This is a genomic window from Massilia mucilaginosa, assembly GCF_011682145.1.
Lineage (GTDB): Bacteria > Pseudomonadota > Gammaproteobacteria > Burkholderiales > Burkholderiaceae_D > Telluria_A > Telluria_A mucilaginosa.
The window spans coordinates 1-52,794 of the sequence record NZ_WHJH01000048.1; the positions used below are offsets into that span (position 1 = coordinate 1).

General features: G+C 60.9%; 47 protein-coding genes. 32 read left to right on the forward strand and 15 right to left on the reverse strand.

Going from position 1 to position 52,794, the window contains the following annotated elements; translation table 11 throughout:
• Positions 1 to 505 precede the first annotated feature (505 nt).
• Positions 506 to 3,145: an SIR2 family NAD-dependent protein deacylase gene (locus tag F2P45_RS26590; protein ID WP_166881232.1), complete on the forward strand. Its 2,640-nt coding sequence runs from the start codon at positions 506 to 508 to the stop codon at positions 3,143 to 3,145.
• A 172-nt stretch (positions 3,146 to 3,317) separates the two neighbouring features.
• Here F2P45_RS26590 and glmS read toward each other — a convergent pair whose 3' ends face one another.
• Positions 3,318 to 5,147 (reverse strand): glutamine--fructose-6-phosphate transaminase (isomerizing), encoded by a 1,830-nt coding sequence (gene glmS / locus F2P45_RS26595; RefSeq protein WP_166881233.1) that lies wholly within the window; start codon positions 5,145 to 5,147, stop codon positions 3,318 to 3,320.
• A 162-nt stretch (positions 5,148 to 5,309) separates the two neighbouring features.
• Between glmS and F2P45_RS26600 the strand changes: the two genes are divergently transcribed.
• The 3 genes from F2P45_RS26600 to F2P45_RS26610 all read left to right on the forward strand — a co-directional run bounded on the left by F2P45_RS26600 (position 5,310) and on the right by F2P45_RS26610 (position 7,868).
• Positions 5,310 to 5,777: an Lrp/AsnC family transcriptional regulator gene (locus F2P45_RS26600; RefSeq protein WP_166881234.1), complete on the forward strand. Its 468-nt coding sequence runs from the start codon at positions 5,310 to 5,312 to the stop codon at positions 5,775 to 5,777.
• A 109-nt stretch (positions 5,778 to 5,886) separates the two neighbouring features.
• Complete coding sequence (locus F2P45_RS26605; RefSeq protein ID WP_166881235.1) at positions 5,887 to 6,666, forward strand: ABC transporter ATP-binding protein; 780 nt, start codon at positions 5,887 to 5,889, stop codon at positions 6,664 to 6,666.
• Entirely contained in the window at positions 6,663 to 7,868 is a 1,206-nt protein-coding gene (locus F2P45_RS26610; protein ID WP_166881236.1) for an ABC transporter permease, read from the forward strand. Before F2P45_RS26605 ends, F2P45_RS26610 begins: the two co-directional genes overlap by 4 nt.
• Before the next feature lie 97 nt (positions 7,869 to 7,965).
• Here the strand turns inward: F2P45_RS26610 and glmU are convergent, their stop codons facing one another.
• A complete protein-coding gene (gene glmU / locus F2P45_RS26615) occupies positions 7,966 to 9,342 on the reverse strand; it encodes a bifunctional UDP-N-acetylglucosamine diphosphorylase/glucosamine-1-phosphate N-acetyltransferase GlmU (protein ID WP_166881237.1) in 1,377 nt (458 codons plus the stop codon).
• A 27-nt stretch (positions 9,343 to 9,369) separates the two neighbouring features.
• Here glmU and F2P45_RS26620 point away from each other — a divergent pair, with 27 nt between their 5' ends.
• The 5 genes from F2P45_RS26620 (at position 9,370) to F2P45_RS26640 (ending at position 12,948) form a co-directional block, all read left to right on the forward strand.
• Positions 9,370 to 10,266, forward strand: a complete 897-nt coding sequence (locus F2P45_RS26620) for a DUF6279 family lipoprotein (RefSeq protein WP_166881238.1) — start codon at positions 9,370 to 9,372, stop codon at positions 10,264 to 10,266.
• Between the two features lie 118 nt (positions 10,267 to 10,384).
• Positions 10,385 to 11,029 (forward strand): 16S rRNA (guanine(966)-N(2))-methyltransferase RsmD, encoded by a 645-nt coding sequence (gene rsmD / locus F2P45_RS26625; protein ID WP_166881239.1) that lies wholly within the window; start codon positions 10,385 to 10,387, stop codon positions 11,027 to 11,029.
• Positions 11,030 to 11,149: 120 nt separating this feature from the next.
• Positions 11,150 to 11,647 carry a pantetheine-phosphate adenylyltransferase gene (gene coaD / locus F2P45_RS26630; RefSeq protein WP_054265447.1) on the forward strand — a complete coding sequence of 166 codons (498 nt, stop codon included), beginning with the start codon at positions 11,150 to 11,152 and terminating at the stop codon, positions 11,645 to 11,647.
• 14 nt (positions 11,648 to 11,661) lie between these two features.
• Positions 11,662 to 11,928, forward strand: a complete 267-nt coding sequence (locus F2P45_RS26635; RefSeq protein ID WP_166881240.1) for a YfhL family 4Fe-4S dicluster ferredoxin — start codon at positions 11,662 to 11,664, stop codon at positions 11,926 to 11,928.
• A 423-nt stretch (positions 11,929 to 12,351) separates the two neighbouring features.
• Positions 12,352 to 12,948, forward strand: coding sequence for a chalcone isomerase family protein (locus F2P45_RS26640; RefSeq protein WP_229505319.1), 597 nt, complete (start codon positions 12,352 to 12,354; stop codon positions 12,946 to 12,948).
• A gap of 80 nt (positions 12,949 to 13,028) precedes the next feature.
• Here F2P45_RS26640 and F2P45_RS26645 read toward each other — a convergent pair whose 3' ends face one another.
• Complete coding sequence (locus tag F2P45_RS26645) at positions 13,029 to 13,316, reverse strand: hypothetical protein (RefSeq protein WP_166881241.1); 288 nt, start codon at positions 13,314 to 13,316, stop codon at positions 13,029 to 13,031.
• A 144-nt stretch (positions 13,317 to 13,460) separates the two neighbouring features.
• On the opposite strand from F2P45_RS26645, the gene F2P45_RS26650 reads away from it, so the two are divergent.
• Positions 13,461 to 14,411: a LysR family transcriptional regulator gene (locus tag F2P45_RS26650; RefSeq protein ID WP_166881242.1), complete on the forward strand. Its 951-nt coding sequence runs from the start codon at positions 13,461 to 13,463 to the stop codon at positions 14,409 to 14,411.
• Positions 14,412 to 14,442: 31 nt separating this feature from the next.
• Here F2P45_RS26650 and F2P45_RS26655 read toward each other — a convergent pair whose 3' ends face one another.
• The gene (locus tag F2P45_RS26655) at positions 14,443 to 15,060 is read right to left on the reverse strand and encodes an FMN-dependent NADH-azoreductase (protein ID WP_166881243.1); all 618 of its coding nucleotides are present in this window, start codon (positions 15,058 to 15,060) and stop codon (positions 14,443 to 14,445) included.
• Between the two features lie 129 nt (positions 15,061 to 15,189).
• Here F2P45_RS26655 and F2P45_RS26660 point away from each other — a divergent pair, with 129 nt between their 5' ends.
• Positions 15,190 to 16,086, forward strand: a complete 897-nt coding sequence (locus F2P45_RS26660; protein ID WP_223164836.1) for a LysR family transcriptional regulator — start codon at positions 15,190 to 15,192, stop codon at positions 16,084 to 16,086.
• Between the two features lie 25 nt (positions 16,087 to 16,111).
• Here F2P45_RS26660 and F2P45_RS26665 read toward each other — a convergent pair whose 3' ends face one another.
• Complete coding sequence (locus tag F2P45_RS26665; RefSeq protein ID WP_166881245.1) at positions 16,112 to 17,674, reverse strand: methyl-accepting chemotaxis protein; 1,563 nt, start codon at positions 17,672 to 17,674, stop codon at positions 16,112 to 16,114.
• Between the two features lie 148 nt (positions 17,675 to 17,822).
• Entirely contained in the window at positions 17,823 to 18,278 is a 456-nt protein-coding gene (locus F2P45_RS26670; RefSeq protein WP_126073517.1) for an Lrp/AsnC ligand binding domain-containing protein, read from the reverse strand.
• Positions 18,279 to 18,493: 215 nt separating this feature from the next.
• Here F2P45_RS26670 and putA point away from each other — a divergent pair, with 215 nt between their 5' ends.
• Together putA and ald are read left to right on the forward strand one after the other, a co-directional pair.
• Entirely contained in the window at positions 18,494 to 22,141 is a 3,648-nt protein-coding gene (putA, locus tag F2P45_RS26675; RefSeq protein ID WP_166881246.1) for a trifunctional transcriptional regulator/proline dehydrogenase/L-glutamate gamma-semialdehyde dehydrogenase, read from the forward strand.
• A 35-nt stretch (positions 22,142 to 22,176) separates the two neighbouring features.
• Positions 22,177 to 23,292, forward strand: a complete 1,116-nt coding sequence (ald, locus tag F2P45_RS26680; protein ID WP_166881247.1) for an alanine dehydrogenase — start codon at positions 22,177 to 22,179, stop codon at positions 23,290 to 23,292.
• On the opposite strand, the gene F2P45_RS26685 is transcribed toward ald, so the two are convergent.
• Entirely contained in the window at positions 23,262 to 24,107 is an 846-nt protein-coding gene (locus F2P45_RS26685) for a 5'-methylthioadenosine/adenosylhomocysteine nucleosidase (RefSeq protein WP_229505320.1), read from the reverse strand. The two genes, ald and F2P45_RS26685, sit on opposite strands and share 31 nt — an antisense overlap.
• A gap of 942 nt (positions 24,108 to 25,049) precedes the next feature.
• Here F2P45_RS26685 and F2P45_RS26695 point away from each other — a divergent pair.
• From F2P45_RS26695 to F2P45_RS26740, 10 genes are all read left to right on the forward strand, one after another.
• On the forward strand, positions 25,050 to 26,087 hold the full coding sequence (locus tag F2P45_RS26695; RefSeq protein ID WP_166881249.1) for an NAD(P)H-dependent flavin oxidoreductase: 1,038 nt from the start codon (positions 25,050 to 25,052) through the stop codon (positions 26,085 to 26,087).
• Positions 26,088 to 26,121: 34 nt separating this feature from the next.
• Entirely contained in the window at positions 26,122 to 27,756 is a 1,635-nt protein-coding gene (locus F2P45_RS26700; RefSeq protein ID WP_166881250.1) for a GMC family oxidoreductase, read from the forward strand.
• Positions 27,757 to 27,918: 162 nt separating this feature from the next.
• Positions 27,919 to 28,689 carry an ABC transporter ATP-binding protein gene (locus F2P45_RS26705; protein WP_166881251.1) on the forward strand — a complete coding sequence of 257 codons (771 nt, stop codon included), beginning with the start codon at positions 27,919 to 27,921 and terminating at the stop codon, positions 28,687 to 28,689.
• A complete protein-coding gene (locus F2P45_RS26710; protein WP_166881252.1) occupies positions 28,689 to 29,396 on the forward strand; it encodes an ABC transporter ATP-binding protein in 708 nt (235 codons plus the stop codon). Before F2P45_RS26705 ends, F2P45_RS26710 begins: the two co-directional genes overlap by 1 nt.
• A gap of 54 nt (positions 29,397 to 29,450) precedes the next feature.
• On the forward strand, positions 29,451 to 30,656 hold the full coding sequence (locus F2P45_RS26715) for an ABC transporter substrate-binding protein (protein ID WP_166881253.1): 1,206 nt from the start codon (positions 29,451 to 29,453) through the stop codon (positions 30,654 to 30,656).
• A gap of 120 nt (positions 30,657 to 30,776) precedes the next feature.
• Positions 30,777 to 31,661, forward strand: a complete 885-nt coding sequence (locus tag F2P45_RS26720; RefSeq protein WP_166881254.1) for a branched-chain amino acid ABC transporter permease — start codon at positions 30,777 to 30,779, stop codon at positions 31,659 to 31,661.
• Positions 31,662 to 31,691: 30 nt separating this feature from the next.
• Complete coding sequence (locus tag F2P45_RS26725) at positions 31,692 to 32,675, forward strand: branched-chain amino acid ABC transporter permease (RefSeq protein ID WP_166881255.1); 984 nt, start codon at positions 31,692 to 31,694, stop codon at positions 32,673 to 32,675.
• A gap of 78 nt (positions 32,676 to 32,753) precedes the next feature.
• On the forward strand, positions 32,754 to 33,596 hold the full coding sequence (locus F2P45_RS26730; RefSeq protein ID WP_166881256.1) for an alpha/beta fold hydrolase: 843 nt from the start codon (positions 32,754 to 32,756) through the stop codon (positions 33,594 to 33,596).
• 40 nt (positions 33,597 to 33,636) lie between these two features.
• On the forward strand, positions 33,637 to 34,053 hold the full coding sequence (locus F2P45_RS26735; RefSeq protein WP_166881257.1) for a MarR family winged helix-turn-helix transcriptional regulator: 417 nt from the start codon (positions 33,637 to 33,639) through the stop codon (positions 34,051 to 34,053).
• Positions 34,054 to 34,098: 45 nt separating this feature from the next.
• The gene (locus F2P45_RS26740; protein WP_166881258.1) at positions 34,099 to 34,497 is read left to right on the forward strand and encodes a tautomerase family protein; all 399 of its coding nucleotides are present in this window, start codon (positions 34,099 to 34,101) and stop codon (positions 34,495 to 34,497) included.
• On the opposite strand, the gene F2P45_RS26745 is transcribed toward F2P45_RS26740, so the two are convergent.
• From F2P45_RS26745 to F2P45_RS26770, 6 genes are all read right to left on the reverse strand, one after another.
• Positions 34,494 to 35,429 (reverse strand): helix-turn-helix domain-containing protein, encoded by a 936-nt coding sequence (locus F2P45_RS26745; RefSeq protein ID WP_166881259.1) that lies wholly within the window; start codon positions 35,427 to 35,429, stop codon positions 34,494 to 34,496. The genes F2P45_RS26740 and F2P45_RS26745 overlap by 4 nt on opposite strands.
• Before the next feature lie 48 nt (positions 35,430 to 35,477).
• Entirely contained in the window at positions 35,478 to 36,953 is a 1,476-nt protein-coding gene (locus tag F2P45_RS26750; protein WP_229505321.1) for a mannitol dehydrogenase family protein, read from the reverse strand.
• Between the two features lie 5 nt (positions 36,954 to 36,958).
• The gene (locus F2P45_RS26755) at positions 36,959 to 38,014 is read right to left on the reverse strand and encodes an ABC transporter ATP-binding protein (RefSeq protein WP_166881261.1); all 1,056 of its coding nucleotides are present in this window, start codon (positions 38,012 to 38,014) and stop codon (positions 36,959 to 36,961) included.
• A 30-nt stretch (positions 38,015 to 38,044) separates the two neighbouring features.
• On the reverse strand, positions 38,045 to 38,863 hold the full coding sequence (locus F2P45_RS26760) for a carbohydrate ABC transporter permease (RefSeq protein ID WP_166881262.1): 819 nt from the start codon (positions 38,861 to 38,863) through the stop codon (positions 38,045 to 38,047).
• Positions 38,864 to 38,872: 9 nt separating this feature from the next.
• Entirely contained in the window at positions 38,873 to 39,733 is an 861-nt protein-coding gene (locus tag F2P45_RS26765) for a carbohydrate ABC transporter permease (RefSeq protein WP_166881263.1), read from the reverse strand.
• Positions 39,734 to 39,832: 99 nt separating this feature from the next.
• Positions 39,833 to 41,143, reverse strand: coding sequence for an ABC transporter substrate-binding protein (locus F2P45_RS26770; RefSeq protein WP_166881264.1), 1,311 nt, complete (start codon positions 41,141 to 41,143; stop codon positions 39,833 to 39,835).
• Between the two features lie 267 nt (positions 41,144 to 41,410).
• Between F2P45_RS26770 and F2P45_RS26775 the strand changes: the two genes are divergently transcribed.
• Entirely contained in the window at positions 41,411 to 42,214 is an 804-nt protein-coding gene (locus F2P45_RS26775; protein ID WP_308613792.1) for an L-iditol 2-dehydrogenase, read from the forward strand.
• 138 nt (positions 42,215 to 42,352) lie between these two features.
• On the opposite strand, the gene F2P45_RS37305 is transcribed toward F2P45_RS26775, so the two are convergent.
• The gene (locus F2P45_RS37305) at positions 42,353 to 42,526 is read right to left on the reverse strand and encodes a transposase (RefSeq protein ID WP_370663317.1); all 174 of its coding nucleotides are present in this window, start codon (positions 42,524 to 42,526) and stop codon (positions 42,353 to 42,355) included.
• A 670-nt stretch (positions 42,527 to 43,196) separates the two neighbouring features.
• Between F2P45_RS37305 and F2P45_RS26780 the strand changes: the two genes are divergently transcribed.
• The 3 genes from F2P45_RS26780 to F2P45_RS26790 all read left to right on the forward strand — a co-directional run bounded on the left by F2P45_RS26780 (position 43,197) and on the right by F2P45_RS26790 (position 45,968).
• Positions 43,197 to 43,784, forward strand: a complete 588-nt coding sequence (locus F2P45_RS26780; protein ID WP_166881265.1) for a hypothetical protein — start codon at positions 43,197 to 43,199, stop codon at positions 43,782 to 43,784.
• A 131-nt stretch (positions 43,785 to 43,915) separates the two neighbouring features.
• On the forward strand, positions 43,916 to 44,422 hold the full coding sequence (locus F2P45_RS26785) for a hypothetical protein (RefSeq protein ID WP_223164837.1): 507 nt from the start codon (positions 43,916 to 43,918) through the stop codon (positions 44,420 to 44,422).
• Between the two features lie 4 nt (positions 44,423 to 44,426).
• Complete coding sequence (locus tag F2P45_RS26790) at positions 44,427 to 45,968, forward strand: FAD-binding oxidoreductase (protein ID WP_166881267.1); 1,542 nt, start codon at positions 44,427 to 44,429, stop codon at positions 45,966 to 45,968.
• 65 nt (positions 45,969 to 46,033) lie between these two features.
• Here the strand turns inward: F2P45_RS26790 and F2P45_RS26795 are convergent, their stop codons facing one another.
• Positions 46,034 to 47,200, reverse strand: a complete 1,167-nt coding sequence (locus F2P45_RS26795) for an iron-containing alcohol dehydrogenase (RefSeq protein ID WP_166881268.1) — start codon at positions 47,198 to 47,200, stop codon at positions 46,034 to 46,036.
• A gap of 143 nt (positions 47,201 to 47,343) precedes the next feature.
• On the opposite strand from F2P45_RS26795, the gene F2P45_RS26800 reads away from it, so the two are divergent.
• From F2P45_RS26800 to F2P45_RS26820, 5 genes are all read left to right on the forward strand, one after another.
• Complete coding sequence (locus F2P45_RS26800; protein WP_166881269.1) at positions 47,344 to 48,108, forward strand: sulfite exporter TauE/SafE family protein; 765 nt, start codon at positions 47,344 to 47,346, stop codon at positions 48,106 to 48,108.
• A gap of 188 nt (positions 48,109 to 48,296) precedes the next feature.
• Positions 48,297 to 50,228, forward strand: coding sequence for a tRNA uridine-5-carboxymethylaminomethyl(34) synthesis enzyme MnmG (mnmG, locus tag F2P45_RS26805; protein ID WP_166881270.1), 1,932 nt, complete (start codon positions 48,297 to 48,299; stop codon positions 50,226 to 50,228).
• Positions 50,225 to 50,872: a 16S rRNA (guanine(527)-N(7))-methyltransferase RsmG gene (gene rsmG / locus F2P45_RS26810; protein ID WP_166881271.1), complete on the forward strand. Its 648-nt coding sequence runs from the start codon at positions 50,225 to 50,227 to the stop codon at positions 50,870 to 50,872. The genes mnmG and rsmG overlap by 4 nt, the downstream gene beginning before the upstream one ends.
• A gap of 114 nt (positions 50,873 to 50,986) precedes the next feature.
• Complete coding sequence (locus tag F2P45_RS26815) at positions 50,987 to 51,757, forward strand: ParA family protein (RefSeq protein ID WP_166881272.1); 771 nt, start codon at positions 50,987 to 50,989, stop codon at positions 51,755 to 51,757.
• Positions 51,758 to 51,790: 33 nt separating this feature from the next.
• Positions 51,791 to 52,669: a ParB/RepB/Spo0J family partition protein gene (locus tag F2P45_RS26820; protein ID WP_166881273.1), complete on the forward strand. Its 879-nt coding sequence runs from the start codon at positions 51,791 to 51,793 to the stop codon at positions 52,667 to 52,669.
• Positions 52,670 to 52,794: the final 125 nt, after the last annotated feature.

Below are 52,794 nucleotides of genomic sequence, written 5' to 3' on the forward strand. Positions count from 1 at the left end.
ACATTTCTGCGTCATCCGTTCTTGCCTCGATACCCTGCGAAAACAGGGCCACAACATGCTCGCAGTGCTACAGCGCGCATTTGTCGGCGCGCCTATCCCATCAGTTGCATAGCGGCTGAATAGTTACCCGAAAATTAGCAATGGAAGGTGGGGTAAATAGACCGCTTACTGAATAGAGCGTTACTTGTTCAGGCTGCGTGGCTCGCGCAGCACGGCCTGCTTCGGCCATTGGTGGAGTATGTCGATTCCAACTTCTTCACCAAGATAGGTCCGCCGTTCGATGGGATTACGTCAGGCAGCAGCTACTTCTCAATGTTGGCGCGTCTGGTCGAGGTGCTTTCGGAGAGATTGGATCCAGCAATCGAAAGACCAATCGTTGTTCAATGGAGTTCGAGCGTCGAAGAAATCCTCGCCCCCTGGTGATTTCCACCTCTTCGTTCCAGGACGAATTTGCTCATTGTGCAACAACAATGTATATTTGCAGAACAAAATAGACTTGTAATCGATGTTCCATTACTTCCCCCCTGTACTGCAACCGAAAAAGCAAAATATGACGCTACCTGTTGAACGCATCGTAAAATTTTTCGACGACGCCAAACGACCTATTCTTTTTTCTGGAGCGGGAGTATCCGCGAAAGCCGGAATTCCCGTTTGGGGGAAATTGTTAACAAACCTCGCCGAGTGGTTGCGTTCAAAAGACCCATTAATTGCGAATAAGATAGTAGAGTTAATTGCAAAATACGATTTTTTGCGTGCCGCAGAGTTCTTTTTCCTCAGCGACGCTGTAACCGATAAAGAGAGATTCGGGCAATTACTACAAGAACTCCTGCCGACGCACCCTGAAAAAATAGACATATTATGTTCTCTACCTTTTGTTGCGGCTGTTACAACAAATTTCGACCGCACACTTCTAGATAGTTTCGCCGCTGTCCGCGGAAAAGCTCCCATCGACTTTAAACGAGGAGACAGTTCGTTTCGACAGGCCCTGCATTCAGACGAATTATATGTATGTAGGGTTCACGGATTCGTGGAAGACCCTGAGTCAATTGTCTTGACTAGCCGTCATTTTGACGAAATTGATAAAGATCCTTACTACCGTGATTACGTCGCAAGTATATTTACCCGAGCCAACTTATTACTTGTCGGTCTATCATTTTCGGACCCTGCGATCCTTGCGGTGCTACAAGCAGTAAATAACGCGTATGGCCCCCTTGCTGTAGGTGAGCATTTAGCCGTCGTACCGACAGATGTATCAAGTGATGTACTGAGTCGGTTGAATCGATTAAACATCGAAGTCGTATACTATGATCATCCGCCGGGTGATTTTTCCCATTCAGAATTGTGGAATGTGATCGGTGCCGTCGAAAAAGAATTGAAGGACCGTGCTAAGACAACTGTCAAAATTTCAGAAATTCCCACGGAAATTCGCCCTTTTGATACGGCAAAGAAGTATTTAGCGTCTTGCTACGCTAGATCTACCTTGGGATCACAGATCGGTCCGTTACGGGAAGCGATAGTCGAGGGTATGGTAAGTGCCATCGTCCAAAGTGCTTCACCGAACTCCGTTTCCACGGCGGATTTGGTGAAACGAATCCATCTAGACACAAGTCTTAGCATGGAGAATTCGGAAGAATTGGTTAAAACTAGCCTAACCACACTCAGCGACGAAAAACTTTGCATCTGGCATAAGAGGTCGGCCGAGAAAAAGGTCAATTGGATAGGTGCAACGGACGACAAAAATCAATTAGAGGCAGCAATCAGCAAATTGGTTAGTAATACAGTGGACCGCGCGTTCGTCGAAGAGGGATATCGTTCGACTACTGATAGCAAGAAGTCTTTAAGTGCATTTTTCACCCAGTTGGTTTTGCAGCGGGGATGGGATCTTGGTGCGGCCTTCGCAAGTGGAAAGATACCTAAAGGCGCGGACTTCAAAGTACTAATGTTTCAGGTCGCGCGTACTTTGCACACAAGCGACGTAGAGCTTTTATCGCGAGTCTGCGAACGGATGATTCACAATCCCACCGGCGAAGAGGCAGCTATCTTGGCTGCGCTTGGACGTGCCAGCTTTGGTCTCGAACTAGCTTTGCAGGCCCCAAGGTCGCAAATGCTGCACTCCTCCACATTACCGTCGAGAATTTATTTAGATGCCAATGTCGTGATGCCGGCGTTTATTGTTGGCCACACATACCACTCTATTTACGCTCATACAATCGACTCCTTGAAGACAGCTTCTACGGGAAACGGTCCTCTTCAAATTTGTACTACGTACGGTTATCTGAACGAAATTGTAAGTCATCGTAAACTTGCGGTCGCTCAGTTTGAGGATAATCCAGAACATTTTCAAAGTGACGTAATCAAAGAGGCGATCTTTTCAGGCTCGACCAACATGAACGTTTTTGTCGGTGCTTACGCAAATATGGCAAGCTCGAATTCTTCTCTTAGCTTTCCTACATTCATGGCGGAATTTGCGCCGTTTGTGACTGAGATGGAATTGGCTAGATGGCTGTCGGATCGAGGTGTCCATTTAATCAAGAAAGAGCAAGTTGCAGGTACTCTAAGTATGTCCGATATTTCTCTCGAACTACAAAAAGGATATGCGTCTTCCCTAAAATCGAATAAGGACGTGCGGCTCCTCGAACACGATTCCGTGCAGTTGGCCTCCCTATTCCGCGATGTCGAGAATGGCGTTAGAGCTGTTCTAGTAACTGCAGATCGGCGACTCCGCGAAGTTGTCGGTGCCTCAAAACTAAAGAACCTGGCTAGCCACATGGTTAGTCATGTTGGCCTAACGCAGCTCGTAGATCTCCTAATTGGTGCAAATTCAGACAATCGATCTCTCGCGCATCTTCTTTGGGATTCTACAATTTCCGAACGATCAAATGAGCTAAGACGCTATTTCATCGGACTTGCGCTTCGCCATTATGATGAGGCAATGGCTATGGAGTTGCCAGGCTTAGTTGAAAAGTTTACGGATCAAGTTATGACTGAAGCTAGACGTAAAGGCATTCATGTCGATAACAGAGTTAATAGCGAACAACGCGATTGGTTTAACATTGCAGGTTCGTTTGAGGACCGATTTTTCGCGGCGATTAGTGAGAAGATCCAACTTCGGCAGAAGCAGGCTGAGGCCGATAATGCGGGGTGACAAAACTGAGTTACGAAGCCACGCGTGGGTCACGTATTTGGCACTTCGTGCAAGCTTGGTTCGTTCGATTGTGGTTTGACCAGAAAGTGGTCGGGAGTGGCGTACCTCCCCGACCAACTTTATTGTTTACCGACCGACTTTATTGTTTCCAATCAAAAGCCAGCAAGCAGTCTTACTCCACCGTCACCGATTTCGCCAGATTCCGCGGCTTGTCCACATCCGTGCCCTTGGCCAGCGCGGTGTGATACGCCAGCAATTGCAGCGCCACCACGTGCAGGATCGGCGACAGCAGGCCATAGTGTTCCGGCAAGCGGATCACATGCAAGCCATCGCCCGAGGTAATGCGCGAATCCACATCGGCAAACACATACAGCTGACCGCCACGCGCGCGCACTTCCTGCATGTTCGATTTCAGCTTTTCCAGCAGCGCATCATTCGGCGCAATCGTCACCACCGGCATTTCATCGGTCACCAGCGCCAGCGGGCCGTGTTTCAGTTCGCCCGCCGGATACGCTTCGGCGTGGATGTACGAAATTTCCTTGAGCTTCAACGCGCCTTCCAGGGCGATCGGATAGTGCATGCCGCGGCCCAGGAACAGCGCGTTGTCCTTGCGCGCAAAGTCGTCGGCCCAGGCGATGATCTGCGGTTCCAGCGCCAGCACGGCGGAAATGGCCACCGGCAGGTGACGCATTTCTTTCAGGTAGGTCGCTTCTTCTTCATCGGAGAGGCGGCCATTGACCTGCGCCAGCGTCAAGGTCAGCAGGAACAGCGCGGCCAGCTGGGTGGTGAAGGCCTTGGTCGAGGCCACGCCCACTTCCACGCCGGCGCGGGTGATGTACGCCAGGGCGCATTCACGCACCATGGCGCTGGTCGCCACGTTGCAGATGGTCAGGGTGTGCACCATGCCCAGGCTGCGCGCATGCTTGAGCGCGGCCAGGGTGTCGGCCGTTTCGCCACTCTGCGAAATCGTCACCACCAGGGTGTTCGGATGCGGCACGCTGTCGCGGTAGCGGTATTCGCTGGCGATCTCGACCTGGACCGGGACCTTGGCCACCGATTCCATCCAGTACTTGGCGGTCAGGCCGGAGTAGTAGCTGGTGCCGCAGGCCAGGATCAGCACGCGGTCGATCTGCTTGAAGACCTTGAACGCGTCGTCGCCGAACAGTTCCGGCATGATGCCGGTGACGCCTTCGAGCGTGTCGCCGATGACGCGCGGTTGCTCGAAGATTTCTTTCTGCATGTAGTGGCGATACGGACCGAGCTCGGCGGCGCCGGTGTGGGCGTGCACGGTTTTCATGTCGCGCTCGACCGGCTTGCCGTCGACGTCGACGATCCAGACCTTGGCCAGTTGCAGGTCGACCACGTCGCCTTCTTCCAGATAGATGATCTGGTCGGTGGTGCCGGCCAGCGCCATGGCGTCGGAGGCGACGAAGTTCTCGCCCTGGCCGATGCCGACGATCAGCGGCGAACCCTGGCGCGCGGCAACCACGCGGTGCGGCTCTTCGCGGCTGAACACGGCAATCGCGTAGGCGCCGTGCAGGCGCTTGACGGCCAGCTGGACCGTCTCGAACAGGTCGCCGCTATACATGTGGTCAACCAGGTGGGCGATGACTTCGGTATCGGTCTGGCTCTGGAACACGTAGCCGAGCGCAGTCAGTTCGGCGCGCAGTTCGTCGTGGTTTTCGATGATGCCGTTGTGGACCAGCGCGATGCGGGCGTTCTCTTCGGTTGGCGAAAAGTGCGGGTGCGCATTGTGCGATGCCGGCGCGCCGTGCGTGGCCCAGCGCGTGTGGGCGATGCCGGTGAAGCCTTGCAGGCCCACGCTCTCGATCTGGGTTTCGAGGTCGGCCACGCGCGAGGTGCTGCGCGAACGCAACAGCTTGCCGTCGACGTGCAGCGCGACGCCGCACGAGTCGTAACCGCGGTACTCAAGGCGCTTGAGACCTTCGACCAGGATGGGGGTAATGTTACGTTGTGCTACTGCTCCGACGATACCGCACATGATGACCTCGATGTAGAAATGAATGAATGCGCAGATCGTAGTTGAGCCAGCATGAAATATGCTTTCTAATTTGATGTATTATTGATACATAATTTCATCAACCAGTTTGCATGAATTATTCTTTCATTTATCAGTAAAAATCTTTGCGGATCATCAAACGCCATGCTTAGCAACGAACTCGACGACGTCGACCGTCGCATCCTCAATATCCTCCAGCTTGATGCATCGCACACCAATGCGGAGCTGGCCGAGCTGGTCCACGTGTCGCCGCCGACCTGTCTGCGCCGGGTCAAGTACATGAACGAAGGCGGCATCATCGAGCGCCAGGTGGTGATCGTCTCGCCCGAAAAAGTCGGCGCGCGCCTGACCGCCATCGTCGAGATCACGCTCGATGTGCAGGCCGCAGAGCGCATGGCCGAGTTCGAGCAGCACGTCGCCGCCGAAGCAGCCGTGCTGCAATGCTACCGGGTCGCGCCCGGCCCCGATTTCGTGCTCATCGTGCAGGTGGCCGACATGCCGGCCTACCACGCGCTGGCGCACCGCCTGTTTGCCACGCGCACCAATGTACGTAACGTCAAAGCCTATTTCTCCACCTTCCGCAGCAAGTTCGAAACCCGCATCGCCGTCTGACTATTGCCATTGAGTAATCGCAACGGCACCCCGCCCGAAACGGGTTCTACTCGAACGTGGCGCGCGTCCTCCTGGTGATGCGCGCACTGACGAGGCGGGAGGTGGACCGATGGATGTCATTCTGGAACACGACGGGCCGATGCCCCCGGCGCCCAAGCCCCCGGGCGACCTGGTGCGGCTGGCGCGGGTGCACAAGTATTACGGTGGAGGACTGTCCGGCGTGCACGCGCTCGATGGCGTCGAGCTGCAAGTGGGCGAAGCCGAGATGGTGGCCATTTGCGGCCCCTCGGGCAGCGGCAAGACCACCTTGCTCAACCTCATCGGCATGCTCGATCACGCCACCGAAGGCAGTATCGTGATCGCCAAGCTGCTCATTGCGCGCCTGCCGGAACAGGCGCGCGCCGACCTGCGCAATGAAATGATGGGCTTCGTGTTCCAGGCGTTTACCCTGATTCCGGTGCTGACCGCGCGCGAAAACGTGCTGCTGCCGCTGATGCTGCGCGAATCGCTCACGCCCAAGGCCTTGCGCGCCGCCAACGCGCGCGCCGGCGACCTGCTCAACCAGCTTGGCCTGGCCAGCCATGCCGATACCTATCCGCCGCGCCTCGACCCCAGCCAGAGCCAGCGCGTGGCCATTGCCCGGGCGTTGATGACGCGGCCGCGCCTGGTGCTGGCCGACGAGCCCACCTCGCGCCTGGACAGCGCCAGCATCCGCCTGGTGATGGATCTGTTCGTCCAGCAGCAAAACGAGCACGGCACCACCTTCATCATCGCCACGCGCGACCAGCGCCAGCTGGGCCGCAGCACGCGCACCTTGCAGCTGCAGGAAGGGCGCCTGCACGTCGCGCTGGGCGACCCGGAACGCCAGCCCTTCCGGGTCCGTTTATGAGCCCGTACCGGCTGGCCTTGCGCACCCTGCTGCTTAACCGTCCACGCAACGTGCTGGCGACCTTGCTGATCGCGGCCAGCCTGTGCGTGCTCGACCTGTTTGCGGGCAGCATCGCCAGCACCCGCGCCGGGATCGAATACCAGGCCGTCATCGTGGAACGCATGGGCCACCTGACCGTGTTGCCGGGCCCGGTGGCGGGCGCGCCGCGCCAACTGCGGCGCTTCAGTCCGGACGAAGCAGGGCGCGTGCGCGCCTTGCTGGCCGGCGTGAAAGGGATCGCGCTGGTGGTGCCGGAAATGAGCGTGTCCGGGATCGCCGCCGCCGGCAAACGCTCGGCCACGTTTGCGGGGCTGGGACTGCGCATGCCGGATGCGCCGGGCGGGGCGCTGTTGCAGGCGGCGCCGGGCAAGCTGCAGGCGGGCGTGGGCAATGGCGTTGCCATCAGCCAGGCCAAGGCCGCAGCGCTAACGCTGCGCGTGGGCAGCGCGGTCACGCTCACGGCCGCTGTGCCCGATGCGGCGCCACGGCAAGTGGTGGCGCAGGTGGTCGATGTGTATGCGGCGGGCGCCGGCGACGAGCAGGCCCGTTCGATGCTGATGCCTCTGGCGCTGGCGCAGGACTTGCTCAACACCGGCGGCAGCGAGCATTTTGTTGTTTTTTTGTCAGACACGGCATTGATGGAACAGCAGCGCGGCGCACTGGCGGCGGCGCTGCGCAAGGCGGGAATCCAGGCCGAGGTGCGCACCTGGCAGGAGTTGTCGCACACCTACATGCGCGCGCGCAGTGCGTCCGACCTGGCGTTCGACAGCATTGCGGGGATGGTGTTTGCCGTGATTGCGGCAAGCATTGCCGCCACCATGTCGATCACTGTGCTGGAACGGCGGCGCGAAGTGGCGACCCTGCGCGCGCTGGGCATGCGTAGTCATTCGGTGTTTTTGATGCTGGTGGCGGAAGCGCTGGGCATGGCGGTGATGGGGGTGGTGGCGAGCCTGGTCGGCAGCGCCGTGATCGCGTGGGTGATCAACCGGGTGAGCCTGGCGGACGGCGCGCCGCAGGCGTTGGCGGGGGCGATGCCGGTCGAGCTCGATGTGAACCGGATGATGATGGCCGTGGCGGCGGTGCTGGCGGTGGCCTTGATGGCGGCGCTGGTGCCGGCGTTCAAGGCGGCAAGGGCGCATGTGGCGGCCGGGCTGGCGGGGTGAGGATGCAGCGCTTGCGTCCGCACCGTCGCTAACGTCGAAACTTTCGCTAACATTAAGACCGTCTCTCCCGCGCCTTGGCGCGGGAGAGACGGCGAACTTACTTCTTCACCTTCACCGGCCGCGACCAGTTTTCAATCGTCGTCTGCCTGGCACGCGAAATGGTCAGCTTGCCGGCCGGCGCATCTTTCGACAAGGTGGTCCCGGCCCCCAGGGTCGCGCCCTTGCCAACCGTAACCGGCGCGATCAGCTGGCTGTCGCTGCCGATAAACGCATCATCTTCAATCACGGTGCGGAACTTGTTGGCACCGTCGTAATTGCACGTGATCGTGCCAGCGCCAATGTTCACGCGCGAACCCACCGTGGCGTCGCCCACATACGCCAGGTGATTGGCCTTGCTGTGCGCGGCGATCTGGCTGTTCTTGATCTCGACGAAGTTACCGATATGAACGTCTTCGGCCAGCTCGGTCCCCGGACGCAAGCGCGCATACGGCCCGATCACCGACTTGGCGCCGACCACCGCATCTTCAATATGACAGAACGGTTTGATATTGGTTCCCGCCGCGATGCGCGCGTTGACCAGCACATTGTGCGCGCCCACGCAGACGCCGTCGCCCAGTTCCACGCGGCCTTCGAACACGCAGCCGACATCGATGGTCACATCGCGTCCGCAGATCAGTTCGCCACGCACGTCGATGCGCGCCGGATCCAGCAGGGTCACGCCTTTTTCCAGCAGCGCATGGGCAATGTTGAGCTGGTGACGACGCTCCAGCTCGGCCAGTTGCACCTTGCTGTTCACGCCGGCCACTTCCCACTCGGCCGAGGGATTGGCCGAGACCACCGGCACGCCGTCCAGCACGGCCTGGGCCACGATGTCGGTCAGGTAATACTCGCCCTGCGCGTTGTTGTTCGACAGCGAACCGAGCCATTTTTTCAGGTGGCGCGTCGGGGCGACCATGATGCCGCTGTTGATTTCGCAGATGGCGCGTTCGGCTTCGTTGGCATCCTTTTCCTCGACGATGCGGGTAATCGTGCCGCCTTCGCGCACGATGCGGCCCAGGCCGAACGGATTAGCCTGTACCACGGTCAGGATGCCGAGCTTGTCCGTGCCGGCGGCCTCGACCAAACGCTTGAGCGAGGCCACGGCGGTCAGCGGCACGTCGCCGTACAGGATCAGGGTCGGCGCATTGTCATCGAGCTGCGGCACGGCCTGGCTGACCGCGTGGCCGGTGCCGAGTTGCGGCTCTTGCAGCGCGGTATCGATAGCGGCGTGGCCGGTGCTGTCCTGGCTTTTCAGCATCTCCGGCACCGCTGCGCCGCCGTGGCCGTAAATAACGCATAATTTGCTCGGTGCAAGTGCCCTTGCCGTATCGATCACATGCTGCAGGAGGGGTTTGCCCGCCAGCGGGTGCAGCACTTTCGGCAGCGCAGATTGCATACGCTTTCCCATTCCAGCGGCAAGAATCACTACGTTCATAAGCGTTCGTTCAAAAAGAGTTAATAAATGAAAAAGTTTAACACGCAGGAACCACTTTCCCGGCGCTTTCGCGTTCTTTGCATGCTCGCCGCGATGGCCGTGCTGACGGCCTGCAGCGGCATCAAACTGGCCTACAACCAGGGCGACACCTTGCTGTACTGGTGGCTGGACGCCTATGTCGACCTCGATTCGGAGCAGGCGCCGGAGGTCAAGCAGGATATCAAGGAACTGTTCAAGTGGCATCGCCAGACCCAGTTGAAGGACTATGTCCACATCCTCACTCATGCCCAGCGCCAACTCGCAGGCAATCTGAGCAAGGCCGACCTGGACGCCGACTACCGCGACATCATGACGCGCACAGAATTGCTGGCGCGAAAGGCCTTGCCGGAATTGACCGACCTGGCGCTTTCGATCAAGCCCGAGCAGTTGGCGCACATCGAAAAGAAGTTCGACAAGAACAACGAAACCTTCCGCAAGAAGTTTGTGCGCGGCAGCGTCGAGGACTTGCAGGAAAAGCGTTTCAAGAAGTCGATGGAGCAGTTCGACCTGTGGTTCGGCGACTTCAGCAAGGAACAGGAAGTGCTCTTGCGCAAGGCTTCCGATGCGCGTCCGCTGAACAACCAGCTCTGGCTCGACGAGCGCATCCGGCGCCAGCAAAAGATCATGGCGGTGCTGCGCAAGATCGATAAGGAGAACCTGAGCAAGGAGGCGGCCGCGCCGCTGGTGCAGGGCCTGGTCAAGGACATGCTGGCGCGCACGCAAAGTCCCGAGAACAAGGAGTTTTTCGATACCTACACGGACGGCACGATGCAGATGATCCTGACGGCCGTGAAGATCGCCACGCCGGAGCAGAAAGCCCATGCGCAAAAACGCATGCAGGGCTGGATCAGCGACTTCAACATCCTCGCTGCCGACACCAGGTAAGCGCATCCGCATGACCCGCGCACCCGCCGCCCGGCGGGTGCGCAAGTTCCCCGCCACACCGCAACGCCCATTCCCCCCATGATATAGTGCGCCGGATCAGCAATCCGTCCCCGTCGCCATGCAAAAGAAACCCGCCAAAGTCCCGGTGCACCGTCCGCCGCCGCCCAAACAAGTCCGCATTATCGGCGGCGCCTGGAAGCGTTCGACGCTGCCGGTGCTCGACGCGCTCGGCCTGCGTCCCACCCCGGACCGGGTGCGCGAAACGGTCTTTAACTGGATCAGCCACCTGTGGGACGCCAACTGGGCCGGCGCCGACTGCCTCGACCTGTTCGCCGGCAGCGGCGCGCTCGGTTTCGAAGCGGCCAGCCGCGGCGCCCGCTCGGTCACCATGGTCGACAACCACACGCCCGTGGTGCGCCAGCTCGGCGATGTCAAGCTCAAGCTCAAGGCCGAGAACGTCCAGGTCGCCCGCGGCGAAGCCCTTGCCACCGCGCAAAACATGGCGCTGCGCGGCCAGCGCTTCCATCTGGTGTTCCTCGATCCGCCCTACCAGCAAAACCTGCTCGAACGCAGCCTGCCGCTGTGCATCGGCCTGCTCGCCGAGGATGGCCTGGTGTATGCCGAATCCGGCGCGCCGCTGCCGTTCGAAGCGGAAGACGGCAGCGCCGTGCCCGACTGGCTCGCGCCATGGGAAGCGGTGCGTAACGACAAGGCGGGCATCGTCTTCTATTACCTGCTCAAGCTGCGCAAAACGGCAGCGTAAGCACCATTTGCCAGCGCTTTGTTCGGCCGCGCTCAAGGCCGCCCGATGGCGCTACCGGGGGCGCGCATAAATTTCAGGCATAATGCGCGTTCTATATTGGTGCATCTCTAGGGAGCCGCAATGGTTGTAGCCGTTTATCCAGGAACCTTTGACCCGCTCACGCGCGGCCATGAGGATTTGGTGCGCCGTGCGTCCGGGCTGTTCGACAGCCTGATCGTGGGCGTGGCCGACAGCAAGAACAAACGCCCGTTTTTCTCGCTGGACGAGCGCCTGGAAATCGCCAATGAGGTGCTGGGCCATTATCCGAACGTGCGGGTCGAGAGTTTTTCGGGCCTGCTCAAGGATTTCGTGCGCAAGCATGACGCCCGCGTCATCGTGCGCGGCCTGCGCGCCGTCTCCGACTTCGAATACGAGTTCCAGATGGCGGGCATGAACCGCTACCTGCTGCCCGATGTCGAAACCCTGTTCCTGACACCATCCGACCAGTACCAGTTTATCTCCGGCACCATCGTGCGCGAGATTGCCATGCTGGGCGGCGATGTGTCCAAGTTCGTGTTTCCATCGGTCGACCGCTGGCTGCAGAAGAAAATCGCCACCATGGCGCCGCCTTCCGAATAAAAAGCGAAGCAATCATGGCCTTACTGATTACCGACGACTGCATCAACTGCGACGTGTGCGAGCCCGAGTGCCCGAACGACGCCATTTACATGGGTGCCGAGATCTACGAGATCGACCCCAATAAATGCACGGAATGCGTCGGCCACTTCGATGAGCCGCAATGCCAGCAGGTGTGCCCGGTCAGCTGCATTCCGTTCAACCCGGCCTGGCGCGAAACGCCGGAACAGTTGCGCGCGAAATACGAGCGCCTGACCGCCGGCAAGGACACCCCGGCCGCCTGACGCGCTTGCGGCAGGCTGAACCGGGTAGCGGGCCGCCTGACCCGCTTTTCAGTTGTCTTGCCAACTTATAAAGTCATGTGCCTTTACAGCCACACTTTTGTTCTATAACCATCAACTTCCTCGCCTAAAATGCCCTTGCGGCAATTTTTTTGGGAAATTCGATGGTATATTTGCCTAGTTCCTTAGCGCCCCGCCATGACATTTTCCTCGCAACCCGCATCCCGGCCCTATCTCGACCGCACAAAAAGTCTATAATACCCGCCGCGTAAATACGATGGCGGCGATAGTCGTGTCGTCCGTCGTGCCTGCTGCTGCGTTGAAGAAAATGCGGGGTTGCCTTTTGAGAACACAACGCTGGCGAACCGCAGGCCGGCGCCACGGGGTTTTATGCGGAACAAAAATAGTCAAACCACTGGAGACACCATGATCGCAATGAACAGTTTTAGTTTCAAAGGCTTGTTAGCAGGTATCGTCCTCGCCTGCGCCTTCGGCCAGGGTGCCTCCGCGGCGGAGATCAGCGGCGTCAAGCTCGACGATACCGTCAAGATCGGCGGCAAGGAGCTCAAGCTCAACGGCTACGGCATGCGCCAGAAATTCGTGGCCAAGGTATACGTCACCTCGCTGTATCTGCCGGAAAAGAGCAAGTCCCTGGCTGAAATCATGAAGATGGACGGCCCGCGCCGCGTCACCCTGGTGATGATGCGCGACCTGACCTCGGACGATTTCGGCGACGCCTTCATGAGCGGGCTGAACAAGAATCTCGACAACAACGAAAAAGCCAAGATCGTCACCCAGATCAGCAAATTCGGCGAAATGTTCGCCTTGCTGCAAGTGCTGAAAAAGGGCGATGTGCTGCACCTGGACTGGATTCCCGGTGTCGGCACCCAGTGCGAATTCAACGAGAAGAAAATCGGCGAGGTCGTGCCCGATATCGCTTTCTACAATGCGATCCTGCGCATCTGGATGGGCGAGCATCCGGTCGATACGCACTTGAAGACAGCTCTGCTCGGCGGCAAATAAAGTCTCCTAGCAATAAAAAAGCGGCGCCGGTGATACCAGGCGCCGCTTTTTTATGGGCTGCCGGGGCAACCGCGAGGCAATCAGGAACGGGCCGCCATGGCGCGCAGTTCCGCAGTCAGGCTGGCGTTGCCGGACGACGAATTGGTCATCCGTTGCAGCAGCTTGGCATTGCGCATATTGCGTTGCGCGGCAATCTGGTCCTTGCTCATGCGTGGTTTGACCACCAGCACCAGCGCGCGGAAAATACCAAGCAGCAAAGGCTTGAAGAACAGGGCAAGGGCGGCAATCGCCAGGAACAGGCCCGCGCCGCGCACCAGCGGCATCAGCGACAGGGCGACATCGCCGGCGGTTTGAAGCAGAGTAGACATGATAGTGAAAACACAGGATCAGTTGTTATGTGTCAACTATAGTGCAACGCAACATATAAATCCAATTCCAATATCCAATACCGATTATATCAATGGTGAATGGATTGCGGTATGATAGCTAATCGCTAACTCTTTTCGATCATCATGAGCTTTCTGACCCTGGATTTGAACCTGCTGCGCGTGTTCGACGCGGTGATGACCGAGCAAAACCTGACGCGCGCGGCCGGGCACCTGGCGATGACCCAGCCGGCGGTGTCGAACGCGATCAAGCGCTTGCGCGAGAGTCTGGGCGATGAATTGCTGATCCGCACGGCCTACGGCGTCAAGCCGACCCCGCGCGCCGAGCTGCTGTGGCCGGCCGTGCGCCAGGCGCTGGCCGGGCTGGAAGCGGCGGTCACGCCGGAAACGTTCGATGTCTCCAAGGCGCACGCCACCTTCCGCATGGCGATGGCGGACGCCACGGCGGCGTTCTGGCTGCCTTCGCTGATGCGCTCGATCGAGAGCGAAGCGCCGGGCGTGAACGTGCGCATGGTGCCGCTGACCACGCGCGAACCGCGCCCGATGCTGCTGCGCGGCGATATCGACCTGGCGGTGGGGTTTTTCCCCGGGGTGGCGGCGCAGTTGTCGAGCGACACCAGTTCGCCGATCCGCCATGAGCGCCTGTATTCCGGCCATTATGTGTGCGTGATGCGCAAGAACCATCCGCTGGCCAAGGTCGAGCTGGGGATGGAAAACTATTGCGCGGCGAATCACTTGCTGGTGAGTTTTTCCGGGCGCGCGCATGGCCTGGTGGACGAGGCGCTGGCCCAGCTGGGCCGCGAGCGGCGCATCTTGCTGACCGTGAATCAATTCTTCACGGCCGGGCGGGTGGTGGCCAATTCGGATCTGATCACCGTGCTGCCGAAGCACTTGATCGCCTCGACCGGGATGACCGATGCGCTGGTGTGGCGCGAGCTGCCCTTCAGTTTGCCGGCCGTGCACCTGGACATGCTCTGGCACGAACGCGACGCCCGCAGCCCGGCGCATAAATGGCTGCGCAAGCATCTGGAGGGGATGAATACGAGTACCCTGAGGGCGGTGGCCAACAGCGACTGAGCTGCGGGCTTCACCCCGGTTGCGGCCTGTTTCAGTTCGCCGCGGCGCGTTTGAGGTCGGGCGCCAATTTGGCCACGAAACCGTCCATTGTTTCCTCGCCTAAATCAACCGCCTTGGCGCCGCCGCCGGCAACGAAGGTCACGTCGCTGATACCGATGACACCGAGGATGAGGCGCAGGTATTGCGTGGCGATATCACGCTCGCGGATGGGCGAACCCTCGGTATAGATGCCGCCCGAGGCGATCAGCACCGTCGCCTTTTTGCCGGTAAGCAGTCCGCGCCCATCGAAGCCGAGCGTCATCCCCTTGCGGACGATGTGGTCGATCCATGCCTTCAGGACGGCGGGCACATTGTAATTGTAGACCGGCGTCGCAATGACGATCTGGTCTGCCGCGAGCAGTTCGGCGACCAGTTGATCCGACAGCCGCAGCCTTTCCTTCATCTCGGGCGACTGCTGGGTTGGTGGCGTGAAATACGCTTCCAGCCAGGGTGCCGTGACAAACGGCAAGCCCGTTTCCATCAGGTCGCGCTCGACGACATCGCCGCCCGGGTGCGCGGCCCGCCATTGCTCCACAAACCGGCGCGTCATATGGCGCGAGATCGACGTATTCCCGCGCGGGCTGGTTTCAACCACCAGAAGTTGGGTCATTTGAATATCTCCTTACAAAAGAATTGGCTGCAGGCGGTCACTATACGGCCAGCAATCCCACTGCGGCAGAGATCAAAATATGATACTTTCTATCGGAATTTATGATGAACTATGCAAGGGAGGACTGTCTTGATCGGAACTTTGACGCTGGACCAGCTGCGGGTCCTGGTAACGATTGCGGATACGGGCAGCTTCTCCGCCGCGGGCAGGCAACTGGGGCGCGTGCAGTCCGCCATCAGCCAGGCAGTCGCCACGCTGGAAGAAGTGCAGGGCGTGCTGCTGTTCGACCGCGGCGGTCACCGGCCGCGCCTGACTGACACCGGACGCGTCCTTGTCGAGCAGGCGCGCCTGGTCCTGGCGAGCGCCGGCCGTTTCCAGGCAATAGCGATGAGCACGCACGCCGGCCTGGAACCCGAACTCGTCATAGCGATCGACCCGCTGGTGCCGACCGCGCCCTTGATCGACAGCTTGCGCGCGTTGGAGGAACGCTTTCCCGATCTTCCAGTGAGCTTCTCGACAGAAGGGCTGGGAGGCTCCTTGCGGCGCCTGCGCAGCGGTTCGGCGGCCCTCGGCATCTGCCTGCTGCTTCCCGCCGTTCCCGATGACGTCGCCGCCTATCCCTTGCTTAACATCGGCATGCAGCCCGTGGTCGCGCCCGGGCATCGACTCGCCTCGCTCGGACGTCCCGCAACGCAAAGCGACCTGGAGCCGCATGTGCAGCTGGTGCTGTCGGATCCTGTCGACCCCGCCGGCGGAGATTATGGGCTGTCGAGCGCCAGGCGATGGCGCTTCGTCGATCTTGGCCGGCGGCTGGACTTCCTGATGGCGGGATTCGGCTGGTGCCGCATGCCCGCGCATCTGATCGCCGGGCCGATCGCAGCCGGGCAGCTGCAAGCGTTTCAGATCATCGACGACCCGACGCCGCGCGAAGGACTGACGATCCATGCGGCGCATATGCGCAACCGCGCACTCGGGCCTGCCGGACGCTGGCTGCTGGAACAACTGAGGGAACGATTATCGGCCTGATGCGATCCGCGGCGGCCGTCCGGCGCTATGTGGCCGCCGAGCGGTATCCGATGCGAAACCCGCCCCAGTGCTTGCCGTCGACATAAATCGGCGCCGACAGGTCGTGCATCACTTCCCCCGTGTCGCGCTTGTACGTCTGCAGCAAAAACGCCTTGGTATTCGCGCCGCAGCGCGACCCCGTCCGGTCGTTGAAAATGCGCTTGGTGCGGTTGTTCACGATATCCACATCGTAATCCCCGGTCAGCGGCTGCGAAAACTTCTTGTTGTGGGTCGGAAAATAGCCCTTGGTATCGACCGCGCCCGCATACGCCAGTTGCGGCATGCTTGCCAACAGCGCTTCCTGCAAGGCCGGCAGCACCTGATCGGTAAAGCCGTCGAAACGCGTGCTGTGCTTGGGCGGATCGGTATTCGGAATCGGCTTGTACCGGCGGTCGAACAGCGCGTCATGGCTGATCTGGCCCGACTTGATCGCCGCGCTGAACAGCTTGCCGATCTGGTCGGCCGCCTGCTGCGCTGCAATCCGGATCGGATCGTGCGCGGTCGTCAGCGACGATTCGCCCATCGCCCCGGCAATCGATTCGGCCTTCTCGGCCAGCGCCATGGCCGACCCGGTCGCGCGCGGCAATTCGGCATTGGTCGAGAGCATGCTGTCGCGGATCTCGGACAGCGCCCCGCTAATGCCGCGCGTGGTCTGCACATGGGTCTGCGCGGCACCGGCAATCTGCCCGATTTCCGCTTCCGACAGGCTTGAGGAACGTTCGATATTGCCCAGGAAACCGTGCACCCGCTCCACATTGCCGGCCGCCTCGCTGACCACGCTCGCCAGCGACGCCATGCCGATGCTGGCCGTTGCCGCCTGCTCATTGATCGCGCGCACCATCATGCTGATTTCGCCGGCGGCCTCGCGGGTGCGATGCGCCAGCTGGCGCACTTCACCGGCCACCACCGCAAAGCCGCGCCCGTGCTCGCCGGCGCGCGCCGCTTCGATGGCGGCATTGAGCGCCAGCAGATTGGTCCTGGCCGAAATTTCGGTAATGACGTCGGTAAAGCCGGTGATGGCCTTGGATTTTTCTTGCAGCGCGCTCATGGTGCTGGCGGCCTGCTGGGCGTCCACGCGGGCGCTGCTGATACGTTTGAGCCCTTCGGCCACCTCAGCCCGTCCGGCCACGCTTTCGCTGCGCACGTCGGCCGCCACTTTGGCGGCGCGTCCGGCGTTGATGGCGATCTGTTCGGTGGTGCGGGCCACGTCTTCGGCGCTGGCAACGATGCCGACGGCGGTTTTCACGTCTTTTTCGATCTTCTTCTTCACCGAATCGACAAAATACGCCGTTTCGGCGGCGCCGATCATGATGTCGTCGATGGAGTGGCCGACAACGGCGATGAACTTCGCGCTATCGTCGCCATTGCCGTTCCTTTGCAGGAGGAGGAACAGACCGAGGCTGGTCGCGCCCGACAGCGCGGCGGCCAGTAGCGGTCCCAGCGCGGGTCCGGCGGCCAGGCCGATCAGGTAAACCACAAGCACACCACCAGCGGCAGCGCCGCAACAGGCGAGCACGCGCCGCCCTGTCCTGGATTGAAGTTGCTTCATGTGTCCCCTCGGCCGGTCGAATCGCCAGGAGATCCTCAGTAGGGATCGCTTCCTTGGTATTCGTTACTCATAACCTACAGCATAAGCCTGGGAAGCTCAATGCATTTGAGACACAATGTATCCAAACTAAAACATTTCTGCGGAGTGCTTATTTGATCGGCAGTTTGGTGGTATTTTTCACTTCTTCCATGACGGCGTAGGTATGGGTTTCGCGCACGCCTTTCTGGAGCAGGGTTTTGCCCAGGAATTCGCGGTAGGCGGCCATGTCCTTGACGCGGGCCTTGACCAGGTAGTCGAAACCGCCCGCCACCATATGGCATTCGAGCACTTCGGGGATCAGCTGGACGCTGTTTTTGAAGGCATCGAAGACTTCCGGGGTGGTGCGGTCGAGCACTACCTCGATGAAGACGAGCAGGGAAACGTCGAGCAACTGGGGATTGAGCTGGGCCGTGTAGCCCATGATATAGCCCGATTCGTGCAATTTGCGCACGCGCTCGAGGCAGGCGGCAGGCGACAGGTTCACCCGCGCCGCGAGTTCCACGTTGCTGATCCGGCCGTCGCTTTGTAGTTCCGACAGAATTTTCTTGCTAATCTTGTCCAGCATTGAGATCTCCGCAATAAATTTTATTTGGTGAAATTGTCTCACCAAAAACTATCTATTGCTAGTCTTCTGTAATACCAGAATTAATCCAGAAGAATTCACTCTACAATCGAATCATCTTTTCGCGTACGCCGCAACATCGTTTCCTTAACGGAAAGCAATGTTGACGTGCGCGGAATCGTCATTCCGATTCGTTTAATCCAAGTAAAGAGTCCTCAATGCAAACTGCCGCTGCTTCGGCCATCCCCTTCGTTCCCTTCTCTGCGCTCCAGGCTGAAATCAAGCCGGAGCAGACGCCCTTGCGCGCCGCCATCACCGCCGCTTACCGGCGTGATGAAGCCGAGGCCGTCGCCTGGCTGCTGGGGCAGGGCAACGTAGCCCATCCGGATGCGCACGCGCTGGCGCACAAGCTGGTCTCGGCGGTACGCGAAAAACGCACGCGCTCGTCCGGCGTGGATGCGCTGATGCATGAATTCTCGCTGTCTTCCGAAGAAGGTGTCGCACTGATGTGTTTGGCCGAAGCGCTGCTGCGCATTCCCGACAGCCAGACCGCCGACCGCCTGATCGCCGACAAGATCAGCAAGGGCGACTGGCGCAAGCACCTGGGCGAATCGCCCTCGCTGTTCGTGAACGCCGCGACCTGGGGTTTGTTGATTACCGGCAAGCTGGTCGGCACCAGCAGCGAAACCGGGCTCGGCTCGGCGCTGACGAAACTGATCGGCAAGGGCGGCGAGCCGCTGATCCGCAAGGGCGTGGACCTGGCGATGCGCATGCTGGGCAACCAGTTCGTGACCGGCCAGACCATCGGCGAAGCGATCAAGAACAGCCGCGACAATGAACAGCGCGGCTACCGCTATTCCTACGACATGCTGGGCGAAGCGGCCCTGACCGAAGCCGATGCGAAGAACTATTACGCCTCGTACGAAACGGCGATCCATGCGATCGGCAAAGCATCTGCCGGACGCGGCATCAAGGATGGGCCGGGCATTTCGGTCAAGCTGTCGGCCCTGCATCCGCGTTACAGCCGGGCCCAGCATGCGCGCATGATGAGCGAATTGCTGCCGCGCGTGAAAAGCCTGGTATTGCTGGCCAAGCAATACAACATCGGCATCAATATCGATGCGGAAGAAGCCGACCGCCTGGAAATCTCGCTCGACATGATGGAAGCGATGGCGTTCGACCCCGACCTGGCCGGCTTCGAGGGCATCGGTTTCGTGGTGCAGGCCTACCAGAAGCGCTGCCCGTTCGTGATCGATTACCTGATCGACCTGGCGCAGCGCAGCGGCCGCAAATTCATGGTGCGCCTGGTCAAGGGCGCGTATTGGGATGCCGAAATCAAGCGTGCGCAAGTCGACGGCATGCCCGGTTATCCGGTCTATACGCGCAAGGTATATACCGACGTGTCCTACCTGACCTGTGCCAAAAAACTGTTGAAAGCAAGCAGTCTGCTGTATCCGCAATTCGCCACCCATAATGCGCACAGCCTGTCGGTGATCTATACCTGGGCACAGCAGGACGGCATCAAGGATTATGAATTCCAGTGCCTGCACGGCATGGGCGAAACCTTGTACGACCAGGTCGTCGGCAAGGACAATCTGGACAAGCCGTGCCGCATTTACGCGCCGGTCGGTTCGCACGAAACGCTGCTGGCCTACCTGGTGCGCCGCCTGCTGGAAAACGGCGCCAATTCGTCCTTCGTCAATCAGATCGTCGACGAAAAAGTGAAAATCGAATCGCTCATCGCCGACCCGTTCGAGGCATCGCGCGCGCAGGGCGGCGCGCCCCATCCGGGCATCGCTTTGCCGCTTGCCTTGTTCAATGCGGAACGCAAGAATTCGGCCGGCCTCGATCTGTCCAATGAGGACGTGCTGCGCGCTATCGGCACCGCATTGGCGCAGCCGCGCAATTACCACGCCGCGCCATTGATCGACGGCCCCGTGGTGGCGGGCACACCGGCGTCGATCCGCAATCCGGCGCTGCACCTTGATGTCGTCGGCAAAGTCAGCGACGCCAGCGCGGCCGATGTGGAAACGGCGCTGCACAGCGCCAGCAATTACGCCATGGACTGGCAAACCACCGGACCGACGGCGCGTGCCGCGATGCTCGCGCGCGTGGCCGATCTGTTTGAAGAAAACTATGCGGAACTGATGGCGCTGGCCATTCGCGAAGCCGGCAAATCGCTGCCGAACGCGATCGCCGAAATCCGCGAAGCGATCGATTTCCTGCGCTATTACGCGGCCCAGGTGCATGGCACCCAGCATGTGCTGGCACTCGGTCCGGTCACCTGTATCAGCCCGTGGAATTTCCCGCTTGCGATCTTTACCGGCCAGGTGGCGGCGGCGCTTGCCGCCGGCAACGTGGTGCTGGCAAAACCGGCGGAACAAACGCCGCTGATCGCGTATCGCGCGGTGCAGTTGTTCCATGAAGCGGGCATTCCGGCCGCGGCCCTGCAATTCCTGCCCGGCCGCGGCGAAGTCGTTGGCGCCGGTCTGACCGCCGATGCGCGCGTCAAAGGCGTCATTTTCACCGGCTCCACCGAAGTCGCGCAATTGATCAACCGCACCCTGGCGGCGCGCTCGGTAAAAGAATCGTGCGATATTGCGCTGATCGCCGAAACCGGCGGCCAGAATGCCCTGATCGTCGATTCCTCGGCCTTGCCGGAACAGGTAGTACAGGATGTGATGACGTCGGCGTTCGACAGCGCCGGCCAGCGTTGTTCCGCCTTGCGCGTCCTGTTCCTGCAGCAGGAAATCGCCGATAAAACCATCAAGATGCTCAAGGGCGCAATGCAGGAATTGCGCGTGGGCGTACCCGATCGCCTGGCGACCGATATCGGCCCGGTGATCGATGCGGAAGCGCAGCAAAACCTGCTCAAACATATCGAGCGCATGAAGTCCACCGCGAAAAACCACTTTGCGCTGGAAGTGCCGGCGGCGGTGGCGTCGCAAGGCACTTTTGTCGCGCCGACCGTGCTCGAAATCGGCTCGCTGGCGGAACTGACGCACGAAGTATTTGGCCCGGTACTGCACATCATCCGCTATCGCCGCGACGATTTGCCAAAACTGATCGAGTCGATCAATGCCACCGGTTTCGGCCTGACCCTGGGCGTCCATTCGCGCATCGATGAAACGATTGATTTCATCACCTCGCGCGCCCATGTCGGCAATATCTACGTGAACCGCAATATCGTCGGCGCCGTGGTCGGCGTGCAGCCGTTCGGCGGCGAAGGCCAGTCCGGCACCGGTCCGAAAGCCGGCGGTCCGCTCTACCTCAAGCGCCTGCAGCGCGCCGCGCCGCCGCTGCTGCAACATGATCGCCAGGGCACGCCGGGGCTGGACGCCTTGCTGGTCTGGGCCAAAACCCACGGCCACGAGCACGTTGTCAGCCTGGCCGAAGAGTACATGCGCACCACCCTGGCCGGCACCAGCCTGATCCTGCCCGGCCCGACCGGCGAGCGCAACGGCTTGTCGTTCGCCCCGCGCGGCGCCATTTTGTGTGCGGCGGCAACGCCTGGCGTGTTGCTCAATCAACTGGCAGCATGCCTGGCGACAGGCAACCAGGCGATTGTGCTGGCGCGTGCGAAAGAAGTGATTCCCGAAGGCTTGCCGCCGGAAGTCACGGACCGCATTACCTTTGTAAAAGGGGCCGATACGGCGGAATGCCATTTCCAGATTGCCCTGGTGGAAGCGTCGCTGACGGCCGAATTGTGGCCCGTGCTGGCAAGCCGCCAGGGAGCGATTGTCGGCGTGATCGATACCTCGGAAGAAGGTGCGATTGCGCTGTGGCGCATGGTGGCCGAGCGCGCACTGTGCGTCAATACCACTGCGGCTGGCGGAAACGCAAGCCTGATGACCTTAGGTCTGTAATGATGCAGGAATAAATTTACCCCTTGGAGGATGACATGATCGTAGGCGTTCCAAAAGAGATCAAGAATCACGAATACCGGGTCGGCTTGACGCCGCCGAGCGTGCGCGAATTGAGCTCGCGCGGGCACCAGGTACTGGTTCAGAAAAATGCGGGCGCCGAGATCGGCTTATCCGACGAGCAGTATGTGGCCGCCGGTGCGAGCATCGTCGACGACGCGACAACCATTTTCGCGCGCGCCGACATGATCGTCAAAGTCAAGGAGCCGCAGGCGGTTGAATGCGCGATGCTGCGCGACGGCCAGATTCTGTACACCTATCTGCATCTGGCCCCGGATCCGGAGCAAACGGCGGCGCTGGTCAAATCGGGCGCCGTATGCATCGCGTACGAAACCATTACCGGCGCCGGCGGCGGTTTGCCGCTGCTCGCTCCCATGAGCGAAGTGGCGGGGCGCATGGCGATCCAGGCCGGCGCGGCGCATCTGGAAAAATCCAAAGGCGGCATGGGATTGCTGCTCGGCGGCGTGCCCGGCGTTGCGGCCGGCCATGTGGTCATTATCGGCGCCGGCGTGGTCGGTACCAATGCGCTGCAAATGGCGATTGGCACGGGGGCGCGGGTGACGGTGCTCGATAAGAGCATCGACCGTTTGCGCCAGCTCGACCTGGTATTCGGCAACCGCATTTCGACCCAGTATTCGAATGCGCATGCGATCGAAGAAGCGGTGCTGTCGGCCGACCTGGTCATCGGCGGCGTGCTGGTACCGGGCGCCGCCGCGCCCAAGCTGGTCACGCGCGCCATGATTGCGAAAATGAAGGCGGGCGCGGTGGTGGTCGATGTGGCGATCGACCAGGGCGGCTGTTTTGAAACCTCGCATGCGACCACGCACGCCGATCCGACCTATATCGTCGACGGCGTGGTGCATTACTGCGTGGCGAACATGCCGGGCGCGGTGGCGCGCACCTCGACCTTTGCCTTGAATAACGCGACCATCGGCCACGCCGTGGCGCTGGCCGAAAAGGGCTGGAAAAAAGCCCTGGGCGACGACGTTCATCTGAAAAACGGCCTGAATGTCTGCAACGGCAAAGTCACTTACGCGGCCATTGCCCAGGCACTCGGGTACGACTACACGCCGGCCGATTCCCTGCTGGCTTGAACCCGGCCGCGTTTCAGCTCGGCGCAGAAACGCGTGACGATATGAAAAGCATAACGGGAGGCGACTGATTTCACGAAACGCATGAAATCGGTCGCCGCCTCTTCATTCGCGTTATCCGAAATCGTCCGGATCACCGCAAACGGAATGCCCAGCTCGAAACACACCTGGGCCACTGCCGCTCCTTCCATTTCCACCGCCAGCAAACCAGGCAGCGCACCGTTCAGCTGCGCCAGGTGCGCGCGTTTGCTGATGAACTGATCGCCGCTGGCGATCAGCCCGCGATGCACCCGTGGCCGTTCCAGGCCGAATTCGGCGCGTTCCGCCTCGTCGATCACCGTTTCAAAATCCCTGTCCAGGAAATCGAGGGCCGCACTGGCGGCGCGCTGGCTCATCTGCAAGTCGGACTGGAAGTGCGACAAACCGGTCAGCGGCACCTCGAAGCGGGGAAACAGGGGACTGGCATCGATGTCGTACTGGACCAGCGATTCGGCCACCACGATGTCGCCCACCTTCACGCCCGCATCGCCGGCGCCGGCAACGCCGGTGAACAGGATGTGGGTAACTCCGTACTTTTCCACAAGCGTTGTCGCGGTCATGGCGGCGGCAACCTTGCCAATCCGCGACAGGACGCACACAGCGTCGATGCCGGCGACTTGTCCTGATGCGTAGGTGCGCATGCCATGGATGAGCGTGGCGGGGCCTTGCATGCCTTCCACGAGCCCTTCCTGTTCTTCGTGCAAGGCGCTAATGATGCCTAAACGTATATTTTTTCCTGAATTCATGCTTTGTAGAACCTTTTTTTGGTGAACGTGCATGTGGGTAAGTCCGGAGTTTTCCACAAGGATAAACCGTTCTGCGTGCACTGCAAGCTTCGCAAGGCGCGCAGGAGGCCGCCAGCGTCGATTTCTGCAGACAGTCCCGGCTTGCGGTCCACTGGCGCGCTCGTGGCCGTGGCGGTGCCTCCAGGGGCTTCCCAGTGCATTGGCGGTTCCGGGTTTTTGCCTGGATCAACTTGTAAACGCTTGTTTTTCCGGGTTTTTGGCTTTTGGAGGATGTTGCTGTGGATGACTTCGAGGTTATGCACTGCTTTGCCGGGGTTTAGGGTTTTATATAAGTAGTATGTATACAAATTTAGTAGTGATAGTAAACGGCCGTTTTTGTGTGGATAAGTCCGCTTTTATCAACAGGATCAAGCGTTTACGCGTCGAAAAAGTCGCTGGAAAACGCCTGTACTTTCAAAGGATGACTGTTGGACAAAAATTTGCCTGTGTACAAAGTCGACGGTTTTGCACATCTCATCCTGTGGATATCCATCGACTTATCCACATGTCCTGCCTTTCAGAGAAGCCGTTCGCGGCATTTTTTTCGTCTTCAACAAAGTGACTCGCACGTTTTTGTGGCCGATTCTTTTTTTTGGGAAACCTTGAGTTTTTGTTCAGCAAAGAAAATTTTTTTGGCTTTTTGGCCTTTGGCGTTGTTGACTTCGTTTTTCAAAGGTCTTGATGGTTTACCTAAAAAGGTTAAATATAGATTTAGTAGTAGTTGTTAACAGGTGCGTTTTTCTGTGGATAATGGCAAAAATGCGCTAGAAATCATGAGCTTGCGAGAGGTATAAGTCGGTGATCAGCTCTGTATCCGGCTGGTACCAATCTGGGACAAATTTTGGCCTGTGAATAAAGTCGCGTTTATCCACAAACGGTGCCTGTGGATATCAATAGGCTTATCCACAGGTCGTTTCGAACCTTGACGGAGGTGGTATGGATCTGCACGCGTTGTTTAAGTTTCCAATTTTGCAAGGACCGATGGCCGGCGGTGCCAGCCGGGCCGAGTTGGTGGCCGCTGTATCGAATGCCGGCGGCCTCGGTTGCATGGCCGGATCGTTGTTGTCGCCCGCAGCGCTGCGCGACGAGGCCGGCCGGATCAGGTCGATGACCGATCAGCCCTTCCTGATAAATTTTTTTGTGCTCCAGACACCGTCGCCGACGCTGGACGAGGTCGGTGCCGCCGTTGAACTGCTGCGCCCGGTCTGGGAAAGCCTCGGCTGGGACAACTTGCCGGTGCCGAAACAGTGGTGCCAGGACTTCGATGCCCAGTTCGAGACCTTGATCGAACTGCGTCCGGCGGCTGCCAGTTTTACTTTCGGCATCCTGACCCCCATCCAGGTCGAGCGTTTGCACGATGCCGGCATCCATGTCATCGGCACGGTCACCACGATCGATGAAGCGCTGGCCTGGGAAAATGTGGGCGCCGATGCCGTGATCGCATCGGGAATCGAGTCCGGCGGCCATCGCGGCACCTTTCTTGGACCGCAAGAGGACGCCACCCTGGGCGGAAAGGAACTCTGGCCCCAGGTGGCCGCAGCCGTCAAGATTCCTGTCATTGCCGCCGGCGGCATCATGACCGGGGTCGACATTACCGAAGCGCTGGCGCTGGGTGCCCAGGCCGTGCAAATGGGCAGCGCCTTCATCGTGACCGACGAGTCCGGCATTCATCCGGCCTACAAACAGCGGCTGATCGAAGCGCGCGACACGCCGACCCGCCTGACGCGCGCCTTCAGCGGCCGTTACGCGCGCGGCCTGGAAAACACCTTCATGCGCAAGATGGAAAGTGTTGAGAAGCAAGTTCCAGCGTATCCTGTCCAAAACGCACTGACCACGGGCATCCGCGCAGCTGCTGCCGAACGGGGCGACACCGAACTGATGTCGCTCTGGGCGGGCGCCGACATCCGCCGGGCGCGGCCGATGCCGGTCGCCAAACTGATGCAAATGCTGGTGGCCGAGATGCGTACTATCTAAATATAACCAGAAGAACAGAGACGAGGAGCTGCATTTGGAATCGGCAGGAGAATACGACTACATCATCATCGGCGGCGGCACCGCCGGCTGCGTACTGGCCAACCGCCTGACCCGGCGCCGCGACATCAACGTGCTGCTGATCGAAGCGGGCGGACGCGACGACTATGTCTGGATTCACATTCCGGTCGGCTATTTGCACTGCATCGGCAATCCGCGCACCGACTGGCTGTATAAAACCGAAGCGGATGCCGGCCTGAACGGCCGCTCGCTGATTTATCCGCGCGGCAAAGTGCTCGGTGGCAGCTCCTCGATCAATGGCATGATCTACATGCGCGGACAGTCGCAGGATTACGAGCGCTGGGCCGAACTGACCGGCGACGCTGGCTGGGCCTGGGACAAGGTATTGCCACTTTTCAAAAAGAGCGAGGATTACCACGGCGGCGCCAGCGAACTGCACGGCAGCGGCGGCGAGTGGCGCGTCGAGAAGCAGCGCCTCTCCTGGGAATTGCTCGATGCATTCCGCGATGCCGCCGAACAGACCGGCATCCGCAAAATTGACGATTTCAACGGCGGCGACAATGACGGTTGCAACTATTTCGACGTCAACCAGAAGCGCGGCATTCGCTGGAACACCGCCAAAGCCTTCCTCAAGCCGGCCGCCAAACGTCCCAACCTGACCATCATGACCGGTTGTCACGTGGAACGTTTGATCATCGAAAACACAGAACACGGCAAAGTCTGCCGCGGCGTTCAATTTTCCGGCGGCGGCACGGCTTTTAGCGCCACCGCCGTGCTCGAGACCGTGCTGACCGCCGGCGCGGTCGGCTCACCGCAGATTTTGCAACTGTCCGGGATCGGCCCGGCGGCGGTGCTGCGCGACGCCGGCGTGACGGTGCAGGTCGACTCTCCCGGGGTTGGGGGTAACTTGCAGGATCATTTGCAGCTGCGCATGATCTACAAAGTCAGCAATGCGCGCACCTTGAACACCACGGCGGCCAGCTGGTTCGGCAAGATGAAAATCGGCATCGAATACGCGATGTTCCAGAGCGGGCCGATGTCGATGGCGCCATCGCAACTGGGCGCGTTCGCCCGCTCCGATCCGGGCCAGGCCACGCCGGATTTGCAGTATCACGTGCAGCCTTTGTCGCTGGAGAAATTCGGCGACCCTTTGCACCCGTTTCCGGCGTTCACGGCGAGCGTGTGCAACCTGCGGCCCACCTCGCGCGGGCATGTGCGCATTGCGTCCGCCGATTCCTACGCCGCGCCGAAAATCACGCCGAATTACCTGAGCACGGAGCAAGACCGCAAAACCGCGGCGGCGGCCTTGAGCCTGACGCGCAAGATCGTGGCCGCGCCAGCCCTGGCGCGCTATGCGCCGCAGGAATTCACACCGGGCATGTCGTTCCAGACGGAAGAAGAACTGGCCGCCGCCGCCGGCCAGATCGGCACCACGATTTTCCACCCGGTCGGCACTTGCAAGATGGGCCGGGCAGGGGACCCGCTGGCCGTGGTCGATAGTGAACTGCGCGTGAACGGCGTGCAAAAACTGCGCGTGGTCGATGCCTCGGTAATGCCGTTAATCACCTCCGGCAATACCAACAGTCCGACCATCATGATCGCGGAACGGGCGTCCGAGCTGATTGCGCAGGCGGCCAAGCGGGCGTCTTAGCCAGACCTCAAAACTGCCGCAAAGTTGCACTTCCATGTCGCTTGCCTGATAGGCATCAGGGCTGGCAGCATGGTAGTTATACTGTATTGTGAGCAAAATCCAATCTGTGTATAGTCGAACAAAAAAGTTTTCAAAGCGGTATGAAAATAAACCGGAGACACAATGACAGATGTCATATTGGAAACAAGAGCCCTGACCAAAGAGTTCAAGGGCTTTACCGCAGTCAATGATGTTAACCTTGCCGTCCAGCGTGGACACATCCACGCGCTGATCGGTCCCAACGGCGCCGGCAAGACCACCTGTTTCAATCTGCTGACCAAATTCCTGGTGCCCACCTCGGGCAAGATTTTGTTCAACGGAAAAGATATCACCGATGCGCGCCCGGCGCAGATCGCCCGCATGGGCATCATCCGCTCATTCCAGATTTCGGCCGTGTTTCCGCACCTGACAGTGCTGCAGAATGTGCGGATCGGCCTGCAGCGCGAGCTGGGGACCTCCTTTCATTTCTGGCGCAGCGAAAAGTCGCTCTCGAGCCTGGACGACCGCGCCATGGAATTGCTGGCCGAGGTCGACCTGACCGAGTTCGCCGATACCGTGACGGTCGACATGCCCTACGGCCGCAAGCGCGCGCTCGAAATCGCCACCACCCTGGCCATGAAGCCCGAGCTGATGCTGCTCGACGAGCCGACCCAGGGCATGGGCCACGAAGATGTGCACCGGGTCACCGAGCTGATCAAAAAAGTCTCGGCCGGCCGCACCATCCTGATGGTGGAACACAATATGAATGTGGTATCCGGCATCTGCGACAAGATTACCGTCTTGCAGCGCGGCGCCTTGCTGGCCGAGGGCAGTTACGCCGAAGTCTCGACCAATGCGCAGGTGATGGAAGCCTATATGGGCACCACCAGCGCCGAGCTCGAAGGAGCGCATTGATGACCGCCGCGCTCGAAATTTCGCATCTGCAAGCCTGGTACGGCGAATCGCACATTCTCCACAACGTCAATTTGCGGGTCGAGAAGGGCGAAGTCGTGACCCTGCTGGGCCGCAACGGCGCCGGCCGCACCACGACATTGCGCGCCATCATGGGCCTGACCGGAGCGCGCACCGGCTCGATCAAGGTCAACGGAGTCGAGTCGATCGGCATGCCGACGCACAAGATCGCCCACCTGGGCATCGGCTATTGCCCGGAAGAGCGGGGCATCTTTTCGTCGCTCTCGACCGAAGAAAACCTGATGCTGCCGCCGCAGCTCGCCGGTGGCGATGCCGGCATGTCGGTGGCCGAGATCTACGAGATGTTCCCGAATTTGCTGGAACGAAAAAACAGCCAGGGCACGCGCCTGTCCGGCGGCGAGCAGCAGATGCTGGCGGTGGCGCGCATCTTGCGCACCGGCGCGCGCCTCTTGCTGCTCGATGAAATTTCCGAAGGCCTGGCGCCGGTGATCGTGCAAGGTCTGGCGCGCATGATTACCACGCTCAAGGCCAAGGGCTACACCATCGTCATGGTGGAACAGAATTTCCGCTTCGCCGCACCGTTGGCGGACCGGTTTTACGTGGTGGAGCACGGTCAGATCGTGGAAACCTTTGCTTCGTCGGAACTGAGCGCCAAGATGCCGATTCTGACGGAACTGCTGGGCGTATAGCAGGATAGCGACAGCCCAAAGCAAGACCATACCAATACCCTAAATGGAGACAATATGAAACGTAACATCATTGCTTTAGCAGCCAGCGTCGCATGCCTCGGGTTCGCCTTGCCGGCGCACGCGCAGATATCGAACGACACCATCAAGATCGGCATGCTGACCGACGTGTCCGGCGTGTATGCCGACGTCGATGGCGCCGGCGGCGCGGAAGCGGTCAAGATGGCGATCGCCGACCTGGGCGGCAACATCAACGGCAAGAAAATCGAATTCGTTTTCGCCGACCACCAGAACAAGGCCGACATCGCCGCCAGCAAGGCGCGCGAATGGTTCGACCAGCAGGGTGTCGACATGCTGATCGGCGGCACCAATTCGGGCGCCAACCTGGCCATGGCCAAGATTGCGGCCGAGAAGAAAAAAGTCTTCATCTCGATCGGCGCCGGCACGGCCCGCCTGACCAATGAAGAATGCTCGCCGTTCACCGTGCATTACGCCTACGACACGGTGGCCCTGGCACGTGGAACGGGCGGCGCGATTGTGAAGCAGGGCGGCAAGTCCTGGTATTTCCTGACCGCCGATTACGCCTTCGGCCAATCGCTCGAAAAAGACACGACCGACGTGGTCAAGGCCGCTGGCGGCACGGTGGCGGGCACCTCCAAGCATCCGCTGTCGGCCTCGGATTTTTCGTCCTTTCTGCTGAAGGCGCAAGGCTCGAAGGCGCAGATTCTGGGTCTGGCCAATGCCGGCGGCGACATGATCAACGCGGTCAAGGCGGCCAACGAGTTTGGTGTCGGCAAGTCGATGAAGCTGGCCGGTTTGCTGGTGTTCATCAACGATATTCACACCCTGGGCTTGAACATGACCCAGGGCATGTATCTGACCGATGGCTGGTACTGGGATCAAAGCCCGGAAAGCCGGGCCTGGTCGAAGCGCTATTTCGCCAAGATGAAGAAATCGCCGTCCATGCTGCAGGCCGCCGATTACTCGGCCGCGACGACCTACCTGAACACGGTCAAGGCGCTCGGGACCGACGACAGCGAGAAGGTCATGGCGCAGTTGAAGAAGACCAAGATCAACGACATGTTCACCAAGGGCGGCGAAATTCGTCCGGACGGCCGCATGGTGCACGACATGTATCTGATGGAAGTGAAGAAGCAGGCGGAATCGAAGTATCCGTGGGATTACTACAAGGTCGTCGCGACCATTCCTGGCGCGCAGGCGTATACGACCAAGGCGGAGACCAAGTGCGCGTTGTGGAAGTAAGTTGAGCGGGTTTTCGCTCGGTCGCTAAGCCATTAGCGCCGTTGTTCCCACCAGCCTCGTCGTTCCCGCCTGCGCGGGAACGACGGATCGTCCCCAGTCCCTTTTATGAACTGAGATGCCATGGAAATATTCGGCGTTCCCCTGCAGGCGATGGTCAGCCAGCTCTTGCTCGGCCTGGTCAACGGCTCCTTCTACGCCATGCTCTCGCTTGGCCTGGCCGTCATCTTCGGCCTGCTTAATGTCATCAACTTTTCCCACGGCGCCCTGTACATGATGGGCGCTTTTGCCGCCTACATCGGCGTCACCACCTTCGGCCTGAGCTACTGGACCATGCTGGCGCTGGCACCCTTGCTGGTCGGCGTGTTCGGCATCATCATCGAAAAATCGATGCTGCGCTGGCTCTACAAGCTCGACCATCTGTACGGCTTGCTGCTGACCTTCGGCATCACCTTGCTGCTCGAAGGCGTGTTCCGCTCTTTCTTCGGCAACTCCGGCCAGTCGGTCAGCGTGCCGGAACTGCTCCAGGGCCGGACCGACCTCGGCTTCATGGAATTGCCCAACTACCGTCTGTGGGTCGTGTTCGCCTCGTTATCAGTTTGCCTGGCAACCTGGTTCGTCATCGAAAAGACCAAGCTCGGCGCCTACCTGCGGGCCGGGACCGAAAACCCGAAACTGGTCGAAGCCTTCGGCATCAACGTGCCGCTGATGGTCACGCTCACCTACGGCTTCGGCGTCGCCCTGGCCGGCTTTGCCGGGGTGCTGGCGGCGCCGATCGTCAACGTCACACCACTGATGGGCTCGAACCTGATCATCGTCGTGTTCGCCGTTGTGGTGATCGGCGGCATGGGCTCGATCATGGGGTCCATCCTCACCGGCCTCGGCCTCGGCGTGATCGAGGGCCTGACCCGCGTCTTCTATCCGGAAGGCTCGGAAGTGGTGGTGTTCGTGGTCATGGTCATCGTGCTGCTGCTCCGTCCCGCCGGCTTGTTCGGCAAAGAGAAGTAAAAGACAAGTAAACGAGAACTGGAGCCATTGATGAACAAGAACATCGCTTACGGCGTCGCGCTGGTCATTGCGCTGGCGGCGCCTTTTGTCGGCTATCCCGTGTTCCTGATGAAGTTGCTGTGCTTCGGGCTGTTCGCCTGCGCCTTCAACTTGCTGATCGGTTACACGGGCCTGCTGTCCTTCGGCCATGCCGCTTTCTTCGGCGCGGCCGGCTACGTGACCGGCCACGCCCTGACCGTGCTCGGCTTGCCGACCGAAGCCGGCATCGTGCTGGGCGTGGCGGCCAGCGCGCTGGTCGGCCTGGTCATGGGCATGGTGGCGATTCGCCGCCAGGGCATCTACTTTTCCATGATCACCCTGGCGCTGGCGCAAATGGTGTACTTCGCCGCACTGCGCGCACCCTTCACGCACGGCGAGGATGGCTTGCAGGGCGTTCCACGTGGCAAGCTGTTCGGCGTGATCGACCTCGGCAACGACCTGACCCTGTACTTCGTGGTGCTGGCCATTGCCGTGGCGGGCTTCGCCATCATCGTGCGCACCGTGCATTCGCCCTTCGGCCAGGTACTCAAGGCCATCAAGGAAAACGAGCCGCGCGCCATGTCGCTGGGCTACGACGTCGACAAGTACAAGCTGCTCGCCTTCGTGCTGTCGGCGGCGCTGGCGGGGCTGGCCGGCGCCACCAAGACGCTGGTGCTGGGCTTCGAGACGCTGACCGACGTGCACTGGACCATGTCGGGCCTGGTGATCCTGATGACCCTGGTGGGCGGCATGGGCACGCTGTCGGGACCGATCATCGGCGCCTTCATCATCATCACCCTGGAAAACAAGCTGGGCGATATCGGCACCTTCCTGGCGACGCATACCGGCGTGGAATGGTTCAACACCTTGGGCGAATCGGTCGGCATGGTGACCGGGCTGATCTTCATCCTGTGTGTGCTGCTGTTCCGGCGCGGCATCGTCGGCGAAATCGGTGCGGCGCTGGCGGCCTCCGGCGTTCGTAAAAAATCCGTATGATTGCTTAAAATGCACGGTTGCCGCGCAAGCCGGGTCGCATGACCCGGCTTTTTTTATCCCATTTTTTGCGGAGGAACGATGGAACAAACACTTGCCGTCAACGGTATTGCGATGCACGTCGTGAGCGAAGGCGAGGGGCCGCCCGTGCTCTTGCTGCATGGATTTCCGGATACGCATGCGGTGTGGCGCTTGCAGATCGATGCGCTGGTGGCCGCCGGCTACCGCGTCATCGCGCCCGACCTGCGCGGCTATGGCCGGACCGAAGCACCTGGCAACGAAGATGCTTACAGCATGGATGCGCTGCGCGCCGACGTGGTGGGTTTGCTCGATGCGCTCGGCATCGAGCGCGTGCTGCTGGCCGGCCACGACTGGGGCTCGGTGGTCGGCTGGAACGTGTGCATGCATGCGCCGGAGCGCGTGGAACGCTTCGTGGCGCTGTCGGTAGGCCATCCGGCCGCCTATACCGAGGGCGGGCCGTTGCAGCTGCTCAAAGGCTATTACGTGCTGGTATTCCAGCTGCGCGGCATTGCCGAATCGATGATCAAGGCGTTCGACTGGCATTCGCTGCGCGGCCTGGCCAGCACGCCAGCCCAGTTTGAAGAATGGCGTACGCACCTCGACCGTCCCGGCCGCCTGACCGCCGCCCTGAACTACTACCGCGCCAACCTGAAAATGTTCAACGCAAGCACCTGGCCGACCGTCAATGTGCCGGTGCTGGGCGTGTGGAGCTCGGGCGACGTGGCCTTGACCGAAGCGCAGATGCGCGGCTCTGAAAAATATGTCGGCGACAGCTTCGAGTATCAACGCATCGAAAAAGCGGGTCACTGGCTTCAGCTGGAAGCAGCCGGAGAGGTAAATGCCTTGCTACTCAAGTTTTTCCAGGAACAGCCTCAAAATGCTTCACGTGAAACAATGTCGTAAATTGGTTGCATAGCGAACTATCATCGGCTACAGTGGATGCATGTTTGATCACTGCCTCTATTTCAACACCACTGCGCTGGCCCGGGTTCTCGAGCGCGAATGGACGCGCGCGTTCAAGCCGTTCGGATTAACGCCGTCGCAGGCGTTCATGCTGCGCGCGATCCTGGTTCGGCCGGGCTTGCTGCAAAGCGAACTGGCCAGGGAACTGGTGATCAGCCGCCCGACCGCCACGCGCTCGCTCGACGGCTTGCAGAAGCTGGCGCTGATCGACCGCCGCGCCACCGGCGGCGATGGGCGTGAATGCGCGGTGTTTCCCGAACTGGCCGCGCGCGCCATGCATGACGATCTCGACGCAGCGAGCGGGGCCGTCACCGCGCGCCTGAAACAGCTTCTGGAACCGGAACAGTTCGCCGCCATCGTCGGTTCGCTCAAGCAGGCGCGCGCGGCAGTAGTGTGATATTTTTTACCCAAGTAGTTGCATAGCTAACCAATGGAGATCCACATGCCCATCATCAATGTCAAAGTCAGTGCCGTGAAATCCCCCGCCATGATCCGCCAGATTGCCGACCTGGTGCAGGACAAGACCGTTGGCATCCTGAGGAAGAAGAAGGAGCTCATTTCCATCGCCATCGATTTTGTCGATCCGGACTGCTGGATCGTCGCTGGCGAGTCCTTGAGCGCGCAAGGCAAGCACAGCGTCTACGTGGACGTGAAGGTGACCGACGAAACCAACACCAAGGATGAAAAGGCGGCCTATATCGCCGAGGTATTCGCGGGCTTCGGCGCGCTGCTCGGCGAGCTGCATGAGGAAAGCTACATCTACGTCGACGACGTGCGCGCAGCGGCGTACGGCTATGGCGGGCGGACGCAGGAGTACCGTTACCAGCATCCGGCCGGCTAGCCGTCCGCCTCCCTGGCGGCACCGGCGCCGAAACGTCCGCCCGCCTGGCGCCGGAACTCCTTGGGCGTCACGCCCTTGATCTGCAGGAAGCGGCGGTTGAAATTGGCCACATTCTGGAAACCGACGTCGTAGCAGACATTGGTGACATAGTGGTCGGTGTTCATCAGCAACTGGCACGCCTTGTTGACGCGCAGCCGGGTCACGAAGTCGGTGAAACTGTTTCCCGTGGTCTTGCGGAAGAAGCGCGAGAATTTGCTCAGCGACATGCCCAGCTGATCCGCCACTGCCTCGGCCGAGATCGGGTCGCGATAGTTGTCGGTGATGTAGCTCAGGACCGCGTTGACCTTGGCCAGTGTTCCCTCGTCGTCATACGAACGCATGGTGGCGCTCGACAGCAGCCGGTATTTGTTGTTGCGCGCCAGCCGGCACATGAAGTTGACGAAGTAGCCGAAACGCTCGGCGCCGCCGCTGCCGCGAATGCGCAGGAAATCCTGTTCGGCCTCGGCGCCGATGTCGAGGAATTCGATGCCGTAGATCGAGCGCTCCAGCAGGGGCAGCAATTCGCGCAGCTCGGGGATCAGCCGCGCGGCCTGCTCCAGCGGCTCGTGGGCGAACTGCAGGATCATGTCGCGCAGCAGGACGCCTTCGTCCGGCACGCTGCTCGATATCCAGTTGTGCGGCAGGCGCGGCCCGGTCAGCACCAGGTGGCCGGGCGAGAATTCGCCGATGTAGTCGCCCACGAACAGCTTGCCGCTGGTCGAGACGATCAGGTGCAGCTCGTACTCGTCGTGGCAGTGCCAGCGCACGCGCGGGCTGGGGTAGCCATGCTCGATGTAATGGACGATGCCGTCGTAGTTTTCGCGTTCCAGCTCGGGCGGCTTGAGCTGGAAGCGCTGCGCTTCCACGTGGCGCATCTGAGGCAAAGTGGTCATGGTGCGTGCTCCCCGTTTTTCATCCCCGTTGATCATTCCCATCGTCGTTCACTTTGCGCTTGCCAGCAAGTGGGTCAGCGCGCCACGCGCACCATCCCGGTACAGCCGCGCCAGCGCATCGGCCACCGCGTCGACGAAGCGCGGCGCTTCGCTCAACTCGCCGAACAGTTCGCGCAGCGACAGCAGCGCGCCCGGGTCGGCGCCGCCGCGCAAGGCCAGCTCGCGCAACTGCGCGGCCAGCGGGTCGATCAGCGCCAGCGGGCGGCCCTGTTCATCGCTGCCGTTCAGATAGCGGAACCAGCACGCCACGGTGAAGCTGAGCAGGGCGATCGGACCGCCGCGTCCGAGCTGGTCGCGCACCGACGGCAGGACGAACTTGGGCATCCGCGCCGAACCGTCGGTACCGATCCGCAAAAGCTGGTCGCCGACGGCCGGATTGGCGAAGCGCTCGATCAGGGTGCGCTTGTAGTCGGCCAGGTCGATGCCGTCCACCGCGGGCAGCAGCGGCGTGACCTCGATGTCCATCATGCTGGAAAACAGCTGGCCGATATCGGCATCGGCCATCGCTTCGTGCGCGTACGCGTAACCGAGCAGCATGCCGATGTAGCACAGCGACTGGTGGCCGGCGTTGAGCAGGCGCAGCTTCATTTTTTCGTAGGGCAGCACATCGTCCGTCATGTGCGCGCCGACCAGCTCCCAGGCCGGACGGCCACCCGGAAAATGGTCTTCGATCACCCAGCTCTTGAACGGCTCGGCCATCACCGGCCAGGCGTCGATCAGCCTGAATTGTTCGCGCACCAGCAGGCGATGTTCGTCGGTGGTGGCCGGCGTGATGCGGTCGACCATGCTGTTCGGGAAGGCGCAGTGCTCGGCCAGCCATGCGCTCAAAGCGGGATCGCGCAGCCTTGTGAAGGCCAGCAGCATCGCGCGGGCCACGTCGCCATTGCTTTGCAGGTTATCGCAGGACATGACCGTGAACGGCGCCAGTCCGCGTTCGCGGCGCCGCGCCAGCGCCTCGGCCAGGTAGCCGAAGCAGCAGCGCGGCGCGTGCGGGTGGGCCAGGTCGTGCACGATGTCGGGATGGCCGGCGTCGAAGCTGCCGTCGCCCTGGTTGACGTAGTAGCCGCCTTCGGTGATGGTGAGCGAGACGATGCGGGTGCCGGGATCTGCCAGCTTTTCCAGCACCGCCTGCGGATCGTCCGGCGCGTACATAAACTCCAGCAGCGCGCCGACCACGCGCGCCGTGTCGCCCTGCGCGCTGCGCTCGACCAGGGTGTACAGGCAATCCTGGGCCAGCATGGCGTCGCGCATCGCCGCATCAATCGGCAGCAGGCCCACGCCGCAGTAACCCCATTCGGCGTGGCCGGGCAGGCGCAGCAGGTCGTCGAGATACAGCGCCTGGTGCGAGCGGAAAAATCCGCCGACGCCAATGTGCACGATGCTGCGCGCGGGCGCGCTGCGCTCGTAGCCGGGTCCGGGGATGGTTGACGGCAGATGCGCCAGCGCTGCCCTGTTCAATGCCATCGCCATCATCGTGCTCCCTGCCGATGCATGCCGCACGTGGAACCCGATTTGTCGAAGTGGTGCACGAAACCGTGTTCGAACGCCAGGTGGGTGCGCGCGCCGGGTTGCAGGGCGATGCGCTCGCTGCCGCGCGCGACCACCTGCACGTTGTTCTCCAGGCGCGCGTAGACCAGCGTTTCGACGCCGAGCGACTCGACCATGTCGACCGTGGCGGGCAGGCTGTCCGGCTGCGCCGCATCGAGCACATGCACATGCTCGGGGCGGATGCCGACAAAGCCGTCGGCAGGGGCCGCGCCGCCCGACAGCGCGGCCAGCCGCGGCAAGAGCGCCGCCGGCACCACGTTCATGCTCGGGGTGCCGATGAACTGCGCCACGAAGCGGTTGGCCGGGCTGTCGTACAGGAACAGCGGCGAGCCATGCTGCTCGATCTGGCCGTCGCGCAGCACCACCACGCGGTCGGCCAGGGTCATCGCCTCGACCTGGTCGTGCGTGACGTAGATGGTGGTGGCGCCCAGCTCGCGGTGCAGCTTGGCGATTTCGATGCGGGTCTGCACGCGCAGGGCCGCGTCCAGGTTCGACAGCGGTTCGTCGAACAGGAATACCTTCGGATCGCGCACGATGGCGCGGCCGATGGCAACGCGCTGGCGCTGGCCGCCGGACAGCTCCTTGGGCTTGCGTTCGAGGTACTCGCCCAGATTCAAAATCGCGGCGGCCTTGTCGACCTTGGTGCGGATTTCGGCGGGCGGCACGCCGGCCAGTTTCAGCGCGAACGACATGTTCTGGAAGACCGTCATGTGCGGGTACAGCGCGTACGACTGGAACACCATCGCCAGGTCGCGCCTGGACGAGGGCAGGGCGGTGATATCGCGCCCGTCCAGGTGCAGGCTGCCTTTGTCGATCGGTTCCAGGCCGGCGATCAGGCGCAGCAGGGTCGACTTGCCGCAGCCGGACGGACCGACGAAGACGACGAATTCGCCTTTCTCGATCTCGAGGTCGATACCCTTGATGGCGTGGTGCGCGCCGAAGAATTTTTCGATGTTTTTCAGTTGGAGGTAAGCCATGATCTTGATGTCCTTTGATGTTCTTTTGTCTTATTTGACCGCGCCGAATGTCATGCCTTGCACCAGCTGCTTCTGGCAGAACCAGCCCAGCGCCATGATCGGTGCGATCGCCATCAGCGAGGCGGCCGACAGCTTGGCCCAGAACAGCCCTTCGGGACTGGAGTAGGAGGCGATCAGCCACGCCAGCGTGCCGGCGTTCGAGGCGCCCAGGTTGAGCGACCAGAACGACTCGTTCCAGGCCCACACCATGCACACCAGCGCGGTCGAGGCGATGCCGCCCACCGACAGCGGCAGCACGATGTAGCGGAACTCGTGGAAGACGGTGGCGCCGTCCATGCGCGCCGCTTCCAGGATGTCGCGCGGGAGTTCGCGCAGGCTGGTGTAGAGCAGCCAGATCATGATCGGCAGGTTCATGAGCATGAACATGATGGTCAGGCCGACGCGCGTGTCGAGCAGGCCGGCATACTGGAAGCAGACGTAGATCGGCATCAGCGCCCCCACACCCGGCATGTAGCGCGAACTCAGAATGAACTTGAGCAGGCCGACCGTGCCGCCGGTCGGAAAGAACGCCATCGAGTACGCCGCGGGAATGGCGATGGCCAGCCCGAACACGGTCGAGAGCACGCTGGTGATGAGCGAATTGAACGCATAGCCGGCGTAGTGGTCGCGCGCCATCACCTCCTGGAAGCTTTGCAGGGTCGGCTCGAAAAACAGCAGCGGCGGCGTGGCGATGGCCTGGCCCTCGGTCTTGAAGGCCATCAGGGCGAGCCAGAAGATCGGGAAGAACAGCAGCAGCGCGAAAAACCAGGCGGCTGCCGTGCGGGTGTGCAGTGCGAGTTTGTTGGTCATCAAGGTCTCCTATTTCGCCAGGTTCTTGCCGATGACGCGCATCAGGAAGAAGGCCGCGATGTTCGCCAGCAGCACCGCGAACAGGGCGCCGGCCGATGCCGCGCCGATGTCGTAGGACTGCAAGGCCTGCTGATAGATCATGAAGGTGATGGTGGTGGTCTCGAAGCCCGGACCGCCGCCGGTGGTGGTGAAGATCTCGGCGAACACCGACAGCAGGAAGATCATTTCGATCATCAGCACCACCGACACCGCGCGCCCCAGGTGCGGCAGGTACAGGTAGCGCAGCTGCTGCAGGTAGTTGGCGCCGTCCATGCCGGCCGCTTCCAGCTGTTCCTTGTCCATCGACTGCAGCGCCGTCATGAAGATCAGGCAGGCGAAGGGGAGCCACTGCCAGGACACCATCATCACGATCGACAGCAGCGGGTATTGCGACAGCCAGTCGATGGGCGTGGCGCCGAAGAAGATGCTGACGTGCGCGAACAGGCCGTAGATGGGATTGAGCAGCATGTTCTTCCACATCAGCGCGTTCACCGCCGGCATGATCAGGAACGGGGAAATGAGCAGCACGCGCACGACGGCGCGCCCCGGGAAGGCGTCGTTGATCAGCAGGCCGAGCGCAATGCCCAGCACCACCGTGATCGCCATGACGGAAAACATCAGCACAAAGGTGTTTGCCAGCGCCGGCAGAAAAGCGCCGTCGGTGAAGAAAAAGATGAAGTTGTCGAGCCCGTTGAAGTCATGTTCGCCGGGAGCGAGCATGCTGTAGCGGACAAAGGAGTAGTACAGGGTGATCAACAGCGGGACGATGGAAATGACGGTGATGGCGAACACCGCAGGGGTGAGCAAGGTCCGGGGCAGGAGTCGGGTCATAATGTTCTCGGGTGCGACAGGGGAACGCCGCCTGCCCGCAGGGGAGGCGACGACCGAAGAAGTCGGATGGGGCTGGCGCGTGGGGCGCCAGCGGCGTGCCTACTTGTAGTAGCCGCCCTTGCGCATCTCGCGCTCGGCCGCCTGCTGGGTAAGCGCCAGCGCCTGCTCGACCGTGACCTTGCCCAGAAGAGCCGCGCTCATCTGCTGTCCGGCCGCCACGCCGATGGTCTGGAATTCCGGGATCGCGGCGTATTGCACGCCGACGTAGGGCGACGGCGGCAGGGTGCTCTGGTTGGGACGGCTGCTGGCAATCGCCGCGCCCTCGGCGGCGGCGAATTTGGCGGCCTTGACGAACTCGGGCGCGGCGTAGGTCGACTTGCGGGTGCCGGTCGGCACGCTGGCCCAGCCGGACTCCCTGGCGACCAGTTTGATGTATTCCTTCGAGGTGGCCCAGTTGATGAACTTTTGCGCCGCCTCGGGCTGTTTGGAGCTGCGTGGAATGGCCAGCGACCAGGCCCACAGCCAGTTGGCGCCGCGCTCGGTGGTGGCGACCGGCGACTGTGCGAAGGCGACCTTGTCGGCCACCTTGCTCTGCTTCGTATCGGTGATGAAGGAGGCGGCGATGGTGGCGTCGATCCAGATGCCGCACTTGCCTTCGTTGTACAGCGCCAGGATTTCATTGAAGCTGTTCGAGGACGAGCCCGGCGGGCCGTAGTTCTTGAGCAGGTCGACGTAGGTGGTGACGGCGTCTTTCCACGGTTTGCTGGTGAACTGCGGCTGCCATTTCATGTCGAACAGCTGGCCGCCGAAGGAGTTGGCGATGGTGGTGATCAGTGCCATATTGTCGCCCCAGCCCGGTTTGCCGCGCAGGCAGATGCCGTACACGCCGTTGGCCGGGTCGTGGATCTTGGCGGCCACGGCGCGGATGTGGCTCCAGGTGGGGCGGTCTTCGATGCTCATGCCGGCCTTTTTGACCAGGTCGCTGCGGTACATGATCATCGAGCTTTCGCCGTAGAACGGCGCGGCATACAGCTTGCCGTTCAGCGACAGGCCGTCGCGAATCGATGGCAGCAGGTCGTCGATATCGTAGGCGCTATCGGCCTTGAGCGGAATCAGCCAGTCCTTTTTGGCCCAGATCGGCGCTTCATACATGCCGATGGTCATCACGTCGAACTGCCCGCCCTTGGTGGCGATGTCGGTGGTCATGCGCTGGCGCAGTACGCCTTCTTCCAGGGTCACCCATTTGAGCTTGATATCGGGATTGGCCTGCTCGAAGAACTTGCTCATCTTCTGCATTTCGATCATGTGGCCGTTGTTGACGGTGGCGATCACCAGGTTGGTGGCTGCCAGGGATGCGCTGCTGACACAGAGTAGGGCCGTGCACAAGGCACTGCTTGCGATACGTTTCATGCTGTCGTCTCCAAGTTTTTTTGCTTTTTATGTTCAATGCAAGGTTTGCACCGTGTACAGAATGTAGCACCAGACTCCGATACTTTCTGATACTGCAACTCCTAGTGTCGATACTTTTTTGCAATGGGCGCATGCCTGTCCGCCGCTGTATGGAGCGCTGATGCCGCTTGGATAAAAGTATCGACTATTGCGTTGGCCGTATCAGGCGCGCCGCCTGATCGTTGCTAGACTTTTCGGCATCACCCACACCCAAGGAGATTGATGATGATGTCGACCCAGCACGCAAGCATGAACCGGCTTACATCCAGGCATGCCCTGCTGACCGGAGCCGGTGGCGGGATCGGTCTGGCGGTGGCCGAGGCTTACCTGACCGAGGGAGCGCGTTGCAGCGTGGTCGACCTGGCCGGCGCGCCGCCGCCCGCGCTGGCGCCGCTGCTGGCGCGCTACCCGGACCGGCTGCACTACCTGAGCGCCGACGTGCGCGACGCCGGCGCGGTCGCCGCCGTGCTGGCGCTGGCCGCCGAACGCTTCGGCCCGGTCGATATCCTCTTCAATAATGCGGCCGTGTTCGACATGGCACCCTTGCTGGAATCGGACCTGGTGATGTACGAACGCATCTTCGACGTCAACGTCAAAGGCATGTTCATCGTGATGCAGCAGGTGCTGCGGGCGATGGTGGACGCGGGCCGCAGCGGCGCCATCATCAACCTGGCGTCCCAGGCCGGACGGCGCGGCGAAGCGCTGGTGGCGCACTATTGCGCGAGCAAGGCGGCGGTGATCAGCTATACCCAGTCGGCCGCGCTGGCGATGGCGCCGCACGGCATCCGCGTCAACGCCATTTCGCCGGGGGTGGTGGACACGCCCATGTGGGACCATGTGGACGCGCTGTTCGCGCGCTACGAACAGTTGCAGCCGGGCGAGAAGAAGCGGGCGGTGGGACTGGCCGTGCCGCTGGGACGCATGGGCACGCCGGGCGACCTGGCCGGCGCGGCGATTTTCCTTGCCAGCGACGAGTCAGCGTACATCACGGCCCAGACGCTGAACGTCGACGGTGGCGCCGTGATGAGCTAAGTAGGTAAGCAAAATTTATCCTAAATTTTGCTCCGAAACCTTTCATCAGTGATTCAATTTCATCGAGCAACTGGGCTCCGTTCAGGCTGACGAAACGCCCAAAAATGTTTGGCATGTTTCCACGAGTTTCGATGCGGTTCAGTTCCGGCTGTAGGGCGGCAGGTAATACAGGTGAAGCGCTTGCCTTGCCCACTTCCGGCGTTTGCTCTCCACGACATCGCCTTTGTGCATCGCGGCATTATCCATTAACACAATGCGGGGCACCGGTGCGCTTGAGGTTCTACGGCACGCGACTGGCCAAGCTGTGACCATCGGTATTCACCGGCGGGTTTGGGCTGAAGCCTGATTCGTCAAAATACAGTAGTTCGCACTGGCCGTTTGGGTCCAGCTTGCCCAACGATGCAATTAGCTGAAGGGCGCGCTCAAGAGCATCCTCGCTGCGCTTTTTTAGACCGTACCGGTAACGTTTGTAGCTGAAATTCATTTCCTTGAGATAGCGTTTGACGCTGCTTTCGCTAATCGATACCGCCTATTTGCGCTGCCCGCTGTGATGCAGCACGACTGCTCCCGTTCCGCCCTCCGACTGCGCCAACGCGCGTAGCGCGTGTCGCTGTCGCGCGGTCCATTTCGGCTGGCGTCCCGTATGGCGACTTTCATATAGCCCGGCCAGCCCCAACCTGTTTCAAAAATCCCCTGCGCGCGCATTCGAGTGCGTGGGTGGCTATGGAAAATTCCCATCTCTTGCAACGTCCGCCACTCGTTCTCGCCCAACCCGCTGAGGTGCAAGAATTGCTGCCGTGATGGTTGAAAGTCGCCGGCGGCACTGCCAGGCCGACCTGGCAGTGCCACGCGCGAAAGGCACAAGTAACAGCGGCGCCGTTACCTTAGAGATACTTCTTTTAGACCTTCAATGCCTTTACGATGAATTCATGCACGCACGCCGCGATGCACAGCGATCAACCTCACATCCAAAGGAAACCCCATGTCTGCCAATTTTATCAATGCCATGAACGCGATGAATGCCCACTACAAAACCGGCACGCTCCAGGCTTTTGCAATCGACGATCATCTGGAACATTTTCCTCTGGCGGCCACCGCCAATATGGTGATGCTGAGTGCGACAGCAGATGACACTGCTGATGTCACGGCAGCCATTGCAAAGATCACGGGCGATGCCAAGGCGGCGGTGTCCACCTCGACGTCGACCCAGCAAACGGGCATCACTACCGCATGCACGGCGCTGTCCGATAACAAAACTAGCTCAGCCGCGCCAAATGACTTCATTACGCGCATGACCGCGCAAAGGGATCAGGCCAAGGCAGACGCGGCCAAGACCATCGACACGGCCTACCAGGCAGCGATCGATCTTGGCAAGAACGCCCCGGAGGCACAGCAAAATTCAATTATTTCCGGTATGCAGACGCTGTCGTCGACGATCAATAACGTCTTCTCGACGATCACCAATTTCGTTTCCGGACTGATTGAAAAGGTCATGAACATCATCAATGGTATTTACGATTTCTTGAAAGGAATCCAAGACACGTTCAAATCCATCGCCAGCATTTTCTAATAACGGCGAGGCGGCCGAACAATGCCGGCTTTGCACACTGATCAACCGGGGAGAAAATCATGTCAACAGAAGTGTTCGTAAATCAAATGCGGTCCTTGCAGGCGAACCGCGGGAAGCCACAACGATCAGGCATGTTCGATATCATGGAACATTCGCTCCAGAATCTCACCAATCGCCCGTCTGAAATTGACCAGGTCGTAGCGGACCTGAACAACGCGATGCAAGGCGTGGAGGCGACCCAGTCGGCACAATTGCAATTGGCCCAAGCCGCCCTGGCGAACAAGCAGCAGTCCTCCTTCGAGAGCCTGATGGAAGCATCCAAGGCGCAGGCAAAGGCCGATGTCAACGCCGCGATCGACAAGGCATATGCCACGCTGACAACGATTGGGCAGCAGCACCCCGAATCGCAAAGCGCCATCGTGGCCGCCATGGCTCAGTGTAATCGTATTGCGGACACAACGATTTCGGGTGTCAATGCAGCGCTCGACACCTTGTCCGACACCGCCAGAACGGTGTTCAACGGGGTGGCGGATGCGGCAACGACAGTCGCCGGTGGCGTGACGACGGCCGCAGGGGCAGTGGGCACCGTCGTGAACGATGCTGGCAATGCCATCGCCAAAGTGTTCTCCGGCTGGTAAGCATATGCTCCACCATTTTTCCTGTTCGGGCGCGCCTGCGCGCCGCGATGACCTGGACGCTGCGCTGGCAGCCTGGGAGGCCGTGGTGGGGCCGCTGCGCGTGAGCGTGGCTCTGGACGTGATCGCGGCAGCCGGAATGGCGACGCTGCACGCGCCGGGCCGCATCGATGTCACCATTGCGCCCGGATCTGTCGATGAACTGCGCGCTTGCCTTGCGATTGCAACACGGTATGTTGTGCCTGTTTATCCCGTCAGTGGGGGCAAGAACTGGGGATTGGGATCGAAGCTGCCGCCACGGGGGCGTTGCGTGCTGGTGGAGCTGTGGCGTCTCAATGAGATAATCGACTTCGATGAGGAACTGGCGGTCATCACCATACAACCGGGCGTTACGTTCAGGCAGATTTCGGTATTTCTGGCCGAACGAAAGTCCACGTTGTTCTTGCCCGTGATCGGCGGCTCGCCCGACGCCAGTGTGATCGGAAACGCGGTCGAACGCGGTTCAGGCATAGGGCCGTCGGGCGAACGTGCCAATGCCATCGGCGGGCTGGAAATCCTGACACCACAGGGCCACATCCTGCGCACCGGCTTCAGCCGATTCCCGCACGCGCGCACGGCGCGCCTGTCACAGCACGGAGTGGGCCCCTCCCTGGATGGCCTGTTCTTACAATCAAATCTTGGTGTCGTTACGCAGCTCAGTGTATGGTTGACGCCACGTCCCGCGATACTGTCGCTCTACCAAGGACAAGCACTCGATGCCCACTGGCTGGGGATGGCGGTCGATGCCTTGCGGCCTTTGGTACTCAACGACGCGCTCGGGCCTTGCGCGATCACCTTCTGGAACACCGTCAAGCTGCTCGCTCGCCAATCCCAATATTCGCCGCTGCACGCGATCACGGACCCTTCCTGGTTCGTTTCGGCCGCATTGTATTCGTCCAGCATGAGCGCTGCCGCTGCGGCCACCTCGGCAATCAGGACCTGCCTGGATGGCGTTCTTGACGGTGCTGCTGTGCGCTGCGTCGACCCGGTCGCGATGACAGAGCACGAGGCGATGTTTGTCGGGGTACCGAATAGCGGCAACGTGGGCAGTACCTACTGGCGCAAACAGATGGCGGTGCCGCCAGAACCCGACCCCGACCGGGACCGGTGCGGTCTGATCTGGCTCTGTCCCACCTTGCCGTTTCTTGGTCGCGACTGCGTTGCTGCGATTGGGATGATCGAATCCACATTCGCAAAATACCGCTTTGAAGCGAATATTGGTTTTAATGTGTTCAATGCGAGAACGCTAGATTTCTTCGTTGTGATTGCGTATGACCGGGATATCGCGGGCGATGACGAGCGCGCCATGGCATGCCACGATGAATTGATGGGCAAGCTCATTGCGCGCGGATATCTCCCGTCGCGGCTGGGCATCCATTCGATGACATCGTTACCCGACACGAACGACGATTCGGACGCCTTCATCGATGCCATTAAGAAGATCGCCGATCCCGCGAATATTCTGTCGCTCGGAAGGTACACCACACGCGATTCATCCCGACCAGGTTAGCGCTCTGATCTATTGACAGCGATTGCGCGAGCCGACCACGGTGGCATGCGACTTCGGCCATGCCTTTAGTACGCGGCGCTGTAGATGCTGTGGATATCTTCGCGCGTCAGCTCGCGCGGGTTGTTGCCGAGCAGGCGGGTTTGCAGCATCGCATCGTCGGCCAGCTTGTCGATGTCGGCTGCGCTCACGCCGACCTGGCGCAGCGTGGTCTGGATGCCGGTCTTTACCGCAATCTGTTCCATCGCATTGACCAGCGCATTGGCGCGCGCCTCTTCGCTGCCGCTCACGCCCGGATCGATCAGGCCGGCCAGCTCGGCGTAATGCGCGCTCGCGTGCGACAGATTGAAGCGCAGCACATGCGGCAGCACCAGTGAATTCGACAAGCCATGTGGCACGTGAAATATGCCGCCGATCGGGTAGGCGAGGGCATGCACGGCCGCCACCGGCGCGTTGGAAAATGCCTGCCCGGCAAAGCACGCGCCGAGCAGCATGGCTTGGCGCGCTTCCAGATCGCCGCCGTGTTCGCAAGCGCGCAGCAGGTTGCGCGACAGCAGCGACAGCGCCTGGCGCGCCAGATTGTCCGACATCGGGTTCTTCTTGTGCTTGCTGGTAAAGGCTTCGATGGCGTGCACCATCGCATCGATGCCGGTCGCCGCCGTCACCAAGGGCGGCAGGCCGAGCGTGAGTTGCGCGTCCAGGATCGCCAGGTCGGCATACAGCTGCGGGGCGACCACGCCCATCTTGGTGGTCGCGCCGGTGGTGACGATGGCGATGTTGGTCACCTCCGAACCGGTGCCGGCCGTCGTCGGAATCTGCACCAGCGGCAGCCGTTTGCCGCGCACATTGCCGATGCCGTAAATCTGGCTGAGCGGCTGCTCGCTGCCGGCCAGCACCGCGATCAGCTTGGCCACATCCATCGAACTGCCGCCGCCCAAGCCGATGACGAGATCGGTATCGTGGCGGCGCGCCACCTCTACAGCCTGCTGCACCACCGACTCCGGCGGGTCGGCAACGACCTCGGACCAGACCTGAACCGCCACATTTTCCTGTTCCAGCGAGCGCTGCGGAGCGCCGACCAGGCCGGTGCCGAGGAAGCCGGGGTCGGTCACGATGAGCGCGCGGCGGGCATCGGGGAAGTGGCTGCGGACCAGGGAACCGAGCCGGCTGCTGGCGCCAGGGCCGGAAACAAGGTGGGGAACGGTACTGAAGCTGAACTCGGCGGACTCGGTCATTGCGCACCTGTTGGTCGATGGGAGATGTCAAAAGCTTACACCATTGGCGCGCCGGGCAGGAAAATGGCGGCCGGGAACGTGGATCAGATTTCTTACGTACAATATCCGACTGTGCTGTTCAGTCCTCCCTTTCTGGAAAACCCATGGTCGATTTTGCCTTACTCGGATGTGCGGCGTTCCTCGCCGGCTTGGTCGATGCTGTTGTGGGCGGAGGCGGATTGATCCAGGTGCCGGTGCTGTTCTCGGTGTTTTCACGTGAAATCCCCGCGACCTTGCTGGGGACGAGCAAGTTTGCCGGCATCTTCGGCACCGGCGCGGCGGCCGTCAATTATGCGCGCAAGGTCAGGGTGGCGTGGAGCGCGGCGGCGCCGGCGGCGGTGTCGGCCTTGCTGCTGTCGTTCGCCGGTGCCTACACGGTGACCAAGGTGCCGGCCGATTTCGTGCGGACCTTGCTGCCGTTTGTTCTGGTCGCGGTGGCGGTGTACACCTTCCGCAAGAAGGACTTCGGCAGCGTCCACGCGCCGCTGCACAGCGGCTCGACCGAGCGCTGGGTGGCAGTGGGCATCGGCGCCGCGATTGGTTTCTATGACGGCTTCTTCGGTCCCGGTACCGGCAGCTTCCTGCTGTTCCTGTACGTGCGGTTTTTCGGATTCGATTTTCTCAGCGCTTCCGCTGCGGCCAAGGTGGTCAACGTGGCGTGCAATCTGTCGGCGCTGATGTGGTTTGGCTACAGCGGCCACATCCTCTGGCAACTCGGTTTGATGATGGCGGTGTGCCAGGTGGCCGGTTCTTTGGTCGGTACCAGGCTGGCGATCAAGCATGGCAGTGCGTTTGTGCGCAAATTGTTCCTGGTCGTGGTCAGCCTGCTGATCGTGAAGACGAGCTATGACGCCATCGTGAAGTGGTAGTTGTTTCACGTGGAACAGCGCAGAGGACTCAGCCGATGTTCCACGTGAAACCATAGAAGTTCGTCAAATAGTACGTTCCACGTGAAACACTCCGTTGCGAGAAAATCGCGGATTCGCGGGGTAAAAGAGTGGAGGGTCTGAAAAGACTCTATAATCGGGCCTCATATCCCCTCGCTCTACACTCCATCATGCTATTTCCAACTGAATTCGACGTCATCGTCGTCGGCGGCGGCCATGCCGGCACCGAGGCTGCGCTCGCTTCTGCCCGCATGGGCCAGAAGACTTTGCTGCTCACCCATAACATCGAGACGCTCGGCCAGATGTCTTGCAACCCATCCATCGGCGGCATCGGCAAGGGACACCTGGTCAAGGAAGTCGACGCCATGGGCGGCGCCATGGCGATTGCCACGGACGAATCCGGTATCCAGTTTCGTATCCTGAACTCGTCCAAAGGTCCAGCCGTCCGCGCCACCCGCGCGCAAGCCGACCGCATCCTGTACAAGCAAGCCATCCGTTCGCGCCTGGAAAACCAGCCGAACCTGTGGCTGTTCCAGCAGGCGGTTGACGACCTGATGCTCGAAGGCGACCGCGTGGTCGGCGCCGTGACCCAGATCGGCATCAAGTTCCGCGCCCGCGCGGTGGTGCTGACGGCGGGCACTTTCCTCGACGGGAAGATCCACGTCGGCCTGCAAAACTACTCGGCCGGCCGCGCTGGCGATCCGCCGGCGATTTCGCTCTCGGCGCGCCTGAAGGAAATGAAGCTGCCGCAAGGCCGCCTGAAGACCGGCACGCCGCCGCGTATCGACGGCCGCAGCATCGATTTTTCGCAGATGGCCGAGCAGCCGGGCGACCTCGATCCGGTGCCGGTCTTCTCGGTCATGGGCAATACCGCCATGCACCCGCGCCAGGTGCCATGCTGGGTTACGCATACCAATGCGCAAACGCACGACATCATCCGTGCCGGCCTGGACCGCAGCCCGATGTACACCGGCGTCATCGAAGGTGTAGGCCCGCGTTACTGCCCGTCGATCGAAGACAAGATCCACCGCTTCTCGGGCAAGGAATCGCACCAGATTTTCCTGGAGCCGGAAGGCCTGACGACCAACGAATTCTATCCAAACGGTATCTCGACCAGCCTGCCGTTCGACGTGCAGATCGCCCTGGTGCGCTCGATGAAGGGCATGGAAAACGCCTTCATCCTGCGCCCCGGCTACGCCATCGAATACGACTACTTCGACCCGCGCGGCCTGAAAACCTCGCTCGAAACCAAGGCCGTGCAGGGCTTGTTCTTTGCCGGCCAGATCAACGGCACCACCGGCTACGAAGAAGCGGCGGCGCAAGGCATGCTGGCCGGGATCAACGCGGCGCTGCTGACGAAGGGCGTTGACGCCTGGATTCCGGGCCGTTCCGAAGCCTACCTCGGCGTGCTGGTGGATGACTTGACGACGCAAGGCGTGGCCGAGCCGTACCGCATGTTCACCAGCCGCGCCGAGTTCCGCCTGAGCCTGCGTGAAGACAATGCCGACATGCGCCTGACCGAAATCGGTCGCAAACTCGGCTGCGTCGGTGACGCCCAGTGGGAAGCCTTCGAGCGCAAGCGCGAAGCGGTCGCGGTGGAACTGGAGCGCCTGCGCACCACCTGGGTCAACCCGCGCATCCTTGCCAGCACCGAATCGGAACGGGTGATCGGCCAGGCCATCGAGCGCGAATACTCGCTGGCCGACCTGCTGCGCCGTCCGGGCGTGGACTACGACAAGCTGATGGGCTTGAGCGGCGTGGAAGGCCAGGCGCTGGCCGGCCCCGGCGTGGCGGATCCGGCGGTCAAGGAACAGGTCGAAATCCAGCTCAAATACGCCGGCTATATCGACCGCCAGGCCAAGGAAGTGGAGCGCCACGACCACTACGAAAACTTGAAATTGCCTGCCGGATTCGACTACCTCGACATCACCGCGCTGTCGATCGAGGTGCGCCAGAAGCTCGACAAGCAGCGTCCTGAAACCCTGGGACAGGCATCGCGTATCTCGGGCGTCACGCCGGCGGCCATCTCGCTGCTGCTGGTGCATTTGAAAAAACGTGGTGCGAAAGGCTTCACCACCCTGAATGAGGAATTGGCAGGATGAAGTTTTTCGACCGTAACGCCATTGCGCCAGTGCTGGCCAATGGCGTCAAAGAACTCAAGCTCGACCTGAACGAACAGCAGCACGCGCAATTGCTCGACTACCTGGCACTGCTGGCGAAGTGGAATTCGGTCTACAACCTGACCTCGGTGCGCGATCCGATGCAGATGGTGACCCACCACGCGCTCGATTCGCTGGCCGCCGTATCCGCCTTTGAAGGCGCGACAAGGGTGCTGGACGTCGGGGCAGGGGGCGGCTTGCCCGGCATCGTGCTGGCGATTGCCCGGCCGGACATGAAAGTAGCGCTGATCGACACCGTGCACAAGAAAACCGCCTTTCTCACGCAAGTCAAAGCCGAACTGGGCCTGGCCAATGTCACCGTGCACACGGCGCGCGTGGAGCAGTTGCAGGTGCCGCACAAATTCGACGTCATCACCTCGCGCGCTTTCGCCGACCTGTCGGATTTTGTGAACTGGTCCGGACACCTGCTGGCCGAGGGCGGCAAATTCATCGCCCTGAAAGGCACGGCGCCGGCGGACGAACAGGAGCGGCTGCCGAGCGACTGGAAAGTGAGCGAATTGCGGCCTATCCAGGTTCCAGGGCTGCAAGCGGAGCGGCATCTGGTTTTCATCGAAAAGAACCTGTAAACAGTATAAATCATATAAACGGTTTATATCATTTAAACCATATAAATCGAATAAACGGTTTATACTATTAAAACAGTATAAATCGTTTGCATCAAAACCATCATAAGAGCATATATGGCGAAAATATTTTGCGTTGCAAATCAAAAGGGCGGCGTAGGCAAGACCACCACCAGCGTTAACCTGTCGGCGGGGCTGGCCAAACTGGACCAGCGCGTGCTGCTGGTCGACCTGGACCCGCAGGGCAACGCGACCATGGGCGCAGGCATCAACAAGGCCGGGCTCAAGGCATCGACCTATGAAGTGCTGCTGGGCGAGGCCGAGGTGAGCGAAGCGCGCACGCGTTCGGAAGCGGGGCGTTTCGACGTGCTGCCGTCGAACCGCGAACTGGCCGGCGCCGAAGTCGAGATGGTCGAACTGGAAAACCGCGAGCGCCGCCTGAAGGATGCGCTGGCCTCGGTCGACAAGGACTACGACTTCATTTTGATCGACTGCCCGCCGGCCTTGTCGATGCTGACCCTGAACGGCCTGTGCGCCGCGCATGGCGTGATCATTCCGATGCAGTGCGAGTACTACGCGCTGGAAGGTTTGTCGGACCTGGTCAACACCATCAAGAAGGTGCACGCCAACCTGAACACCGATTTGAAGATCATTGGTCTCTTGCGCGTCATGTTCGATCCGCGCATGACGCTCTCGCAGCAGGTGTCGGCCCAGCTGGAGCAGCACTTCGGCGACAAGGTCTTCAATACCATCATCCCGCGCAACGTGCGCCTGGCCGAAGCGCCGTCGTACGGCGTGCCGGGCGTGGTGTTCGATCCGTCCTCGAAAGGGGCGCAAGCCTACATCGCCTTTGGCGCCGAGATGGTCGAACGCATCAAGACAATGTAAACATCCGCATCACACAAAATAGGCAGCACACATATGGCAACCAAAAAACTCAAGGGGCTCGGTCGCGGGCTCGACGCGCTGCTGGGCGGCGACGGCGAGGGCGCCAAGCCCGATGCGCCGTCGGTCCTGGCCGTGCACCAGATGCAGGCCGGTAAATACCAGCCGCGCACGCGCATGGACGAAGGCGCGCTCAACGAACTGGCCGCCTCGATCAAAACCCAGGGCATCATGCAGCCGGTGCTGGTGCGCCCGATCGGGCAGGACACGCTGACCGGCGCGCTGCGCTACGAGATCATCGCCGGCGAACGGCGCTTCCGCGCGGCGCAGCTGGCCGGGCTGAACGAGATCCCGGTGCTGGTGCGCGATGTGGACGACCAGGCCGCCGCCGCGATGGCGCTGATCGAGAACATCCAGCGCGAAGACCTCAATCCGCTGGAAGAGGCGCAGGGGATTCATCGCCTGATCTCGGATTTCAATTTCACGCACGAACAGGCGGCCACCGCGGTGGGGCGCTCGCGCAGCGCGGTGTCGAACCTGCTGCGCCTGATGAACCTGGCCGCGCCGGTGCAAACCATGCTGATGGCGGGCGACGTGGACATGGGCCACGCGCGCGCCTTGCTGGCGGTGGACCCGGCCAGCCAGATCGCACTGGCCAACCAGGTGGTGGCAAAACGCCTGTCGGTACGCGAGACCGAAAAGCTGGTGGCCAGGGAGCTGGAAGAGCAGGCCAACCCGAGCACCACCCGCCAGAAGGAAAAATCGGGTGATATTGCCCGGTTGGAAGAAGAGCTGTCCGACAAGCTGGCCACGCCGGTGTTGTTCAAGATGGGTGCGAAGGGCAGGGGACAGATGATCATCGACTTTGCCGATCTGGATATCTTGGACGGGGTACTGGCCCGTTTGCGAGCATAAACAACTGTATTGGCCGTCGTTCCCGCCACTGCCTCCGTCGGTACCCCGCCCGCGGGGACGCCCCGGGGGCCCCCAGTTTAACGCCACCCGGTGGGTTTTGGTTAACCGTTGCCCCAAACCCCCGG

Excerpts from the sequence above, each read along its gene's own strand:
- F2P45_RS26790 (WP_166881267.1), top strand. The coding sequence starts at position 44,427 with ATGCTCCACCATTTTTCCTGTTCGGGCGCGCCTGCGCGCCGCGATGAC.
- putA (WP_166881246.1), top strand. The coding sequence starts at position 18,494 with ATGCAAACTGCCGCTGCTTCGGCCATCCCCTTCGTTCCCTTCTCTGCG.
- F2P45_RS26705 (WP_166881251.1), top strand. The coding sequence starts at position 27,919 with ATGACAGATGTCATATTGGAAACAAGAGCCCTGACCAAAGAGTTCAAG.
- F2P45_RS26715 (WP_166881253.1), top strand. The coding sequence starts at position 29,451 with ATGAAACGTAACATCATTGCTTTAGCAGCCAGCGTCGCATGCCTCGGG.
- F2P45_RS26590 (WP_166881232.1), top strand. The coding sequence starts at position 506 with ATGTTCCATTACTTCCCCCCTGTACTGCAACCGAAAAAGCAAAATATG.
- F2P45_RS37305 (WP_370663317.1), bottom strand. The coding sequence starts at position 42,526 with ATGGTCACAGCTTGGCCAGTCGCGTGCCGTAGAACCTCAAGCGCACCG.
- ald (WP_166881247.1), top strand. The coding sequence starts at position 22,177 with ATGATCGTAGGCGTTCCAAAAGAGATCAAGAATCACGAATACCGGGTC.
- F2P45_RS26800 (WP_166881269.1), top strand. The coding sequence starts at position 47,344 with ATGGTCGATTTTGCCTTACTCGGATGTGCGGCGTTCCTCGCCGGCTTG.
- F2P45_RS26650 (WP_166881242.1), top strand. The coding sequence starts at position 13,461 with ATGAGCTTTCTGACCCTGGATTTGAACCTGCTGCGCGTGTTCGACGCG.
- F2P45_RS26745 (WP_166881259.1), bottom strand. The coding sequence starts at position 35,429 with ATGACCACTTTGCCTCAGATGCGCCACGTGGAAGCGCAGCGCTTCCAG.
- F2P45_RS26710 (WP_166881252.1), top strand. The coding sequence starts at position 28,689 with ATGACCGCCGCGCTCGAAATTTCGCATCTGCAAGCCTGGTACGGCGAA.
- glmS (WP_166881233.1), bottom strand. The coding sequence starts at position 5,147 with ATGTGCGGTATCGTCGGAGCAGTAGCACAACGTAACATTACCCCCATC.
- rsmG (WP_166881271.1), top strand. The coding sequence starts at position 50,225 with ATGAAGTTTTTCGACCGTAACGCCATTGCGCCAGTGCTGGCCAATGGC.
- mnmG (WP_166881270.1), top strand. The coding sequence starts at position 48,297 with ATGCTATTTCCAACTGAATTCGACGTCATCGTCGTCGGCGGCGGCCAT.
- F2P45_RS26730 (WP_166881256.1), top strand. The coding sequence starts at position 32,754 with ATGGAACAAACACTTGCCGTCAACGGTATTGCGATGCACGTCGTGAGC.
- F2P45_RS26755 (WP_166881261.1), bottom strand. The coding sequence starts at position 38,014 with ATGGCTTACCTCCAACTGAAAAACATCGAAAAATTCTTCGGCGCGCAC.
- coaD (WP_054265447.1), top strand. The coding sequence starts at position 11,150 with ATGGTTGTAGCCGTTTATCCAGGAACCTTTGACCCGCTCACGCGCGGC.
- F2P45_RS26750 (WP_229505321.1), bottom strand. The coding sequence starts at position 36,953 with ATGGCATTGAACAGGGCAGCGCTGGCGCATCTGCCGTCAACCATCCCC.
- F2P45_RS26610 (WP_166881236.1), top strand. The coding sequence starts at position 6,663 with ATGAGCCCGTACCGGCTGGCCTTGCGCACCCTGCTGCTTAACCGTCCA.
- F2P45_RS26665 (WP_166881245.1), bottom strand. The coding sequence starts at position 17,674 with ATGAAGCAACTTCAATCCAGGACAGGGCGGCGCGTGCTCGCCTGTTGC.
- F2P45_RS26645 (WP_166881241.1), bottom strand. The coding sequence starts at position 13,316 with ATGTCTACTCTGCTTCAAACCGCCGGCGATGTCGCCCTGTCGCTGATG.
- F2P45_RS26815 (WP_166881272.1), top strand. The coding sequence starts at position 50,987 with ATGGCGAAAATATTTTGCGTTGCAAATCAAAAGGGCGGCGTAGGCAAG.
- F2P45_RS26655 (WP_166881243.1), bottom strand. The coding sequence starts at position 15,060 with ATGACCCAACTTCTGGTGGTTGAAACCAGCCCGCGCGGGAATACGTCG.
- F2P45_RS26735 (WP_166881257.1), top strand. The coding sequence starts at position 33,637 with ATGTTTGATCACTGCCTCTATTTCAACACCACTGCGCTGGCCCGGGTT.
- F2P45_RS26605 (WP_166881235.1), top strand. The coding sequence starts at position 5,887 with ATGGATGTCATTCTGGAACACGACGGGCCGATGCCCCCGGCGCCCAAG.
- F2P45_RS26635 (WP_166881240.1), top strand. The coding sequence starts at position 11,662 with ATGGCCTTACTGATTACCGACGACTGCATCAACTGCGACGTGTGCGAG.
- F2P45_RS26775 (WP_308613792.1), top strand. The coding sequence starts at position 41,411 with ATGTCGACCCAGCACGCAAGCATGAACCGGCTTACATCCAGGCATGCC.
- F2P45_RS26640 (WP_229505319.1), top strand. The coding sequence starts at position 12,352 with ATGATCGCAATGAACAGTTTTAGTTTCAAAGGCTTGTTAGCAGGTATC.
- F2P45_RS26600 (WP_166881234.1), top strand. The coding sequence starts at position 5,310 with ATGCTTAGCAACGAACTCGACGACGTCGACCGTCGCATCCTCAATATC.
- F2P45_RS26760 (WP_166881262.1), bottom strand. The coding sequence starts at position 38,863 with ATGACCAACAAACTCGCACTGCACACCCGCACGGCAGCCGCCTGGTTT.
- F2P45_RS26720 (WP_166881254.1), top strand. The coding sequence starts at position 30,777 with ATGGAAATATTCGGCGTTCCCCTGCAGGCGATGGTCAGCCAGCTCTTG.
- F2P45_RS26765 (WP_166881263.1), bottom strand. The coding sequence starts at position 39,733 with ATGACCCGACTCCTGCCCCGGACCTTGCTCACCCCTGCGGTGTTCGCC.
- F2P45_RS26820 (WP_166881273.1), top strand. The coding sequence starts at position 51,791 with ATGGCAACCAAAAAACTCAAGGGGCTCGGTCGCGGGCTCGACGCGCTG.
- F2P45_RS26725 (WP_166881255.1), top strand. The coding sequence starts at position 31,692 with ATGAACAAGAACATCGCTTACGGCGTCGCGCTGGTCATTGCGCTGGCG.
- F2P45_RS26695 (WP_166881249.1), top strand. The coding sequence starts at position 25,050 with ATGGATCTGCACGCGTTGTTTAAGTTTCCAATTTTGCAAGGACCGATG.
- glmU (WP_166881237.1), bottom strand. The coding sequence starts at position 9,342 with ATGAACGTAGTGATTCTTGCCGCTGGAATGGGAAAGCGTATGCAATCT.
- F2P45_RS26620 (WP_166881238.1), top strand. The coding sequence starts at position 9,370 with ATGAAAAAGTTTAACACGCAGGAACCACTTTCCCGGCGCTTTCGCGTT.
- F2P45_RS26670 (WP_126073517.1), bottom strand. The coding sequence starts at position 18,278 with ATGCTGGACAAGATTAGCAAGAAAATTCTGTCGGAACTACAAAGCGAC.
- rsmD (WP_166881239.1), top strand. The coding sequence starts at position 10,385 with ATGCAAAAGAAACCCGCCAAAGTCCCGGTGCACCGTCCGCCGCCGCCC.
- F2P45_RS26795 (WP_166881268.1), bottom strand. The coding sequence starts at position 47,200 with ATGACCGAGTCCGCCGAGTTCAGCTTCAGTACCGTTCCCCACCTTGTT.
- F2P45_RS26740 (WP_166881258.1), top strand. The coding sequence starts at position 34,099 with ATGCCCATCATCAATGTCAAAGTCAGTGCCGTGAAATCCCCCGCCATG.
- F2P45_RS26780 (WP_166881265.1), top strand. The coding sequence starts at position 43,197 with ATGTCTGCCAATTTTATCAATGCCATGAACGCGATGAATGCCCACTAC.
- F2P45_RS26770 (WP_166881264.1), bottom strand. The coding sequence starts at position 41,143 with ATGAAACGTATCGCAAGCAGTGCCTTGTGCACGGCCCTACTCTGTGTC.
- F2P45_RS26785 (WP_223164837.1), top strand. The coding sequence starts at position 43,916 with ATGTTCGATATCATGGAACATTCGCTCCAGAATCTCACCAATCGCCCG.
- F2P45_RS26685 (WP_229505320.1), bottom strand. The coding sequence starts at position 24,107 with ATGCACGTTCACCAAAAAAAGGTTCTACAAAGCATGAATTCAGGAAAA.